This is a genomic window from Leptospira haakeii, from assembly GCF_002812045.1.
In the GTDB taxonomy this organism is placed as follows: domain Bacteria; phylum Spirochaetota; class Leptospiria; order Leptospirales; family Leptospiraceae; genus Leptospira_B; species Leptospira_B haakeii.
This window is the reverse complement of the sequence record NZ_NPEG01000008.1, coordinates 1-57,671: the sequence shown is the minus strand read 5'-3', so window position 1 is coordinate 57,671 and position 57,671 is coordinate 1. Positions and strand designations below refer to the sequence as shown.

Here is a 57,671-nt window from a genome sequence, read left to right as displayed (position 1 = left end):
ATAATCCCAGGTGAAATTCCCTAAAAATAAAGAAGGGATCTTTAATTCGGAAGAAATCAGAAAAGGAAAGGAGGAAGAGTCGGACCAAATGATATTGGGCTTTTCTTTTTTCAGATATTCTGTTTCTGATTCTAATAGAGAGTTTTTCTTTTTTTTAAATTCTAAAATTTCAGATTCGGTGGAATCCAGATCCATTCCGAGAGAGTCTCTTTGAACTATTCCTACATCCGATTTTGTTTTTCTGAATTTGATCCTGGCTTTGACTTGCCCCCAAATACCGGAAAGGTCCAGGGAAGATGCAAATTCTTCTCCTCTGGGAGAATTGATGGTAGCAGTCCAGTCAGGATTTTGAATTAAGATTTGTAGGATAGCCTCTAAACTGCGGCTAATATGACCAAAGCCGTGGCCGCTTACGAATGCGGAAATTTGGATCTTTTTCATTAACGGTTCTGTCGAAGTACTTCGTACATTAAAATTCCAGCGGACATTGCAAGATTTAAACTATCTGCTACTCCCTTCATAGGGAGAGAAATATACTGATCACTTTGAGATCTTGCGTATTCACTCAGCCCGTACTGCTCACTTCCAAAAACAAGTGCTACTTTCCCTTTCAGATTTGCATCCCAGTAAAGTGACTTGGCTTCCGGAGTTACTGCAAATGTTTTGTAGCCCGCATTTTGTAGAATAGGATAGAGCTCTTTGATATCAGACTGGAAAACATCCAGTGTGAATAATGTTCCTGTAGAAGATCGAATAACGTTTGGATTGAATAGATCCAGCCTTGGATCTGCGACAAATACTTTGTGAAATCCTGCACCTTCCGCTGTTCTTAAGATGGTGCCTAAGTTTCCAGGTTTTTCCACACCTTCGATTACAAGGACGGGATCGTTTGAAAGTTTTGTTTTAGAAGATAGAGAGAAGTCCGGTAATTCGGCAGTTGCTATCAAACCATCCGGTCTATCCCTATAGGAGATCTTTTCGAAAATTTGTTTCGGAACGAGGATTGTTTTTGCATCGATTGAAGATACAAGATCTTCTTCATTATCTCCCAAATAACAAGCAGGGCAGGTGAGTAAATATTCGAATTTAACTTTTCCCGACACTTTCGCTCTTTGGATCTCTCTAAAACCTTCAATGAAGAATGTGCCTGATTTTTCTCTGTTCTTTTTATCTTTTAGTCCTGAGATATACTTCAGCTTTTCATTTGAGAAACTGCTGATTTCCAATACGTTCTTCTTCAAAGTTTTACTCTATTAGAATAAAATACACAATTGGAACCAGCGGGATGTAATCTTCCAGTGGTTTCCGAGATGGAGAGTTCTTCTGTTAAATAATTCCCGGGAGTTTTGATTCTACCTTCTAAAATTCTTCTGAGTGCAAGTGGACTAAATCCTGTAGAATGACAGGTTAAAAATACGAACTCGGGCTTATTATTGCAAAGTTGCATCAGTAGATCCATCATCTCCGGTAGATCTTTTTCTATTTTAAAAACTTCTCCGCTAGCACCTCGCCCGAAAGTTGGCGGATCTAAGATAAAACCTATGTATTTTTTTTCCCTTCTGATTTCTCTATTCAGGAATTTTAATACGTCTTCGATGATCCAACGTACTTTTTTGCCTGCTAAACCGGAAACTTGTGCATTCTCTCTGGCCCATTCTACCATTCCTTTGGAAGAATCCAAATGACATGCATCCAATCCACCAGCTAATACGGATAAGGTGGAAAGCCCGGAATAAGCGAATAAATTCAGAACTTCTCCTTGTCCTGCAAGTTGAGAGGAAACATTTCGGATACGATCCCAGTTGCTCAATTGTTCCGGGAAAATCCCAAGATGTCCAAACGGAGTAAAACGTATCTTAACAGTTAAAGGTGGTATTTGGATCAGAAACTCATCTTCTGAATCAGGCCTTGAACCGCTCGATCCTTTCCAGCTCCAGTTTCCCCCGCCTTTATCACTTCTATGATATTCTCCATCAGCGTCTTTCCAGAGAGAAACTTGGGTAGGTGGCCAAGCAGCCACTGGAGAAGGGCGGATTACTTTATAAGGACCCACTTGTTCTAACTTTTTAAAATTTCCGGAATCGATGAGTTGGTATGTATTTTTATTTGTGCTCATATGTTTTGATCCAAGGGCTCGCAATTTTTGTAGATATGCACCTTGAAGTATTTCCCTTCCGGAAATTCCTTACGTGTAGGATGATCCGGTTCCGGTCTTAATTTGAAAAGATCCTTGTACTTCCATCCTTTGTTTGCCAAGGTTTCTCGGCCAATCTTTTCGAATTCGGACTCCAGGATTCTTCCGGAACAAGATAATAAGATCAGATCTCCTCCAGGTTCCAAATGAAAGAGTGCCTTAGAAATTAGACTACGATATGCCTTTTTACCTGCAGGAACCGAGGCTTGGTTTGGAGTTAGATTGGGGGGATCTAAAACGATCAAAGAAAATTTTCTATCTTCTAAAAATCCCCAGTCTTGGAATAGGTCCGCTCTGACGAGATGATGTTTTCCTTTTGTGAGTATAATGTTCTTCTGTTCGAAATTTAAGATTTCATTCTCTGGTAAAATATGAGATGCAAATTCTTCGAGAGCTTCTTTAGCTCCATCGGCGGAGAAGACGGATTTTGCCCCTGCTTCTTCCAAACATACCGAAGTTAAACCGGTATGTGAAAATAGATGCAGGCATTCTCTGTTTAGAGCTAATTCCGGTTTTTCTAATATATATTGACGAAGATTTCTTACATCCAAAAAGAATCCACCTTTCTGGCCAGGGATCTTAGTTTTCCATTGGACTTGATTTAGGAAAATTTTTTCTTCATAAGGAATTTCTTTTTTGCCTCTCAAAAAACGAACAGGCAAAGATTTTTCGGAGCCTATTCTTTGGGGAGAGATCCACACGATTTGTTTTGGAATTGGCTCTTCCGATTTTAAAGCAGCAGAATATAGATATCGAACTACTATTCTGGAAAAGGTTCTTAATGATTTAGAATAAGTTTGGACTACCCAAGTGGATCCATATCGATCAACAGTAACTCCAGGAATAAGATCATTCTCTCCATGTAAAAGTCTGTATGCATTTGTTTTTGTTCGGAGTGGTTTCCTAAGTTCTAATGCGTTTTCTATTGTTTGTTGTAATTTAGGAATAGAAAATTCGTCTCCTCTTTGGATGATCCGAATTCCGATCGGTCCGGAAGAAGAATAGATCCCGAATCCTAATGTTTCGTTCGATCCGGAAGCAAGTCTCATCCAATCTCCGTCTTTAAATGCGGAGATTGCAGTGGATAATTTTCCGTTTAAGATCCAAGGATGCCCTGAACTTAAAACGGATTCAGTCGTTTTGTTTAGTTGGTAACGACGGAAACGGCTCGCTAAGTTGGATTTTGACAAACTTAACGGGTTAGAAACTGTAAAGGATCCTTAGGGTTATTCTTTTGGCCTTTTTCGAAAGCTTCAAGAATCGGAACCAAAGCGGCACCTAGATCGTTCCCATCGGGCGCATAAATTTTATCATAGTTTGGATCTAAGTTGTAACTACGTTCTCCCCACCAACTGAATATACGATTTAGCTTATAATCCGAAGCTATGGATTTAACTAGATTCAATTTCTTATCATAGACAGTGAAGGTATTCAGATAGAACTCATCTTCCCAAAATGGGATCGTGGATAGAGTGGCGGCCGCAGGAAGCATAGTGGTTAGTTTTAGATAGGACAAAAAATTGTCCGTCTTACTTCCAGGAATAGGTTCCGGAAAAAAAGCTACGACATAATAGTCTACTTCCCTGCGTTTTAAAGAATAAATTTCTTTCCCGTCGTTTCCTTTACGAATTTCGAATATTTTTTCCAGCTCGGTTTTGGAAGTATCCTTATATAAAGCGAGTTTAGTTACGAATTCTTTAATATTCTCCTGGCTTATTCCTGCATCGATTCCATTAGAAGGAATTGATTCTACTTTTTTACCGTAAGGAAATAAATGGCTTAGATCAGTCGTAAAAACAAGCCCACGAGAATAGTAAGACCCTTTATTTTCTGGATAAACGATGTGGCCTCTAACTGGGTAAAAGCCGATTAGAGCGATCGTTTTATTTTTTGGTGAAGTTCCTTGTGGATAGGTATTTTCCCTGGAATAATGAGTGATACAAGCGTTGAAAATCAGTAATAGAGTGATGAAAATCCTGTTCATTGCCAGTCCTTTTCAAAAAGATTTAGTTGAAATAATAAATAAAGCCGATTCTTTCTCGGAATTTTTTGGTTCGAGATTGAATCGACTTTAGAAAGAGACGTTCTTCTTACTTTTTCTTAGCGCTATCGTAAGAAGTATCAGTTGCTCCGGTATAGATCTGACGAGGTCTTCCGATTTTCATATCAGGAGATTCGATCATTTCTTTCCATTGAGCGATCCAACCTGGAAGACGTCCCATAGCGAACATTACTGTAAACATGTTCACTGGAATCCCAAGCGCACGGTAGATAATACCGCTATAGAAGTCAACGTTCGGATACAGTTTTCTTTCTACGAAGTAAGAATCTTTAAGTGCTGCTTCTTCCAATTCTTTAGCAATATCTAATAGAGGGTCGTTTACTCCTAGTCTAGAAAGAACTGCGTCACATGCTTTTTTGATGATCTTAGCACGTGGGTCGAAGTTTTTGTAAACTCTATGTCCGAATCCGGAAAGACGGAATGCATCATTCTTATCTTTTGCTTTTTCTACGATCTTTTTCACAGGAAGACCGGAAGCTTTGATCTCTAAAAGCATCTCCAATACTTCTTGGTTCGCTCCACCGTGACGAGGTCCCCAAAGAGCACAGATACCTGCTGAGATTGCTCCATACAAGTTTGCAAGAGAAGAACCGACTAAACGAACTGTAGAAGTGGAACAGTTTTGCTCGTGGTCAGCGTGAAGTATCAATAAAAGATTTAATGCTTTTACAATCTCTGGATCGATATAATATTCTTCACTTGGAACTGAGAACATCATGTTCAAGAAGTTGCTACAATAATCCAGATGGTTCATTGGGTGAACTGTAGGTTGGCCCAATGATTTTTTGTAAGCGAATGAAGCGATTGTAGGGAACTTCGCTAAAAGACGAACCATGGAGATATGTCTATGATCCGGATTTTCTGGATCATAAGAATCTTGGTAATACGTAGAAAGTGAACCGATCATGGTGGACATGATCGCCATTGGGTGACCGTCTTTAGGGAATCCATTATAAAGACGTTTTAAGTCTTCATGGATCAAAGTATGCATGGTTAACTCTTTGTCCCATTCTTGCAGTTCGGTGTCGGAAGGAAGACGGCCGTAGATCAAAAGGTAAGCTACTTCAGTGAAGCTAGATTTTTCGGCCAATTGTTCGATCGGGATACCACGGTATCTTAATATTCCCAACTCTCCGTCCAGGAATGTAACTGCACTAGTACAGGCACCGGTGTTTAAATAACCGTTATCTAATGTAATGTATCCTGTTTGTTGTCTGAGTTTGGAGATATCTATGGCCTTTTCGTTTTCTGTTCCCGTAATGATGGGTAGTTCATATTCTTTACCGTCGATTTTTAAGATTGCGGTGTTTGCCATTTTTTACTCCTGTTAGATGAATGATATCGGACGGACCGGCATAAGGTAGACCTCAGGACAGAGAGGTGAAATTGTGAACTCGGCCCGGTCCTTAGAACTATTTCACGGATCTGAAATTCTAGACAATCCAAAAAAAAGAATCCGTTTTGTATGCTCAGCGGTTTTTGTACTGTCTTAAACTTTGGTAATTATAGTAGTTCGACGTTACGATTCTGCAATAATCACGGGGTTCTTTTAAAGGAAGTTCTTCTAAAAAGTGATTAAAATCTCCGTGATAATGATTTCGTTTCCATTTTCTGAGATTTCCAGGTCCTCCGTTATAAGCAATTGAGGCCCATTTCAAATCGTTTTCATTAGAAGAGAGAAGGTATTTTAGGAATTTTGCACCCATTTGGATAGAAATTTCCGGATCAAAAAGAGAATAAGGACCGAGGCCCAAACCTTGGGCTAAACCTTTCCCCGTAGGTCCCATAATCTGCATAAGACCTCTCGCATTGGAAGAAGATACGGCATTCTCCTTAAAAAAAGACTCCTGTCTCATCACGGCATAGACAATATCTTCTTCGATCCCGAAAGATTGGGAATAATGAGAAACTATATCCCTATGTGGTCTTGGATAGATCCTAGAAGCTAGTTTGGAGGGGAGAAGTATCACATCGTCAGGGATCCTTCTTCTTTTCATTAGATTTCTAGTATGGAATACCGTAAGGTATTGGTTGCCGGTAACTTCTCCCAGAGCTGCAAAAATTTCGTCTTTTTCCTCTTCGGAAGTTCCGGTTTGTAAGACGAATTTGTCTACCAGAGAACTTGCATGCGCCATTTCTCCGATTTCTAAATATTCTTTAGCGTTTTGTAATAGAGTATTTCCTCTGACCTTACTATGAGCAGAGTCGATCCGGACATCCAAGGAAAAAGAATCCGGAAAATATGCGAATTCAAGATCTCTTCCAATGATCTTATCCGAATATTTTGGATCACCTGCAGTCAAAGAAAGATATTCGAATAATGTATCTTTATTTCTAAGAGGACTATCCGGCTTTTGGATAGAGGAGATTTCGTTCGCAAACTCTTCTCGGATAACTCTTGTATAATAGGAACCAGGAATGGATTTATAATAAGATTTTAACCAAGAGAGAAGTTCATCGTGTTTTCCTTTCGATTTTAAACTTCTCAAATACCAATACACCAATCTACCTTTTACGGGAAGATTAGGGATCTTTTTTAAAGCCTCTTTCCAATAAGACTCTTCTAAAAAATTAGAATGGTCGCCTATCAAAAGATCGATCAGTTCATCTTGTCGGATCAGATTATAAGGGTTTTTTTCGAGAGAAGAAAGTAGACCGTTAAAATATTTATCCCTTTCTCCCAGACGTTTATAGGCTCTCGCATAGGCATATTCCACGGACTCGGAAGAAGAAAGATTCGTTTTTCCTAATAGATCCAAACCTGATTTTGCGAGGTTTTGGTTGGAAAGTTCCACGGACATTGCCGCAGTAAACTCAGGAAAATATTCCGCATAATGTTTATGTCTGGAAAAAAGAGAAGAAAGTCTTTCCGGATAATATTGGACTAAACCTCTTGCGGCCGCCTTCCAACTTTCCGGTCTTTCAAAAACGTTAGAGCTGAAATATTGGTGGGAAGATATAAAAGATTTCTTATCACTTGCATCTAAAAAAGGGAGGAATAATACTGCTTTTTCCAAAGGGATCTGTTTATAAAAAGATTCTCCCTTCCAGGTTCTTAAGTCCGTATAAATATCTTTTTTAACGTAAGAAGGAACGTTTGCATCTTCTGCGAGAGCGTATAAAAGATTTTCCCCTTTCTGCACTTCTCCGAATTTGTATAATGCTTTAGCGTATCTGTAATAAGCCATAGCACCGAAATATTCTTTTTTATCTTTTTCGGAGAAACTTTCTGCGTAATCTTTTGCTTCTTTGAATTCTCCATTTTCATAATGGATACGCAGGATCTCTCCAATTACATTTTTATAAACAGGATCATATTCAGGGGGGAGCTTTTTGAGATAAGCGATAAGTTCGGAGGAAGATAAACTTTTTCTTTTTACCATTTCCTCATACAATTTCCAAAAACTCATTTTGGAGACTGCATTTATAGGAGGAAGCGGATTCTTGATCAGGCTATGAAGTTCGTCCTTAGTGACACCGACGACAAGTCTTCCTTTCAAAAGAGAGACCAGATATCTGAATTTATTGCCCTCATCCCCGTCCGGATGTGTTTCATGAAAACGGATAAGAGCATAAACCTCGGATTCTTTGGAAGGGGATCTTTCCCTGAAAATCCTACGTATTTTTTCTAAACTATAGGATTTGACCAAGTATTTTAGGTCGTCGTCCGCAAAAAGACTGCCGACAACTAGAAACGGGAGTAACCCCAGAATCGTTTTTTTCATGCGATTCTTCTCTCTTAATCTACCTTAAAAAGGGTTCAACTCCAAAAAGGAGTCTTTATGCATATATCGGTATCAAATACAGAATGGCCTGAAATAACTTTAAGGCATCCGGACTTCGAAAGTAAAAAACAGGATCGAAAACCTGATACGGAAGTCATTCGACTCAAAACAAAAATTTTAGATCATTATAGCGGAAGTATCCTGACACATTTGAGACCTTCCCATTGTTTCAGATCGGACTTATTCGGTAGATTCGTATTCCATTCTCCTCGTTTAGATTGGATCAGAGAAGATGGTATCACGGAAAGAGAAGAAAAACTTCTCCGCTTATTCTTCCAAGAGTTGCTGGATGAGCTAAAAGGAAATCTGGTTTGGGATCCTGAATTATTCTTCTTATGTTCTGCGTTCTTACTTTGTGAGGATCGGATCAGAGATTACCAAGAATTGGTATATTCTTTCGGAGAAGATCTGAAAGAAGCAAAAGAAGGAAGAAGATTACTGTATTTTATAGATGCGATCTCCGAATCCGAAAGTTTTTTGAAAGAAGGTCTGGAAAGAAAAGAAAGGATCGCGTATCGCCACAAACAACAAGGACTCAACCAAGAAGAACAAAATGAATTATTCGATCTGGTGATCTCTTCCCAGGAGCCAGATTTGGCTGGGCTTGCTTATTTCTATTTTAAGGATAAAAAAGAAGGGATCAGAAACATAAAGGCTTTGGATGCAAACATTTCCAGAAGGATCGAAGAATTCTCCAGAACGGAAGCCGACTTCTTCTTGGATCAATATTCGCTTAGACATCATATCCTAGACAGATTCTTCTTAGTCAAAAAATGTAAACCTAGGGACTTCGTATTCGAATGGATCTCGGAAGAAAAAAAGAAAAACGGAAGAGAAGAATTAAAGGAAACCCTAAGAGATTCCATCCAAGAAGGAAGTGATGATTCTTTATTCGAGCGTTATAAGATATTAAAAGAACAGGGTATGTCTTACACACTCAGACCATTCGAACTTTTGGTGCTATGGAATTCCACAGCAGCCGGAGAGTTGGATTCAGAAATGATTGGAGTTAGAGCCCAAACTCCGGGTTCCTATCTCACCCAAAGAGCAATCGCGGTACAGGAATTTAAGGACAAAAAGTTCGAAGCGTTCAGAGAAAGATTAATTCTAACCGGAAGGTTCCAATATTCTCCGGAAATGGTTTATCTAAAAGCGATCTCTCTTTTAGAAACCGGACCAGTGGAAGATGGAATCCAACTCATGGAATCCTTAGTTCATAAGTTCCCACAATCCGATTTTTTAAGATTAGTTTTGGATCGATATAAGAGTAGAAGATAGGGATTGTGATGTAGGAACTCCTACGTGAATTTAAAGGCCGCCCCCGCCCTGCATTGGGATTGGGGGGAGTGGCTTGTGGGAGCGCGTATTTTCCTTATCACAAAGTGCTTCCCCTGTCAATAAGATCCTCTTTTTCAAATTCACGTTGGAACTCCTACAAATTGGCTGGAGAATTTTCTTGCCTTAGAACTGTACTTCTTCTAAAATTTGCCTAAGACCCCATGGCTATCACCCAAGAACAGATCCTAGAATTACAAAGACACCAGAAGATGATCCAACAATTGGAAAAGATTCAGAGGTTGTCCAAGAATGATGAACAGAAATACAGGGTTTCCAGGGATCTGGAAAAATATCGAAATCGGATGAGGGAAATTTCTCCGGAGGGAATTCCGGACAATCTCGAAACTGCTGCAGAGCAGATCCGTATGTTCCGTGAAAATCCGGACGCTGCAGGAAGGATCTTGGCTAAGTATCCTATCATGAAAATTTCTCCAAACTCTAACGATACTGAGGTGAATCAGATCGGAACCTGGATCAATGTGTTGGATCGGGAGTATCTTCCTATATTAAATGAAACTCATATTCGTTTCGACTTCTCCCACGGGAACGAGAAAGACGGAGTGGTCAAACATATGGAAAATATCCGACGAAACATAAAGGTTTTGACGGAGACTATAGAAGAATACCAGGCCGCTGAAAAACAGGACTTCAGAGAACAGCTAAGCCGGATGAAAAATAAACAAACCCGTATTTTTATCGCAGAAGCTTTTGAAATGTTCCAAAAGTTTAATGATTTCCTTTCCAAAATTTTGGGAGAGTTCAAAGCAGGTGGGGGGGTGATCATGAATATAGAAGATCGGATCACTTTCAATTCTCGTTTCGAGAAGGCAACCGAGTTGGAAGGCAAATCTATTCCAGATGCTTTGGATGAATTTAGGGAATTTACCGGAGAAGTTTTGGATCGGATCAACGTGCCAAATATTAAACATTGATAAATACTAAGATCAGAAAACTTTCTTCCGACGAAACTCCACCTATGGATCTGTTACTTCTCGCAGATCCGAATGAAAAAATTATAAAGTCATATTGGGACAGAGCAAACTGTTATGTACTGGAGTCTGGAAATTCGGAAATTTTTGGAGTTTACGTACTTTTGACGACTCGTCCTGGAACTTCAGTGATCATTAATGTGGCGGTCAAGGAAGGCGAGCAAGGCAAGGGGTTTGGAAAAAAATTGGTGCTTCATGCGATTTCTCAGGCAAGAGAAGACGGTTTTCATACCCTCGAAATTGGGACAGGTAATGCGGGGATTGGCCAGTTGGGCTTGTACCAAAAATGTGGATTTAGAATTACTGGGATCGATTTCGATTTTTTTACCAAAAATTATCCGGAACCAATCTACGAGAACGGGATCCACTGCCGGGACATGATCCGACTGAGTCTGGATCTGTAAAAATAGCTTCCAGTTTAAAAAATTCCTTTTCGGAAGGGGTGGGTCCGGTTTATTAGTGTATAAACCGAAAACTTGCGGTCTTTCGCAAATAGGATTTTATATTCATGGCACTTGTTAAGAACTCCTCCGAAGTTACAAACTCCACAATCGGCGAAAATTCCTACTTTAACGGAAAATTCTTCATCAATGGATCCTTAAAGATTGATGGAAAGTTCGAAGGAAAATCTCTTCAAGCGGAACAATTGTATATCGGAGCATCCGGTAAAGTTCGCACAAACATCACTGCTGCCAGTGTTATTATAGAAGGTATCGTGATCGGAAATATCACCGCTCGTAACAGAGTGATGCTTCTTCCTACATCCAGGATTTTGGGAGATATCCGCACACCGGAATTGATCATCCAAAACGGAGTTGTTCTTGAAGGACGTTGTATCATTTCCAGCGATCTGAAACATTCCAACAAAGATCATATCGAATTAGAATACGCTAAGGACTCTTTAACCTTAGAAAGACTTTTCGGTAAACAAACAGCAGCTAAGGAAGCTTAAATCTCTGGTATAGGCCTTGATTCCCATCCTTATCACAGAGGGAGACCCTTGTGGGATCGGGCCTGAAATTCTTCAAATGTCTAGGGAGAAGTTAAACAACTTCTCTGGGCAAAGACAAATCTTACTTATCAGTTCAAATTCTTCTCTTTCTTATCCTGGTTGGCAGGAAGTTGGAGATCCATTTTCAATATCTTCTCCTGGACTTTATCTTTGGAGAACATCTACACTTTCTTCTTCTGAACAAAAATCATTAGTGATTGGTAAGCCTGGTCCAATATCTGGAAAAGCTGCGTTCGCAAGTTTGAAGGACGCGGTCCGCATCCAAAAGAAGATTGGCGGAAACCTGATCACTCTTCCTTTAAGCAAAGAATGGGTGATCAAAGCAGGAATAAAAAAATTCACAGGCCATACTGAGTATCTGGCAGAGGTATATAAGAAAAAAACATATATGCTTATGGCTGGAAAAGAACTAAATGTTCTACCTTTAACAACTCATATTCCATTGAAGAAGGTACCTTCTTATTTAAAAAAAATCCACCTATCCAGTTTTATTTCTGCGGTTCGTTCAGCTCCAATTTCTAAAGGTAAAATCGCGTTCTTAGGTTTAAACCCTCATGCAGGAGAAGGTGGAAAGGTTGGGGACGAAGAGAAGAAGATACTAATGCCGATCATCTCAAAGATGAGAAAGGCCGGGTTAGATGTTACGGATCCACTTTCTGCAGATGGTGCGTTCAGCGAAACTTCTAGGGCAAAGTATTCTTTGTTTTTGGCATGTTATCATGACCAGGGCTTAATCCCATTCAAGATGTGGGAGGGAAAATTCGGAGTGAATGTAACTTTGGGACTGGATTTTATCCGGGTTTCTCCGGACCATGGGACTGCTTTTGATATTGCAGGTCTCGGAAAAGCAGATCCGGAGAGTTTTCTGCAATGTTTAGAGTGGGTGTCGGGGCGGATTTCTGCCGAAAATGATCATAGGAGATCTCATTGATGTTTCTCGCCCAGTCAGGTTCCTTATTACAGCAGATCGTATTTCCAATCTTTTTGATTTGGTTCGTGGGTTTGACCTTTGTGCTGATCCGAAACGATATAGAGATCATATGGAAGATCGCTACATTCTTCATTTTCGTATTCTACTTCTTCCAATTCTTTCCCGAGTTAAAAGAAGCTTATGAAAGATTATCTAAATCTTATCCCTCTGAAATTTTAAGCTGGCTTTACGGGATCCCAAGAGCGATTTACTTTTTCTTATTATTCTTATGGCCTATTGCAGTAGTTCGTATGTATTACAGTGCTTCTCCGGTTTTAGCAAATATGACTGCGAGAACTTTGGTTGCAGCTACTTTAGCTTATTGGATTTTCTTTTTGGTTTATCACCAGTTCACAGGGCAGATAGATACATTCTTCCAGACTAAATTTATTGAGTGGATTACGATAGTTCCTACGAAGTAATTCTAAAGTCTTCTTTCCACAACGGCAGTGAAAATATCAAATATACAGTATGGAGAAACCTAAAGTACAAAGCAGGTGATTAGAACTGCAGAAGATTATCGGTTTCTCTAATATTCAATTTCTATCATTTCCTCTTCTTTCCCGAACCTTTCTTCTTGATCAACTCCGGCTCATGACCATTCTCATCAATTAGAACTTCACTATGATGTTCTACCATGGCAGTGGAGTGGTGCTCTCCGATATCGATCCGAATATACGTATTTTCCTTCTTCCTACGGATCTCTTCGTTTCTCTTTATCCGTGCTTCATCCCAACCTAAAAGTGTTTCCATTACGATAGGAAGAACCAAACGAGATAACGCAGTTGCAACCAAAACTCCTGCGATCACTACAGTCGCCAACGGCCTTTGCACTTCCGCCCCAGCCATGCTAGAAATGGCCATAGGAAGAAACCCGATAGCGGCGATAAACTCCGTAGTTAAGACCGGTCGTAAGGAAAGGATCCCAGCAGAAATTACCGCGTCTTCAATTCGTTTTCCTAATTGAATTTCTTCCTTTAATGTGGAGGCGTAAACTACTCCGTTTAAAACAGCAATTCCGCTTACTGCGATAAATCCGACTGCGGCAGGGATACTAAAGGGTAAGCCGCGTAACACTAAGCCCAAAATTCCACCTGCGGTTGCCAAAGGAACTACTGCGAAGACTCCCAGCGCATAATACACACTATTGAAAGCGGCCATAAGCATGAAGAATATGATAGCTAATGCAACAGGGACAACAAGGATCAGCCTATTTTTTGCTCGGACGAAATTGTCGAACTGTCCTCCCCATTCGATTTCGTAGCCGGGAGGAAGACTGTCTGCAATCGGTTGCACTTTTTCTTTGGCCTCATTGATATAACCGACTAAATCTCTTCCTCGGATATTCACTTCTACAAAGATCCTTCTTTTGAGAGCTTCTCTATAGATTGCTGCCGCAGAATCTAAAACTTCAATATCTGCAACCTGTCCGAGAGGGATCGTATTACCGGAAGCTGTCATGATCGGAATATTCGCAACTTCGGGTAAATCATCCGCTTCCAAATCTAGTCTTAATACAAGATCGTATCTTCTCATTCCTTCGAATATTTTTCCAGCCTTCGCGCCGACTCTCATCATCTCTACCGTTCTAAGAATTTCAGATGCGGAGACTCCATACCGAGCCATCCTATCATAGTTCGTATTGATCTGGAGCATAGGAAGGCCGAGAACTCTTTGAACACGTAGGTCGCCCGTTCCTTGCACTTTCTGCATGGTAGAAGCAATCTTATCTCCTATTGATTTGATCGTTTTTAGATCATCTCCATATATCTTTACGACCACATCTGCCTTGGAACCCGTAAGAAGAGAGTTTACCCTGTTCTCGATAGGCTGGGACATACTAAAATAAGTGGATGGAACTTCAGCGATCAGTTTGTTTTTGATCTTATCCATTAGTTCTTCCCTAGAGTCCGCATTTACCCATTCATCTTTGGGTTTTAATTTTACCATCACGGAGGTTTCTTCCGTTCCTAACGGTTCCGCCGCCGATTCTCCACGGCCAACACGAGAGACCACACTTGCAATTTCCGGAAATCCGGAGAGAACCTCTTCGATTTCGATGTTTAAATCTCTGGAATAATCTATTGCGGTAGAGGGGAGTCGTTTGGCATCAATCTCCAGTTCCCCCTCATCGATCCGGGGTAAAAATTCCGATCCGAGGAAGTTTCCGGATAAGAAGGAGAAGAGGATGATTCCGACGGAAAAAAGTATGATCTGCTTTTTTCGGACCCATCCCCAATCCAAAAGTTTAATATAGTATTCTTCTATCTTTTCCCAGGCATGTGCCTTATGAATAAACGGACGTTTATAGGCATAGGCAAGACTTGCGGGGAAGATAGTAACTGAAAAGATTAACGCACTTGCAAGTGCCAAGGCGACTGTAATCGCCATGGGGCGAAACATTCTACCTTCCACTCCTTCTAATACCATAAGCGGAAGATAGACTAACATAATGATCGCTACCGAAAAAGCTGCAGCTTTTGCTACTCGTTTGCATCGATCCGAGATAATGTTTTCAGTCGCGATGCGAAGTTCTTCTTCGTTCATAGGCCGATCGAAATTTTTTCTTCCCAGATAAAAGCCCGCGAGTACCGATTCGAGCATTACAATGGAACCGTCCACAAGTAGACCGAAATCGAGAGCGCCTAAAGACATCAAGTTTCCTACAACTCCCAATTGCCGCATAAATATAACTGCAACTAACATGGAAACTGGGATTGCCGCAGCGACTAAAGCACCTCCTTTTGCAGTACCTAAGGTTAGGACTAATGCAAGAAATACAAGGACTGCTCCTTCGCTCAAATTCATGAAGACCGTTTTTAATGCTCTATTGATAAATTCGGAACGGTCGTAAAAAGGTTCCAGTTTCATTCCTTTTGGAAGAGTAGGTTTGATCTCATTTACTTTTTCGCGGACTCGATCGACTACATCTCTGGAATTTTGTCCTAGAAGCATTATCACCGTAGCAGCAACTACTTCCTTTCCCTTTTGGGTTGCGATACCGAAGCGAAGCGCGGGCCCTTCTTCCACTTTAGCGATTTGACCTAATAGAAGAGGAATACCGTCTGCGGAAGTTCTGACTGCGACTCGTCTTAATTCTTCTATCCCGCCAAATTGTCCTTCGCCTCGAATTACTAATTGTTCTTCTCCCTTTTGGACGTATCCTCCTCCGGTATTGAAGTTGGCGGCTTTAATATCGTCCAATATCTCAGTCACAGTAAGATTATGAGCCGCTAATCTTTTTGGATCGATAAGCACTTGGTATTGTTTTAAGGTCCCGCCTAACGTATTTACTTCGATTACGCCCGGAACAGCTTTCAGTTTTCTGGATAGATCCCAATCTATATAACTTCTAAGTTCCGTTGGAGAATGTTGGTCTGAGGAAAGAGTAAACTCATAGATATCTCCTAAGGCGGTAGCCACTGGAGCTAGTTCGGGAGAACCGTATTCCGGTGGAATTTGACCACCTACTATTTTTAGGCGTTCATTTACAAGTTGTCTTGCAAACCATATATCTGTTCCATCTTCGAAGATCACAGAAACGGAACTAACTCCTGCGCGGGAAATGGAGCGGATCTCTTTTGCTCCCGGAATTCCATTTAATTCTAATTCTATCGGGTAGGTAATGAACTGTTCTACCTCGAACGGGGTCAAACCGGGCGAAGAAGTAACCGCGGTGACTTGAACGTTCGTTACGTCCGGAACCGCATCTATAGGAAGTTTAAAAGCATTAAAAAGACCGATAATACAAAATACGGCGCCGATGATTAGGACTGTACCTTTTTTGCGAATCGATAATTCCACGAGCTTTTCTATCATAGAGTGTCCTTTTGCTTTTCCTTAAGAGAAACAAAGTATGCAAAGTTTGTATTTTTGGCTTTTAATTTTTATGAAAAAATTTCTCAAATGGGCCGGAGATGATTCATTACATTTTGAAGAAATGTATTCGAATTCGAAAAGGATTTTTCGTCTTTTCATTGATCCCATCTGAAATCTTACAAGAGTATACGATTATGAATGCAAAGTTTTTGTTTAATCTTCTTTTTTTCTTCGCATTCTTTTCATGTAAAGGAATAGGTGACTTTCAACAGACACCTAATTCTCTTGCATTGGACCATATTCGTTGCGATCAGATTTTAAATGAAATAACAATCAAAAACAGGGATTCTGATCCTGTAATATTATTAAATACGGCTTTGCCTTCCATCGAAAGAAATCATTCAGAAGCAAAGTTAGGATATTTTTTCGGTTCCGCAAAGAATTCCAAAACTTCTGAAGAGCAAACAAAAAATCTCGCTAAAACGATTTCTCTTATATTGCCAGGACAATCTCATCAACTTAAAATCGGCGAGGACTTTGAAAATATAAACTCTATTGATACGTTTCGCGTTTCAATCGGATATAGTAAAATGGAGAAGGGAAAATTTAGCCAGACTGGTTTAAAAATCTCTCCCGATCTCGCACAACTGCAATCTATCCAGGATTTCGAAATAGACTGCCGAGATATTTCCAAATTATAATTTCTAAAAATACGAAACATATCCTTGTTGTCGTATTATGTTGTACCTCATCTTCAAATACGCAGTCACTTCTGGCCTAGTTGTTCTGATTTCAGAAATTGCAAAAAGAAGCGACAAGATTGGAGGACTGATTGCCTCCTTACCGATTGTAACCATCTTAACTTTGCTTTGGCTGCAGTTTGAAAAAGCTGAACAGGAAAAGATCTCAAATCATGCGTACTATACGTTTTGGTTTGTTCTTCCCACTCTTCCTATGTTCTTGGTCTTTCCGAAATTATATGCGAGTTTCGGGTTTTGGTCCGCAATAGGTTTATGTATCCTTTTAACAGTGGCCTTGTTTTTTTCATTTAACCTTATCTTAGAGAGATTTGGAATCAAACTCTTATGACCAAAGGAATGTATTTAGAGCAGGACTGGTTTTTTTGTCTTCCTACCTTTTTTTGCTTGAAATGAAGGAATGGAGACTTCCAGTGTAATGAGAGAACCATGAATCTGCGGCTTATACAGACTGGAATACTTCGCTTTTTCATTATTCTATTCGTTTTCAATTTTGTTATCCAGAAAGTTATCGATAACGAAGCAGTTTGCGGAGCAGTTGGTGAAAGCGAGGATCATTGTCCTTACGCGATTCACACACCAGATCATGAAGACGACGATATGGACAATCATATCTGTATCAATTGCCCTTGTAATTTAACTCTATTCGTATCTTGGGATCTCTATATGACTAGGATCTACGGAATCCTTTCCGTATCCTTCTATCAGATCCAAGAACCTGTAATCCTCACTTACGAAGATCCTATCCGTTTATTCCGCCCACCTAAAATTTCCTCCATCGCTTAACATTGCGATCTTGAAGGAACCTTATAATATTTAATCCGGTTCCTTCATGGAGGAATCATGCGCGCATTTATGCTCGGGCTTTCCTGTGTCTTCATGACGGAAGCCCTATATTCCCAGGCCGGGGGAAATTCCGGTCCGTCGAGTTGTGTCGGTATTATGGATCTGCAACGCATCACCGTATGCGTATTGGATTCTAATCCGGAATACAAGATTGAACAATTAAAACTAAAAGAAATTGCCGGTAGAAAGAAAGTAGCATCTTATCTTTTCCCTTCCAATCCGGTGGTCGGAGGTTATCTTGCTCATCGTAAGGGAACTACTTCCGAGGGAGGGATCTTAGGAAGTGGTCCTGCGCCGACTGCGGGTAATCAACAGATTATCGTAACTCAGGAAATATTCGTTGGAGGCAAGAGAGCAAAGGCTCTTGAAGTTGCGGACGAAGAATATAAAGTCCAAGCCGGAAGATTGGAGATCGCTAGAAGGAATATACTTTCAAGAATTCTTTCTTCCGTTCTTAGATACAGCGGTTTCAAAAGAGAATACGAGGAAACGAAAACTCTCTACGAACTCGCAAAAGACTTAAGGGTACTTTCTTCTGCAAGGGCAAAGGAGGGAGTTGCTCCTTCTATGGATGTGGACGTAGCAAAGGCGGAAGAACTTCGTCTTTGGAGAGTGCTACAGCAAGCTGGGAGAAAATCGGATACTGCTAAAGGGGAACTTCTCGTCTTGATGGGTGCTTCTCCGGAGGAAAAAATAGAATTTGATATTACGGATTTGGAATTAAAGGAACTCCCAAAAGACGTTTCCAGTTTGGTAAAGATCGCAATGACGAATCGGCCGGAAGTGGAAGTATCGGAGAACGAGATCTTACTCGCTACCAGAAAATTAGAGCAAGTCAAACTCCAAAAAATTCCAAATCTCACTATCGGTGGCTTCATACAAAACGACGGCTTCAATGAAAGAGTAGTAGGTGCTCAGGTAAGTCTCCCTGTTACCTTATGGAGAACATACGAAGGGGAAATCCAAAGTTCAGTAGCTATACGTGAACAAGCTCAGGAAAATGCAAAAGTTACGGAACGTTTGATTCGTACCGAGATTGTATCTTCCGTTTCAAATTATTTGGCTCTTCATTCTGAAATTGAACAGTACGATCCGAGTTATATCAAGGACTTGGATAAGGATCTAGATCTTCTAAAAGAAGCAATCCGTTTCGGAAGAATGAAAGTCGCGGATGCTCTCAATTCTCAGAGAATATTAGCGAACGCAAAATTGAATTTCATCCTTTCTAAGACTGAATTCTCGCTCGCTCAGATAGAGCTTGTTCGATCTCTCGGATTGTCTTTCGAGGATCATTTAAAGGAAATCAAACAGTGAAACGATCCATTTTTATCATTATTATTTTAGTATCCTTGATTGGAGGTTCGATTTGGGTTTATAAGAAATTCTTTAAGTCCAAATCCAATCGTACAGTCTTGGAAACTGTTAGTTCTACGGAGTTTGAGCCGATCCAAGTGGAGAAGGAGCAAAGAGATTTGTTTCAACTCGAAACGATCCGTATCGAAAAGAAAAATTTCAGACGTACAATTCCTTTGATCGGGGAAGTAGCCGCAGTTCCAGACCAAGTGGTGGAAGTTCCATCCAGAGTTTCGGGAAGGCTTGTAAGCATCAAATTCGTAGAAGGTTCTAAAGTAGAGAAGGGTCAACTTCTCGCGGTTCTGGATTCTCCAGAGTTAGCAAGGCTTAGATCCTCTTATCATTCTTCCAAGACGAAACATTCCGCAGCTCTTCTGAACTTGGAGAGAATTCGGAATTTAGTCTCTATGAAACTTGCTGCCAAGCAGGAAGAGATTGATGCCGAAGCGGTATTGAAAGTGAATGCTGCGGATTTGAAAGCGGCGGAAGAAAATCTAAGAGCCAATGGTCTAGAACCGAACGAAGAAACGAGCGGGAAATACTATATCTATTCTCCGATGAGTGGGATCGTTTTAAATCGGAACGCGCTACCCGGTTCCATTGTGACGGGGACCCAAAACCTGGCAACCGTTGGAAACATTTCCAGACTTTGGTTTATGGCTAAAATTTTCGAAGGGGACCTCTCTAAAATTTCGGAAGGAAGCAAGGCCGATGTGATCTTGAATTCTTATCCGGATCTTGTTTTTGCGGGAGTTCTGGAACATATCGGAGAACAGGTGGATTTGGATTCCAGAACGATCCATGCTAGATTTTCTTTTTCTAATATAGGGAGAAAGGCAAAGATCGGATTGTTCGGAACGGTGAAGGTAGTCACAAATACCGGCCTTGGGATCCTCGTCCCACAGGAATCCGTTTTCAAGATCCAAAACGACGATTTTGTTTTTGTGAAACTTTCTGCCGATTCGTTTGTACCTAAAAAGGTGATCTTAGGAAGTTCGGAAGAAACGAATATAGAAGTTAAGGAAGGACTAAGCGAAGGAGAAGATATAGTCACGAAAGGAGTTTTCGAACTTAAATCCTTATTCTTGAAGTCTTCCTTCGGAGAGGAGGAATAATGGAGTTTCTTACTTCTATCGTTCGTTGGAGCCTTCATAACCGGATCTATGTTTTGGGTTTTTCCGCCTTACTACTTTTAGTCGGGATAGACTCCGCAAGAAAGCTTAAGATAGATGCGGTGCCTGATATCACGAATGTGCAGGTGGATATTATCACTACCGCTCCGGCACTTTCCACTTTAGAGATAGAACAATACGTTACTTATCCGGTGGAAAGAGCCGTTTCCGGAATTCCGAAAGTGGACGAGGTGAGAGCGATCTCTCGTTATGGATTTTCCATTGTCACAGTCGTTTTTAAAGAAGGCGCAGACTTATATCTAAGTAGGCAACTCGTTAGCGAAAAGCTTGTGGATGTTTCCAACCAAATCCCGCCCAATTACGGAAGACCGCAGATCGGACCGATCTCCACAGGGTTAGGAGAAGTTTACCAATTTGTTTTGAAAAGTAAGACTCATTCCCTGATCGAACTTACCACATATCTGAACTGGTTTATCAATCCTATCTTGAAGACAGTTCCGGGAGTGGTGGAGGTAAATACTTTCGGAGGGAGGGTGAAACAATATAGGATTGTCGCAGATATTCCAAAGCTTGCGTCTCTCGGGCTCGGAGTAAAAGATATTGCGGACGCAGTCCTTGTAAACAATGCCTCTGCGGGAGGAGGTTATATAGAGAAGGATAAGGAACATGTAGTGATCGGGACGGAAGGCCTTTTGAAGAATACTTCAGATTTTTCCAAGATCTCTATTGGTAGGACCTCCGACGGATTTCCGATCTATCTATCCACTGTTGCCAAGTTGGAGGAAGGGTATCTTCTCCGCAAAGGTGGGGCAACTTCCGACGGGAAAGGAGAAGTGGTAGGATCTATGGCTCTTATGCTTGTAAACGAAAATGCACTTCAGGTAACCGAGAATGTGCGTAACAAGCTAGAAGAGATTAAGAAAATATTACCTGCCGGAATGGAGATAGAACCCTTCTATGATCGTTCCCTCATGGTAAAGAGTACGATTAACACTGTCCTTTGGAACTTGGGAGAAGGTGCGATCCTTGTGCTGATCATACTTCTTTTAATGATCGGAGATCTTAGATCCGGTCTTGTGATCGCATTAACCATTCCTTTTGCGATGTTTTTCGCTCTTTCTATCATGAAGTTTCGGGATCAAACCGCGAATTTAATGTCTTTAGGAGCGATCGACTTCGGACTTATCGTGGATGGGGCTGTGATTTTGGTGGAGAACTCTTTTAGAAGATTATCCGAAGTAGCAAAACAGAAAGGGAGAAGATTAAACCAGGAAGAACGGCTTGATATCATCATGAGCGCTACCATGGAAGTGAGAAAAGCCACGATCTATGGAGAGATTATCATAGGGATCGTGTATCTTCCGATTCTTACCTTGTCAGGAACGGAAGGAAAGATGTTCATTCCGATGGCGCTTACCGTTTTATTTGCGATGATCGGCGCGTTTATCTTAACCTTAACGTTGATCCCAGTCTTAGCCTCTTACTTTATAGACCCCAAAAGTAAGAGGCAGGAAGAAACACCTTTCTTTAGAAGGATCAGCGCTTGGTATTCCCCTTTCCTAAAAAAATGTATGGAGAATTCGAGAAGAGTCGCTTATTCTGTGTTAGGTGTTTTTTCCCTTTCCATCCTTGGATTCGTGTTCATCGGTGCGGAATTTATGCCTACCTTGGACGAAGGTTCCATTCTTCTGGAAATTTCCCGTCTGCCTTCCAGCTCCTTGAAACAATCTTTGGATACTACTCTAAAGATAGAAAAAATCCTTTTAGAGAAATTTCCGGAGATCTCAAGTATTGTTTCTAAAACAGGATCTCCGGAACTTGCTAACGAACCGATGGGGATCGATAAATCGGATGTATTCTTGGAATTGAAGCCGCAAAGCGAGTGGAGATTTTCCAAACTAGAATTGGAAGAGGAAATTTCAAAAGTGGTCTCTAAGGCGGTGCCTGAAGTCGCAGTTGGAGTTTCTCAACCGATCCAAATGAGAACGAACGAGATGATGCAGGGAATTCGGGCGGATGTAGGGATCAAAATTTTCGGAGAGGACCTGAAAACCTTAAAGTCATTCGCTGAAAAAATCGCAGCTCATTCTAAAGACATAGAAGGAGTCGCAGACTTAAGGATAGAGCAACTTACAGGACTAGGTTATTTAAAGATTCGGCCAAAAAGAGAAGCAATGGCCAGATACGGATTCGATATGGAAGGCCTGAATCAGATTGCTGAATCTTTATCCGCAGGTCATAAAGTGGGTGTAGTTTTTGAAGGACCGAAACGTTTCGATGTAGCCGTTGTGTCCGATTGGAATTTCGAAAAGGACCTGATCAGTCTCAAAACCTTACCGGTCGGGATCGGTGGTAGGATCGTGACTCTCGGAGAACTCGCAGACATATCCATAGAAGACGGACCCGTTCAAATCAATCACGAAGACCAGAACAGATATGCTCTTGTTCAATTCAATGTGAGAGGAAGTGACATGCTAAGCACAGTGAATCGAGTGGAGAAAAAAGTTCTATCGAAGATTATTTTCCCTCCAGGTTACAGATACGAACTCGGTGGGGATTTTGAAAAATACCAGTCAGCCCGGAACACTTTGCTCGTAGTTGTTCCAGTGACATTGGTTGCAATTTTCATAATCTTATTCACTGCGTTTAAAGAGATATATCCGACCTTGATCATTTTCTTGAACGTTCCGTTTGCAGTGACCGGTGGAGTGTTTTCGCTTTTATTAAGAGGAATGCCTTTTAGTATTTCCGCAGGGATCGGATTTATCGCCTTATTCGGGGTTGCGATCTTGAACGGACTTGTACTAGTTTCTTTCGCGAAAGAGGCGGAGCATGCGGGAGAAGAACCGGAACAGGCGATCGCCAAGGCGGCAGAGCATAGACTTCGACCGGTATTAACGACTGCGTTATTAGCCTCTATCGGATTTTTACCGATGGCATTGTCCACATCGCCAGGTTCCGAAGTGCAAAGACCTTTGGCGACCGTCGTTATCGGTGGACTGATCAGCGCAAGCGCTCTTACCCTCATCATGATACCGGTAGTATATGCGAAATTTGCGAGAAGGATTCGAAAATAAAATGTGTAAATTAAAACTCTTTAATATGATTCGAGGAAATAAAATGAAAAATATATTGTATATATTATCCATTCTACTCATCGGTGCGGATACTTTCGCGCATGGTATGTCGGATGCGGATAAACAAAAAATATTGGATGCAGGGTCCTGGCAATACTTCGAGCTTGGGGCCTCTCATATGTTGACCGGATACGATCATTTGCTTTTCTTATTCGGAGTGATCTTCTTTCTTACTAAGTTCAAAGACGTATTCAAGTTTATCACTGCTTTTACCGTAGGACATTCGATCACTTTAATCTTCGCCACATTATATGGTATCCAAGCCAATTACTTTCTAATAGACGCTTTCATTGCGCTCACCGTAGTATATAAGGGCTTCGATAATTTGGACGGATTTAAGAAATATCTGAATACCGAATCACCGAACCTGTTGTGGATGGTTTTTGCGTTTGGTCTAATTCACGGATTCGGACTTTCTACACGTTTGCAACAGTTGCCTTTGCAGGAAGAAGGTCTTGTTTGGAATATTCTTGCGTTTAATGTAGGAGTGGAAGCAGGGCAGATATTTGCTCTTGGATTGATGATCCTTCTCTTATCCGGTTGGAGAAAAACACAATCCTTCCAAAGCTTCAGTAAACTGGCAAATTCCGGTCTCTTATTCGTCGGTACCTTACTTTTTATAATTCAGCTACACGGTTACTCACATTCCGCATATCCGAACGATTTTCCCTTAAACAGGGACGATCATCATCATGTTCATGAGGAAATGCAGGCAGAATCAAAACCTTCCGCGTTGGAGGGGTACAAGAAGAAGATACTGTTAAACGAAAATGCTCACACCCATGGTGATGGAACGACACATACTCATTAAAAGAATCAAAATAATTAATAAAGGAAAAACTATGAAAAACAAATTTTTAAACACTGCACTCGCATTTTCGATTATCGGACTGCTGGTTGGTGCAAACGTATATGCTCACGGTGACCATAAACATGAAGAAGCGGGAAAACTCGGAAAAAAAGAGGCAATCTCTGCTGCTGCGAAAGGTGTCGCTTCCATTATCTCCAAGAAAGAAAAAATAGAAGGAGTCGAGCTGGATGCGACATGGAACGATAAAGCCGTAACCTCTAGAGCAATCAAAAAAGAAGGAAGTGGTTACTATATTATTAGATTCACGAATCAGAAATTGAATAAGAATCTTTTTATTCTACTATCTGACGATGGTGAGGTATTCGATGCTAATTTTTCGGGTGTGTTTAAAGATCTGAAAGAGTAGATATAGGAAAACCGGTTTTAGATAACGATCCGCATCCATATTAAGATGCGGACCTTATTTTTATCGAGATCTTAAACAGTTTCTTGCAGCTCTCTTCTTTTTTGTTCCGGTTTTTTACTAGTGATCTCCGCAAAAGTTTTTTCATACTCCGGATGAACTGTTCCGAATAGATAATCCCAAACAGTGGTGTAAAGTCCGTAATTATAACGGAAACTTTGGTGGTGCATATCATGGTTGGTATTTGAATTCACTAATTTTAAGATCTTATTCGTTCCCATCCAGCTTGGGAAAATTTCATATCCGCTATGACCTAGAACATTCCGTATGATCTGAAAAGTCATAAAGATCATCAAGGCCAGAGGATGGACGGGAAAGATAGAGGCCACGATCGGCATGATGAGAGAATGGATCAAAGCCTCCCAAGGATGGAAAGAGTAAGCAGTCCAAGGAGAAGGTATGACAGAATCATGATGCACTTTATGCACTCTCTTGTAGAACAGACGAGTATGCATTAGCCTGTGTGTCCAATAAAAGTAAAAATCCTGTATTCCTAGGATCATCACTGTACTTAAGATTAGATATGCCCAGCCATACTCATCTATACGTTCGTAAAATTTGAAGTATCCATATTTTCTAAATAGAAATACGATCAGAGTTACTGATGTATAAACGATTACTGAAGAAACAGAATATAAAAATTCTTTTCTGAATTGAGAGGGTTTAGCATTCTTCTCTTGGATCTTTCTATATTGAAACGGATGTTTCCAAATATAGAAGACCAAAAATGCGATACCTGCAAATATAAAGTATCTTAAGAAATCTATTAAGAATATGATTGGGATTTGGGGAACCAAATCCATCATGTATTGAAATAATTGTTTGTGAAAGTTCATGTTTGATCCTTTTCACCCGAAGGGTTTGATGGATCATTAGAACATTTTTCCAGATTTGAATCCGATTGATTTCGGATAATCGCTGATTGATCCCGGATTTGATTAGCTATTTTGCAGAACTGTTTTGTTTTCTGAAATCGCTGGGGGTCGTTCCCACTATTTCTTTAAAAGCTCTATTGAATGGGGCAAGGGAACCGTAACCCAAATCCATCGCGATCCTAAGTACCTGAAAATCATTTTTGCCCGGATTTGAGAGTATAAACTTTGCTTCTTGTATTCTGTAATGGTTTAGGAATTCGTTGAAGTTCCTGTATCCCAATCCTTTATTAATAAGCCTACGGACCTTCTTCTCTGGGACGTTTAACTGTTTTGCCAAACCTAAGATCGTCAGGTTTTCTTGTAAGAATACCTTTTGGTCCTTTAAAAGAGAATCCAGTTTTTTGAGCAGGGCTTCGTCTAAAGGCTCATCGGTTGTTTCTTCTTTTTGAACTTCTCCATTTGGAAATATGTTTTCTCTGAATTGGAAAATTCTAAATGAAATGAAAAATACCAATACAAATATGAAGGAAGAATTGATCAGATCTAATTGTGCAGAATATCCAGCGTCTTTGGTGATTACTTCCATCAATACGACTGACATGCTATAAAGCCCTGTTACCCAAGAAAAGATAACCCTGAATTCTCTTCTGGATTCTAATAAATCTATATTCTTATCTTTTAAAACTCTTCCTAAAGTGAGTAAGATAAGTCCTAGATAGAATACCTGGGGCATGCTGAATAATACTTTGGCTAAAACAGAACCTTGGCTTCTGATATCTGAAGCAAGAAAAACATAAAAACAGAATGTATTTAGAGAAAAAAATAATACACCATGCCAGACTTTCAATTTGAAACCGTCTTCGAAAAGGCTGGATACAAATAAATAGAAAAAGATAGAAACAGAAAAACAGCCGGAATGGACTAGTATTAGTAAGAATAGATTTGCAGAATGATCCAGCCAGGGACAAATAAAATAAGCGATCAAAGAAGATATGAATAAACTTCCAAGTAGACTACGTGAGCTTAGTCTGACTCGGATCAGAAAGTTTAAGATCAGAAAGCCTAATTGTGCGATTATTGCAGCTTTTAAATAATGGATCAGATTTGTGGTTTCGAACATCAATCTACGATAGGCAAAGAAACTGTGGCGAGTACCACTTCTACAGGTTTTTCTCCAAGAGAATGATCGATAACATTATGTATTGAGAAAATCCCACCGTGTTTTTTTATTACGAAGTCCACAATCGTCAATCCTAAACCGGTAAAATATTCCTCTTCTTCCAAATTTTCATCCACAAAGCCGGCAAGTCGGTAGAATGGTTGTTTGACTAGCAGTTCCTTGTTTTTAGGGATGCCTGGGATTGATTGTGGATCGAATTCGTTTTTCAGATTGATATTCAAGTATCCACCCGAAACGGAGATATATATGTTTATCACGGAATTATTAGAAGAATATTTTAAAGCATTGATCAATAGTTCTGTAAATATCCGACTCAGAGAATCTGGATCCGCATCTATATCATATCCATTCGTAGGAAGTGAAATCTGAGGGATTATCACGTTCTTTTTTTTCTTATATTGTTGGTTAGAGTTCGCTAGTTTTAATCTGGATTTTTCCAATAGGTCGTGTATCTGTTCGCTATTCGTTTTTTGAAAAGAACTTTGAAAGTTTTTATTAAGGATCTCTAGACTTTTTTCGAGAGAACGAAGCCCTTTTTTCGTATAATAAATATTCTCAAAAAGTAATTCTACTACATCGGAAGAAAAATTATAAGATGAATCCTCCTTTTTAGCGCTTGCTTGGAGTATTTCTACAATACTTACAATTGCTCCAAAACCTCCTCCACTAAAAAAACTTTGTTTTAGGTTGTTAAGTGTGCTCTTGGAAAGATCTATATTTTTTTCCAGATCGGTGAGCCAGGATTGTTTGTATAGGATCCAATTTAGCTGAGCCTTAAGGCGTTCTTCGTTTTCCTGTACAAGGATTCTCTCGCTTTCTTTTAATCGTATAAATTCTGAAATCCTATCCAGCACTTGGTATAATCTTTCTCTGTCGATCGGTTTGATAATATAATCGAATATACCTAATTTCATCACTTTGATGATGATCTCCGGGATAACATTCCCTGAAATTACGATGAATAATGACTCAGGTTTTTTCTCCTTTATCTTTTTTATAAAATCGAATCCGTTCATGACTGGCATTTCCAGATCCACTAAGTAAAGGGAATATTCCTTTGACTCTGCCATCTCGCAGCCGATCTTTCCATCCGAGGCGGTATCTGTATCTACACCGAAACTTCTGGCTAATCTTGCGATAAGATCTCGAGTTTCAGCCTGATCCTCTACGATTAAAATTGGATTATGTAGGTTTAATCTGAATGCCATTATTAAAGCAGAGCGTGTTTTAAATATTTTGCATATATAAAAATCCTAAAATTAGAACTTTAAGTTTTCATTATGCGGGATCAATTGAATTGAATTTGTATAACTTTGTAAAGATGAAAATGTAAAACATTTTTTCTTAAATCGTAGATAATTAATGGACACTATTCCGCCGGATACGTTATCTGCCCCCTTCAGTGAAAAAGCTTGGTTTTTCTGAAATTATTCGGATTGCTACTACCTGTGATCTTGTGTCGCTCTGCGTAAATCAGGACTTCCTATAAGGTTGTTGATAACAAATACCTCTTTACAAAAAAGAATACCGAATTATAACTCCAAGGGATTTATATCCGAGGAGAGGATGGAATGATATTAACAGTAAGGATTTTAGCAGCTATTGTAGGCTTGCTACATGTTTGGATCTTCATAATGGAAAGTGTATTATGGATGCGCCCTCGTATTCATAGAAGATTCGGTGTCACAGATACTAAATTAGCGGAAGCAATGAAGGGAGTCTTTTTAAACCAAGGATTTTATAATTTGTTTTTGGCGATAGGCGCTTTATATGGAGCAATCTTTTTCGAAATACATACCTGTCATGCTCCTGCGATTTTAGCATTCTCTTGTCTTTCTGTTTTCGGGGCAGGGCTTGTATTATTAGTTTCTAAACCTGCAATGGCAAGAGCTGCGATTATCCAAGGACTTCCTCCTTTGATTGCAGTTATATTATATTTTATTTCTATCACAAGATAGACCTCTTTCAATTCGTCCGAAAGATTCTGGATTTTCGAGAGATTTTTCGGACGAGGTTCTTTTGATTTCTTAGTAGCGATTATTTCGGAATATAAATTCCGGAATTAAAGACATAGAGTTGTAATCTATCTTTCAAAAATGTACTTGTGAGAATTCTTTAAAATCGGACTCTTAAACTAACGTTCGCAAGTCGAAAAAGAAAAAACTCGCATCTGAAAATTCCGAACATTGTTCTTTAGTTCTGTTCTTAATTCAGCCTAAGGTCGGTTTAGACTTGGCCGTACCAAAGAACATGAAGATTTGAAATCCAATTTTCAATCCAAGGAAATTCCGATGCAGATTCGTTCCGCAATCGTCCTCATATCAATTTTACTTTTTCCAAATTTACTTTTCCCGAAAGAGATTCAAAAAATTGGATCCTTCGACACAATCTCCAGCCTAAATTCCACTGATAACCATACTTGGGAAATTACGGAAGAAATTTTAGACCCGAAACAATTCTCCTCTTCTTATTTAAGTGGAGAAGATCTCAGGATCAAAACAAATCCATACAATGCTCCTGGAGTTTATAGGGTTTCCGACGAATCGGTAGATAAGGTTTATATAATTAAAAAATTTATCGCTCCTGAAACTTGGAAGGCTGCCGGGATCTCGGTCCGTTTAGGGACCTTAACGGATAAGGATAAAACTTATCTGAACGGAAAACTAATCGGAGAAACCGGGGATATGAATTCTTCAGAGCCCCAGGCATATGATAAAATCAGAATATACTCGATCCCTCCCGAGTTAATCCGGGGAGGGAAGGAGAATATACTCGTCCTGGAAGTGAAAAAATACTTTCATCCAGAGGCTGGAATTGAACAGGACAGAACCGAAATAGGAGACACTCGTTTGATTCAAGGGGATTATTATAGGGCAGAATATACTAAAATTGCACTATTGATGATCTATCTGACCGTGGGAGGGTATTTTTTATTTTTATTCATGAGAAGAAGGACGGACACCGAAAATCTGTATTTCGGACTATTCACTATCTTTCTTGTGATCTATCAATTCCTCCGAAACCAGATCAAATACGATCTGGGAATTCCGTTCTTATATATGAAAAAAACGGAATATATTATTCTAACCGCGCTTATTCCTATATTTGCGAATTTTATCCGATCTTATTTTAAATTCCAGAGAGGGAAATTTATAAATGTGTTGGATACGATTTATGGAGTTTTTATAGCATTCTATATTTTCTCGAATAATGTAATTTTATATAATCAGCTGAATAGCTCCGCAGTACAATTGGGTTGGGCGGCCTATATGGTCCTTATCTTTTATTATTTGATCCATAAGATTAGAATAAAGGATAGAGATGCATTGCTCATCTTGATTGGAGTTTCTGTCGTAGCATTGTCCACAATTTTGGACACGATGTCCAATCGAAACCTATTTGTTTTTCCTCGGACTGTCGGTTATGCATTTTTCTTTTTTATCATCAGTATCGCTACAATTCTTGCCAACAAATTTGTACGTTTGAACGAACAAGTGGAGGAATTGAATGAACATTTGGAGAATAAGGTCCAAGAAAGAACTCAAGAGTTAAATGTATCCTTGGCGAACATAAATAAACTGAAGACTCAACAAGATGGAGATTATTTCCTAACTTCTCTACTTATTCGACCTTTGTTTACAAACAATACTGTTAGTCCTTCTCTGAAGATAGATTTCTTTTCCAAACAAAAGAAGGCAATTTTGTTCAAAGAAAAACATTATGAAATAGGCGGAGATATCAGTATTTCCGGAAATATTTCCATCCAAGGAGAAAAATATACAGTATTCGTAAACGGAGATGCAATGGGAAAATCTATCCAAGGTGCGGGTGGTGCGCTTGTAATGGGGACTGTTTTTCAATCCTTATTGACCAGAACCAATCGTAACGGTGGATATTCGAAACCTCCCGAATCATGGCTGAAGGAATCCTTTTTAGAGCTGCAAGGGATTTTTGAATCCTTCGATGGATCTATGTATATTTCCGTAGTGATAGGTTTATTGAACGAAAGAACCGGTGCACTTTATTATATCAATGCAGAACACCCTTGGCCGGTATTGTATAGAGATGGATCTGCGGGATTTTTGGAAAATGAACTTACATTGCGAAAGATCGGTATTCCAGGGAATGAAGAGAATTTCTTCGTAAAGTTTTTTCAATTAAAGAAGTATGATGTACTGATATTGGGATCTGACGGTAAAGATGATGTTCTAATCGGGAACGACGAAAGAGGGCGAATTGTAAACGAAGACGAGACCAAATTTTTACGAACAGTAGAAGAATCAGGCGGTGATCTGAAAGATATATATGAAAAAACCCTAGAGTTTGGGGAATTAACGGATGATTTTACTCTCTTAAAATTGGAATATCTTGTAGAACCCCAATTAAAGAACGAAACACCTTTAAACGAAATACTGGAACATGCCAAGGCACTTTATAAGAAAAAGTCCTATTCTCCTTTGATCGATTATTTGAATGAATACAAAACAATTTTCTCCGACAGAGAAGAATTCTTTATTTTGCTTGGAAAATCCTATCTGAAGCTCAAAGATTTTTCTTCTGCTTCTTGGTCTTTTGAGAGAGCTGCAAATTTAAATCCTAAAAGATTGGAATCCCAATATTACGCATCTTATTCCAGTAAATTAAATAAGGATTTCCAAAAGGCGGAATATTTCGGAAAGATCGCATACACTTTGGACAAGAGTTATATGAATAATCTGATCAACTTAGCAGATATTTATAAAAACTTAAATCAAACGGAAGAAGCCAAAAAATTCGCTAAAAGGGCGCAGGTAATAGACCCAGATCACCCTATTCTTTTGAAACTTACGGATGTTTTTTAGAAAAATTTACGATATACCAATTCACCCATTCATTCTTGGAGGCGAATTTCAATCCGGTCACCGATTTTAAGGCAGAGATAATCAACTTTCTGTTTCTAGATCTTGAATCTTCTTGTAGTAATCGGATTAAAATAGGCACACTCGCGGAATCCTTTTTAGCTCCTAATTGAGAAACTGCTACTTGGTGTAGATTGATATTCCCACTCTCTGCATATTTTTCCAAAATTTTACGGGACTCTTCTCCTGGAATAGAGGTGATTGCCGCGAGAGTGATAGGTGCCAAATCAGGAAAATCCTCCGTTTTTTTGTCTAAAAGAGAAAGAGATTTGGGAGAAGCGATCATTCCTAAACTTTCGGATGCGATCTTAGCTAATTTTTGGTCTTTAGACTTACAAGCTTCTTCTACATAGGGAAGTCCTTCTTCTGAGCCAATTGCACCTAATGCCCAAACGGCTCCGTATTTTGCTTCTGTTTGGTCTTCTCGTAGGACTTTAACAAGTATTGGGATACTTTTTTTATCACCTAAATATCCTAAGGACTGGGCAATAATCTCCCTGTCCGGAATATTAGGATCTAATAATGTTTTTTCTATTTCTTCTCTTGCTTTTGAAAATTTGATATGACCTAAAACATGAGAAGCGGGAGCTTTTGCCAAAGTTTTACCTTTGGTCAGAACTTCTAGAATCCGGTTCGAAAACCCAGGATCCGGGACTCCTATTAGAACATCTGCTGCCCTATACCGAATTTCCCTGTCTTGGTTTTCTAAAATAGGAAGGACCAAAGGTAAAATTTGAGAGTCTTTGATATCGATAAGAGCGATGCTTGCATTTTCTCTTCCCTTATCAAAATCCGCCTGTAATGCTTTTACTAAAAGTGGAATCGATTTTTTGCTTCTGATCTTTCCTAAAGCTAAATAGGATGCTGCCAAAGTGGGGCCAGGCTCTGAATGAGAAGATAGATCTATAAGATAATCTTCCGCCTCAATAATATTCAATTTCCCTAATGCCATTGCGAATGTTTTGGCTTTATCCGAATCTTTATTTGACTTGGCAGAGGTTAATATGATTTTTCCGGATTGTCTTGCATTGATCCGGACCAAAGTATCTACAGCTAATAATCGAATATTCGAATCTTCTTGGTTCAGAAGATTTGCTACACGATTTCCTGCTTGAGGATCTTCCATTCTTGCGATAGCTTCCAGAACTGTTCCTATATCAATTCCAGATTTAGGATGTAAAAAGTTTAAAATTTCAGGAAGAGAAGTTCTATCTTTCCAGATCCCTAATGCTAAGATTGCTGGGCCTCTTGTAATTTCTTCCGAAGATCTCATCCATTCTCGAGCAATAGGGATGAACTTTCTTTCGTTTCTGGAGGCTAACTCTATAATTGCTTGTGCTTTAGTTCTTGGATTCTGGCTTTTGAGATCGGACACCACTTGTTCTAAGCTTGGAACTTCTTCTTCCTGGATTTCAGGTAAAAGTTCGGGGCGAGGAGGGCCAAAACATCCGAAGGTTAAACCGAAAATCGAAGCGGCTCCACACAGTAAGAACGAAATTATAAAAACAGAATATACTTTAAACTTCATAAATATTATCTAGGCACCGATTCAGAGGCCTGTCTTAACTGTAATAATTCCTTTTGCCAAGAAGCAACATCTGAATTTGCTTGGGGGATTTGAGAAACATCCATTCTACCCTGTTGGATCGCATATTGGATCAATTGTATTCTGGATTCTAATTCGGAAATTTTATAAGAGAAGTAAGCCTTTTGCTCTTCAGGAGTTACATTCGGATCGTTTGGACGTGTTGGAACCGATCCGGGTTGAGCATATCTGCCTTCATTCCTTGACAATGCAAACTTAGATTCCGCAGAAGTAACCTTATCCAATTGTTCTCTGGCTTTTTTCTCATCTTCTGATGTAAGCGCTGATCGGAATTCGCTTGGAATATAAATATTTTTAGGATATCTTGCAGCAAAATCGATCCATTCTTCTCTAATCTTTTCTCTTTCTTCTTCTGACTTCTTTTCTTTAAAAGCCGCAGGCCAAAGTCTTTTGGCAGGACCTTCTAAGTCAGGATCTTCTTCAAAAGGGTGAGGTGCATCCGGAAACTCTAAGGTGCCGCTATTACCGTATTTGCGATTTGCAATTTCGGAGGCTTCTTCCCCTAGGCTGGGAGTAGAAGTTTTTCTTTCCGGCCAGAATATAAATAAAATACAAATAATTAGAATAACTGCGCCTGAGATCCAGGGCCAATAAGAACGAAAGAATTGCATGATGATAAAAGGAAATTAAAGTTAAAAAGTTGAATTAGGAAATTCCCGCCCTATTGAGCGGGAATTGATAAATATTTTGTTTTGGACTTCAAAGAGCCAAGGCTCTTATACGAAAATCCCAATGACCCAAGAAATAAACTGACCGAACAGAGTGTCTGTCAGGAATTTTTTCAAGTCAACCGGATTACGATTTAAGGAATCGTAATACCAAGCGGTGTATTCGCTTACTTGCGGAATAGAATAACCGTATTTGGAATTGATCGCTTTGATTAGCTCGTTTGCAAAAACCGAATGACCATACATATTCGGATGTACTCCATCCAAGCCAAAAATACCAGGTTGGCCAGGAAGAGGCCAGTTTGCTTTTGCATAACCTGGACTGTATCCGGAAGGACTTTTGATCAAACGGCCATTTTCCTTTAAGTCGTCAAAAAGGACTTTAAGATCAGCTAATGCGAATCCCATAGCTACAGCCTGAGCTTTCACTTCGTTGTTTATAGAAGTTAAGAAGTTTGTGATTGTAGCTACTTCGTTTTTATCCAAAACTTGAGAAGGATCTGAAACTGAAGAACGGAAGAATGCTTTTAAACCAGAATAGTTTGCTCTTCCTTGAGGATCATTATAATTTTCCAAGAATGCAATAGAAGTCACATTTGGAACAGTGAATAGAACTCCACCTTTGATGGTTCCGATCGCAGCCATTTTGGACATTGTGGAACGAATATCTCTCAAAAATCTCGCTTGGTCTAAACAATCTGTAGAAGTGCTTAATGCTGTACAAAGTACATGGTTCGCAGCCGCAGTTCCGAACAAGAAGCTAGGTTTAACCGCTTGCATTACTTGCATTTGAGTGCCGGAACTTCTTAAACCGAATTGATGGAATTTATCTGGAGATTGGCAGTCTGGAACTTGTACCCAGCGATAAGTATACCAATACCAAGTTTCCCAATACCATTGTTTGGCCCAGGTAGTTGCATTAATATTCTCACACTGACCGGAAGTTTGTAAAACGGTAGTGTAATCCGCGCCGGTGATCCCTGCATGTGTTGGAAGTCCAACAGTAGATCCGTTTCCACCGATAATGGAAGCAGCGATGCAGAATACCCCACAATCACCCTTAAGCACGTCTTCAAAATTTAAGTATGGTCCTTTTAATACGTTATACGAAACGTTGGAGCCAGCTTGTTTGGAAACTAAAACCGGGTAAGCCCAGTTCTGAGTTTTTTCTTCTACGGTTGCGCCATAAAAACCCTGGCTTAAGGAGTCACCAATTACTCCGGGTCTGGAAAACATTTGCGCTTGGCTTTGTGCCGAAAGCGTAGAAGCTCCCACGATTAGGAAAGTCCCGCTTAGGATTTTCCAAAAGTTTCGAATGTTCATTTTTAAATTAACTCCACTCTCTATTGAAGGAGATTTCTATATTCTCTTCGAGTCAAAGCATGGATATTGGAATTTCGAAGTCAATGTTCAATTATATTTCGCTTATAAATAATTCTTCCTATATTGAACATTCGTAATATTACAGTGAGTGAGGCCTCACTGAACACTGTTAGAATTTAATGTTTGATATATAATTAAATTTTTATAATATACTTTTCGTATCCCTCATACGGGTGACCATATGGCAGGGGTATAGTTTTAAACACTGTTCGTTTCTTATAGTTGCCACTTAAGGGCCTGGGAGACTTCTATTGTGCAGGGTTTAGTTTGGTATACAGTCTATCTCCAGACGACTGAGGGTATGGTTCATCACAGTGCAGTTAGTCGATAGGGTAGCCGAGTAGCGAAAGAAGCTACTGGAAGTTCTCGTTAATATGCAGTTAGCTGGATCATCCGGTTTATGAGAAGAGCCTAGATATAGATCAAGCGCTCCTCCTATCGGAAATGTAAAAGGAGAAGTAGAAGGTACAGTTTCAATTTTAACCACATAGTTGGAAGGGAATATATCGGGAAGATCTACCACTATCCCTTGCCCGGAAGAATTGTCCACATCGCAGGAAGTAATTAACTGGTTGTCTGCGGTAAACGTATCAAAGCTCACTTGGGCGAGATTTGTTCCAGGAGTTAAGTCAACATTTTGTAATAAAGGAAAAAGCAATGAATTCGGAATATCTTTCTTTTCTTCGTTACATGTAAGGAGAAGCAAAACGGGGACTATAAGTAGAATTTTTAAAAACTTCATCTTAAGAATAACAAAATTCTAATTAAACCTTTGAGTATTTTTCTTAATATCCAATTTGGGAGAAGGGATTTTAATTTAAAATTACCAAATTTTGTTAAAAATGATCCGAATAAATGTCTGAATTGTCCGCTTTTTCATCCAATCTGGATAGGGTGTATAACGTGTGGAGAATCCCACCTAACCCCAAAAGGATGATTTGTGTGCGAAAAATATTATTTCTTTTAGTGATTTCATTCTCATGGAATTGCTCGAACGTTTTTTTTCAGAATCTTTTTAATCGAAATAAAACTAGCTTTCCGCTTCCCGTATTATTAAGTGGAGCCCCTAAGGTTATATTACCGGAAGCGATCCCTTCTCAAGCTCTACGTGTGGAAGAAGACCCAAACGTCCCTCGTTTATTGGGGAGATCCCAGGTCCCTGTTGGAAAAGTTTATAATCTGACTTTGGACCTAAAGGATAAGAAATCAAAAGAACAAATTGTCTACAAAAGTCTTTCCTTTTTAAAACCCGTAAAACTCGAGTTTCCGGTGGATCTGCAAGAATTAGAATCCAAAGGTTTTACCCAGGAATTTTACGTATGGTATAAGGATTTTGCCACAAAAGAATGGAAAATATTACAAAAAGGTAAACTGGATATAGAGAGTTCTTCCGTTAAAGTCGAAACGAATCATTTTACCCCATTTATTCTTACTGCGCTTCCGAATATTCCCGGAACACAAGTCGCCTCTGCAGCTTCCTGTTTTACTACTGAATCGGCATCCTGGAATTTACAAGGTGTCTTGGATGATTCCTCAGTTTCTCAGGCGAAATTTGGGATTATTGGAGAAGGTTATCAATACTATCAAGATCGTCCCTATTTCGTAAAAGAGAACGAAGGTGCTTTTAGGGAACTAGGCTTAGAGTTGTCTTTATTATTCCCTACCTGCCAAGGAGGAACAGGAACTTGCGGAAATTCACTTTTACATTCGGATTCCACTACCTCAGAATATTTGGCGTTTAATGCGGTTAAAGATATTGATGTTTATGTAATGTACGATACTCGAGGAGGAGTTTCTCCTTCGGATATTTCCCAGGATGCAGATTGGCTCCAGTCTGGATTTACTTTACTTTCAGGAAAATATATTTATACGACAGAACCTGGATTAGATCCGGCGCAAACGCCGGGAGCTTCTGGATATAAAGTTTATAAACGAACTTATTTGCAGGGTTCTAGAGTTAGTTTAGGAGGAAATAAAAAAGGAACTTCTGCCGCGGGACTTGCTTCGAATTATTGGGTTGTTGTGAAAGCGGCGGGGACTCAAGGAAGTATACAATCTTCTGCGATATTATGTACTTCGGGTCCGGATCCAAAAATTCCGAATACGGTCAAAGGAAATATTTTTCCAGGTTCGGATAAGATGCTCTTATGGTTATTATATTCCGCTAATAATCCACCGGATAAAATTATAGTAAGAAGGAGTGAAATTTCTCCTCCTATGACTCCTGCTATGGGAGATGAACCTTCCGGTATAGAAGTGACTCCTTATTCATTTGTAGATACCGGATTAGTTCAAGGACATACCTATTACTATTCCATCTTTGCCTTGAATGCGGATGGAGTATATAACGGCATTACCGTCGGAATGGGAACGACGGGGCCGGATACGGATGGAGACGGTCTGTCAGACGCTACCGAGCTTACTTTAGATCCACAAGTTCTAAGTCCTAGCTTTTGGAACAATACTGTTAATCCAGCGATAGCAAATAATCCAGATTTCGACGGAGATGGTATAAACGATTTTGAAGAAATGGCACGAGGTGTTTTACCTCTTTCTACGGACAACGATCCACCAATAATAGATGTGGAAGTTCTTTCTCAGAACGCTAGCTCTGGAGTTGTAGATTTACGGATTCATTTAACTGATGCGAGCGAACATATGATGTTATTCTGTTACATTCGTAGGTTCGAACCGGGTATGACAGAGGCGGAATTTTTGAAAAAACCTTTTAGTGTTTACTATGGTGATCCTTATGATCCTGCCTTGGATTTCACCGTGAATCACTGGCAATATAATTGTGATTATGGTGAAAGTTATAATGACTTTACTTACAAATTAGGAAAGTATGGGGCAGGAAAACCTGACCGATTTGCTATCTGGACAAGAGATAGTTTTGGAAATGTATCTGAGCCTATAATTAAGGAATTTCAAGGAATGGAAGCGAATGCTGAGCATACTTTCATGTTGAACTTAATTTCTTATCCAGATTATCCAAAAATTTCTAGAGGAGTATATTCAGCTTATTTCGATCTTGCTCCACCTTTTAGTAGAAATAATCCGAATCCAACAACGAATACAAATAATCCACCTATTACATTCCAATTAGTAGATTCAAATTATCAGGCGATTGAAAACGTTGGGTACGTAATTCCGGCGAAAGAATCTCAACTTTACGGAACACTTCGAGCCGCAGATTTTATCGCTCTTTCTAATAATATGGCAAGTTATTATGAGTCTAGAAGAGATTACGTTTCCGGAATACCTTTTATTAAAAAGAATGAAATTAGTATAAACTATCAGTTCTCTAGGGATCGTCCACAACCAAAACATTTCCCGGTCAATATAGGTTCTGATTCCGGAATTGCCGCTTTCTATCCAGGAAGCACCAATTTACAGGAAAGTTTTTTTAAGATCCAAGCTGGACTTCTTAGTGCTGATTCTTATGCTCTTCCAGGAGTTTCGGCAGGATTTTTCCCATCTTTTATTATGGAATCGGATTTCGGTCAAGGCTTCGGTCTTTTAAACGGAAACTTCTTCCAAGATTATTTATTAGATTCTTGGAATGCTCCTTTATATAAAACTTTCGGAGAAGGAATGAATAATACGAATTTCTCCGGAATACTTTCTTCGGATAGATTAGAGAGATATAATCCTCAAACTGAAGCAGAAACATTTGCGGTTTTCAAACAGTCTTCAGTAGCCGATCTGAAAATTTTGTATAGGAAATCCGGAGATCTGAATTTTACCTCCATTCAAGCAACAGGTATTCCTACTGGGTTTGTCGGAAAACAAATCCAATTCGTCTCGTACAAAGATTTTTCAGGAAATACCATTTACCATTTATACTTATTGGGAAAGAAGACCAGTAATGGTGGAACTAACGTCTTGCTTAGATTTTTAGTAGGTATGTCCGGGGGAATTCCTAATCTTTCTTTCGACCGAGAAATAATTATCGATCCAAGCCGAGATTACGCAAGATTTTATATCGATAAATCCGGAAGATATATATTTGCGATCAACAAGTATCTAGCAGGTGTTGAGACATTTTTCAATATGGACCAGGGACCTTTCCGGATCAATTGGATGCAAATGACTATGCCTTATGATCTACAGTTTGCACTTGTTCCTAACGAAACAGTTCCGCTTTCTAATATAGGTGGTTATTCAAAACTAAGAGTCCTTCCTGCCGGAGCATATTCGGATTATAGAATATACGGATTTTTACCTGCGAATTCGGATCTTATTTTTAGACATCATGTTTATGATTCCAAAGGGAACGAATGTGAATCCCCAACTACTACAGGAACGGAAGATGTTTTAGCAACCGCTACCGGAAATTACGGAGTTCCTCCGATTCCTTTAACGGTAACCAGTGATAATACGCAGATTCAAAATGCGAAAAGAGTGAAAGCTCCGAGTTCTGCAGCAAATCTGGTTTTGGAGTCCAGTTACACACAGGGAGCATCTTCTTGCAGAATAGGATTAGTTTCAAGAGACACTGCAGTCATTCCTGTTCGGAAAAAGATCGTGCAGGCAACAACAAGTTATTACCATGATTTCTCTTTGAATCCGGCTAACGTTCCTTCTACTTATAATACGGCTCCTTCTCCTGCCGGTTATGATAATGCTGATTTCAAAAAATGGGAAAGCCTTTCCAAGTCTTCACCCCAGAGATTGGGAACTTATGTTCGGAAAAATATCCTTTTCTGGTGGCCATACGCGGTTATTGATGAATGGAACCCATGTATTATCACGGACGTGACCATGGAAGATGGTAGGGCAATCTGTCACAATGCATTTGGAGGTTATCCTGCTTTTGTGGAAGATTATGTAAATCAATATGATCGATATACTTTTACAGGACAGTATGTTTATTCGGGAGACAAACTAATTCCAACTCCTTAATTTAATTTAGTAAATAATAAGTGCGCGAAGGATTTGGGAGTTTTTAAAATCCTTCGCGTGATTTGTGTGATAACTTCTTTTCAAACTCAGCGACTTCTCTTTTGAATTCCGCTTGCCGGGGCAGTTGATTTTTATCAATCTTCTTACGTGATTCTTTTTTATTATCTATCCTCTATCCTGGGCCTACTCGCGGGAAATATGTTCAATTATACCGCCATTATTCTTTCCCAAAGTATTTCCAATTCGGACACATTTTCGGGCTGGGTATTCTTCTTTGTATGCTTTCCTCTTCTATTCTTAAGTTTCACTGCCGGAAGATTATTGGATAAGTATTCCAGGAAATGGCTTCTTGCGGCGGCACAAATCTCTATGGCCTGCGGTTCCGGATTTGCAGCGCTCGCGTTACATTTAGAATGGATCTCTCCCGGAAAACCCTATCTTCTTCTTGTATCCTCGGTTCTTTCCGGGATTGGACTTTCTTTTGTGATGCCCGGAAGATTTGCTATACTGGGAGATTTATTAGAACATTCTAAAATAGGAAAACATAGTGTTTGGTTAAACACTCTTGTTCTTTTCGGTTATGGTCTTGCTCCTTTGGTGGCGGGATATTTTAAGGAATACTTCTCCTTTAAATATGTTTTTATGAGCATCGGTTCTGCCTATATCCTAAGTGTTTTCTTTTTGATCTTGATCCCAATAGAGATGAGGGAAAGAAGCAAAAGTTCTTCGGGACCTGGGATCTCGGAACTGGTTGAGTATTTAAAAAATTCTACATTAGTTTCTCAATTCTTATTATTAATGGGTGCAGTGGTTCTGTTAGTCGGTCCAGTCCAGGTGCTTCTGCCTAAATATGCAAAGGACGTTTTAGGATTAGGCGAAGGAGAAAGGGGCGCCTTACTTTCTGCACTTGGGATTGGGCTTGTGATCGGAGGAGGGGTTACTTTCCTTCTTCATAGTTTAAAGAAGAAGGGGCATATTCTTTTTGGAACAGCGCTATTCAGTTGTTTTCTATTCTCACTTATTCCTTTTCTTGCGGAAAGTTTGTTACTCACAGCGGTTTGTTTTTTCGTATTTGGATTTATGACCGGTGTGATCATCACTCTGATTCCAGCCGGGATCCAACAAAATACTGAAAATCATATCAGGGGAAGGATACTTTCTCTTTATAGCCTGGTCTTTCTTTTGGTGCCTGCATTCTCAGGGATTTTATCCGGATTTTTCTCAGATCGGATTGGAATTCCTTCCACATTCGTTTGGTCCGGATTTCTTGAAATGGGAGTATTGATCTATCTTAGTTGGAGAATGGACCAGGTGCGGAGCCATTATTAAACGGTTGCCAAATCGCCCTGGGATCAGGATTTTATATATTATGTTTCAAGGCGTATTTACTGCCATTATTACCCCATTCCGGAACGGGAAAATAGACTATGATTCCTATTTTTCTCTTTTGGATAAACAGATCCAGGCAAGGGTAAGCGGAGTGGTGCCTTGCGGTACCACTGGCGAATCTCCTACACTTTCTCATGAAGAACACGCGGAACTGATCCGCGAAACCGTGAAACATGTCAAAAAGCGGATTTTGGTCGTGGCTGGTACAGGTTCCAACTCTACTAGAGAGGCTGTGGAATTGACGGAAGCCGCCTGTAAGGATGGAGTGGACGGGATCCTGCAAGTGAATCCGTATTATAATAAACCTACTCAAGAAGGTTTGTATCTTCATTTTAAAGAGATCGCGGATCATTCTTCTGTTCCTGTGATGTTGTACAATATTCCAGGAAGAACTTCCGTAAATTTATTACCGGAAACCGTTCTTAGACTTTCAGAACATCCTAAGATCAGATCCATGAAAGAAGCTACTGGAGATCTAGGACAAATGTCAAAATTGATCTCTTTAGTTGGAGATAAGATGACCGTTCTTTCCGGAGATGATAACCTAACTCTTCCACTTCTTTCCTTAGGTGGAAAAGGTGTGGTGTCTGTGATCTCGAATCTATTTCCGGAAAGCCTCGTAAAATTAGTGGAGTCTTTTCAAAAAGGAGACTTGGGTACAGCTCAAAAGATCCATTACGATTTTATAGAATTGTTTGCATTAGCATTTATAGAAACAAATCCCATCCCGATCAAAGCAGTGATGAGTTGGCATGGATTCTGTTCCGGCGAGATCCGTCTCCCTATGACTTCTCTGAGTGCCGGTCCTGGAGCAGATCGTTTAAAAAAAACGGTTTCCGATCTCTTAGCAAAAGGTTATAAATAAGGAATTCGATTTGGCCCGCAAGAATCGTGTCGCAGTCATTGGTGCTTCTGGAAGAATGGGGAAGGCTATTATCCAAGTCCTTTCCCAATCTAAAATTTCTGAACTTTCCGCTGCGGTAGTAGGTAAGGGTTCCGTTTATCTAGGTTTGGATTCCGGTTTACATTCCGGACTCAAGCAGAATGAAATTTTGTTTTCGGACGATCTTTCCAAATCCATTTCAGAATCTGATACGGTAATCGATTTTTCTATTAGAGAAGTTTTGTCGGATGTTTTATCTACCTGCAAGGAATTCAAAAAACCTGTTGTGGTTGGAACTACCGGTCTTGTCGAAACTCATAAAGAATTATTAAAAGAAACTTCTAAAAGTATTCCGATCGTGTATTCTCCTAATATGTCCATCGGGGTGAATCTTCTTTTTAAACTGACAGAGATCGCCGCGAAAGTGATGGGAGATCTGGCCGACATCGAGATCCAGGATATTCATCACCGTCATAAAAAAGATGCTCCTTCCGGAACCGCGGAAAAACTAAAGGCGATCCTTTTGGAGACTCTTTCAAGGACGGAGTCAAATATTGTACATGGTCGCCATGGAATTCTTCCGGAAAGGGATCCTAAAGAAATAGCGATACATACTCTCAGAGCGGGAGAAGTGATAGGAGATCATACCGTTTATTTTTTTACTCCGGAAGAAAGAGTGGAAATTTCACATAAGGCTCAGGACAGGAAAACATTCGCAGTCGGCTCCGTTAAAGCTGCCGAATTTTTGGTCGGAAGAGAAAAAGGCCTCTATGATATGTTTTCCGTATTAGGGTTATAAGGTTCCAGGAATGGATTTTTTAAAAAACATCAGTTTATTCCAAAGCGATAAGTTCGGGATCGTGATGATCCTGGATATTCTGATCGTTAGTTTTTTAATCTATCAATTTTATTCCACCATCCGCAGGACGAGAGGGGTTCAACTTCTTTTGGGGATCGGTCTTATTTGGGTGCTTGGTATTTTTGCCCAGACCTTAAATTTTGAACTTTTGGATTGGATCATAGATAATATACGTCCGGCACTTGTGTTTGCGATCATAGTTCTTCTTCAACCTGAACTTCGTAAGATCACAGGGGATATGGCGAGACTTAGATTATTTCGCCCTTTCCTTTTAAAAACTGCCACTGATCTCGATGAGATTGTGGAAGCATCCAAGATCATGGCTAAGAACAAAACAGGTTCTTTAATCGCGATCGTTAGAGAGCATAGTCTCAAAGATATCGCGGAGCAAGCCGTTCAGTTGGATGCAATTCTTTCTACAAGCCTTCTTCTTACAATATTCAAGAAGAATACTGCACTTCATGACGGAGCCGTTATCATAGAACAGAACCGAATTGCGTGCGCCGGTGCTTTCTTGCCAATGGCTACAAATTTGGATGATGCAAGAATGGGTGCAAGACATAGAGCAGCACTCGGAATCGCAGAAGAATCTGATGCAGTTATCGTAGTAACTTCGGAAGAAACTGGAGAAATTTCAGTTTGTCATGACGGAGAAATGATCCATCCAGTAAAACCGATCGAGCTAAAAAATCTTTTGAATACAATTCTTCACGAGAAAAAAGCAGGTCCGGGAAATCCGAATTCTGACAAAAAGTTTGAGTCGGAAGAAGCAGAGGAGTCCCATGATTAAGGCTCTTCTGAACAATTGGCAGGCAAAACTTGGCTCCATCATTCTTGCCACGTTATTCTATATCAATTTACAAAATTCTAAAATCCTAGTAAGAGAAGTAAATATAAAGATAGAATATCCTAAACTAAGCGGTGGACTTATCATCGCCAAAGGATCCGACACTACTTTTCCCGTTAAGGTAGAAGGTGTTAGAGACTATGTGAACTTCTACACTCCTTCCTTAAAGGCATATATCTCTCCTGCTGATCTTCATCCTGGGGAGAATATCGTAAATGTGGTCCGTTTTGGCGGCACAACTCCTGGTTTAAGAATTTCTAAAATTCCTGGAAAAGAAAAAGTTAAGATTATAGTTGAATCTAACGTGAGTAGGACTATTATCATCGAGCCTAAACTCGCAGGAGATCCTCCTAAGGATTATATTAAGTCTTCTCATTTTGTTTCCCCTACGAGTCTTGTAGTTGTAGGAAATCCTTCCGAGTTCGATAAGGTTGGGCGGATAGTCAGTCTACCTTCTATCTCTTTGAAAGATAAAACAAAAACATTCACTCAGAAATTTAAAGTCCCGGATCTACCTGCAGGTTTAAGATACAGGGATAATATTAAAGAAGTTTCGGTAACCGTGAATATCGTAGCTGATTCTTCTACTCCTGGAGAAAGTATTGTTCTAGGTGTTCCTGTAAAATGCCAAAATCTGGATAAAAGTCTGGAAGCGGAATTTTCAGAGCAGGAAGTTTCGGTCAAACTACAATCTAAAACTCCGTTGCGAAGTATCCAGATCATCAAAGGTCTGAATGCAAGTGTAGTATGTTCTCATAAATACGATCCCAAAGTCAAAAAGATCCTTCCAGATAATAAACCTGTGGTTGCAAAAGTCCGTTTGGAAAAAGCACCTAGTTTAAAATCCGTAGAGATCCAGGGAGTTTTCCCAGATCGGATTTCCATTTTGTATCGTGTCCGTTCCGATATAGGTTCAGGTGGAGCCGGAAGTGAAGATGGGGGAGATGGAAACTCGGATCCAGGCTCGGAAGAACCTCTGCCGGAGCCAGAGGAAGAATGAAAATCACCATTGGGAATGATATAGTAGAAAATTCCAGGATCAGAGACTTACTCGATAAACATGGAGAAAGATTCCTGAAAAGAGTATTTTCAGAATCTGAGATAGCGTATTGCTCAGGCAGAAAAGATCCGGTTCCTCATCTTAGCGGAAGATTCTGTGTAAAAGAAGCATTCATCAAGGCCATAGAACCCGGTGATAAGGTGATTCTTGATATGAGAGAAATCGAACTTTTCGGGAAAGATTTTGGAAAAAAAGAATTGGTACTTCACGGAAAATCGAAAGAATTGTTCCTCGAGAAAGGCTATAGCGGTGTTTCCGTATCCATCAGTCATGCGGAAAATTATTCCACTGCAGTTGTCGTTCTCTATAAGGAGTGAGCTGTGGTCACAGAGTCTTTTAAACAAACTCTTAAATTGTACGACGAAGGTCTCGCACTGTATAAGAATAGAAAGTTCAAGGAAGCTTGGGAACTATTCAAAAAAGCAGTTGAGATCACTCCGAACGACGGGCCTTCTAAAAAATATATAGGACGCTGTGAAGCATTTATCGCGAATCCTCCACCTGAAGATTGGGATGGGGTTTTCGAGATGAAAACGAAATAATCTGGTATCATGTCAAAAAAAACCGCAACCGCATCCAAACCAAGCCGCACTGTAACCGAATTCGGGACGATCTCCACTGTATTAGGAAGAGAAACCCATTTTTCAGGAATTCTGAACTTCAAAAAACCTTTGGAGATCTCAGGTGAATTCCAAGGAGAAATAGAATCTGAAGGATTTCTATTGGTCAGCGAAGGAGCAAAGGTCAGAGCTAATATCAAAGCTGGGACCGTAATTGTTGGTGGGGAGATCACAGGCAACGTGATCGCTACCCAAAGATTAGAGATGCTTCCGAGTGGAAAAGTAAACGGAAACATCAAGACTGCAAAGTTACAAATCGCGGATGGAGTGATCTTCGAAGGCAACTGCGAAATGATCCTGCCTAATAAGGATTGACCCTTCGGTCCGACCTGAAAAATTGGTATCTGCCAGCCCGAAACGACCTATGGACGGCGGAAAAGCGGCCAAAATCGCATTAGCCATCTTATTAGGAACCTTGGCCGGAGCCGTAGTCGGAGTAATTATCGACAACGTTTTTGGGGTTCATATCCTCTCCGTCTACCTCTTACAAGAACCGGTTCGGCTGGAACTTTACGTAATTAAAGTCGAAGCACAAGTTACCCCTGCAAGTCTCTTGGGACTTGTGGCGACATTGTTCTTCGTACTAAAAAAGGGGTAAACAACTCATGTCAGTAATTTCCATGAAAAACCTTCTGGAAACCGGAGTTCACTTCGGTCACCAGACAAGAAAATGGAATCCGAAAATGGCTCCCTATGTCTTCACTGCAAGAAACGGGATCCATATCATCGACCTTCAAAAGACCGTTCAAAAAGCTAAAGAAGCTTACGACGCATTGAAGAAGGTTACTTCCGAAGGAAAAAAAGTCCTATTCGTTGGAACTAAAAAGCAAGCTAGAGGAGCTATCGAAAGAGAAGCACTTCGTTGCAGCATGTTCTTCATCAATAACCGCTGGCCGGGCGGACTTTTAACTAACTGGAATACAGTTAAAAAATCCATCGCTCGTTTGAAAAAACTAGAGGGAATGGAAACAGATAATACCTTCGAAAAAGAAGTAAAAACTAAAAAAGAAGTTTTATCTCTTCGTAGAGAGTTAGACAAACTCCGCAAAACTTTGGGCGGGATCAAGGACATGACCAGCATTCCTGAAGTTCTTTTCGTGATCGATCCTAAGAAAGAAGAGATCGCAGTTAAAGAAGCTCGTAAACTTGGTCTAAAAATTTTCGCAGTAGTTGATACTAACTGTGATCCTGAATTGATCGACTATCCAATCCCAGGTAACGATGACGCGATCCGCGCTATCTCCTTATTCCTCGAAACCATGTCTAACGCGGTAATCGAAGGAACAGGTGGAGTTGTTGAACAACCTCGCTTCAGCGAAGATCTGGATTCAGAAGCTCTTGCTCTGGAATACCAAGGTGAATACGACGAAAGTGGTAAGTTCATTATGGACGAGGATCCAGTTGCTTCTAAAAAAGAAGAAGCACCAGCGGCTCCTGCAGCACCAGCTGCAACTCCGGAAGCTCCTGCGGCTATTGAAATCGATAAAGGCGAGTAAGAAGGAAGATCATGTCAGCATCTACTACCGACCTTATTAAGGAATTAAGAGACCGCACCGGTGCGGGATTGATGGATTGTAAAAAAGCTCTTATCGAGAATAATAACGATCTAGACAAATCTGCGGATTGGTTGCGTGAAAAAGGGATCGCTAAGGCTTCTAAAAAAGCAGGACGCGTGACCAAAGAAGGAAGAAATATTTCCTATATCCACGGAGACGGAAAGATCGGAGTTCTACTCGAGCTCAACTCTGAAACTGACTTCGTTGCACGTAACGAGGCTTTCGAAGCTCTCGGAAAAGAGATCTGTCTGCAAATCGCAGCTATGGCTCCTCTATACGTAAGCGAAGAACAAGTTCCTGCAGAAGATATCGAGCGTGAAACTAAGGTTTTGGAAGCTCAATTAAAAGAAGAAGGTAAAAAACCGGAACAGATCGAAAAGATCATTCCGGGAAAAATCAAAAAGTATTTCTCTGAAGTATGTCTTTTGAACCAAGCCTTCATCAAGGATAATACTAAGACCGTTGACGATCTGGTTAAGGAAGCTATCGCGAAATTCGGTGAAAATATCATCGTAGCTCGTTTTGCTCGTTTCCAGGTAGGCGGCGCTTAAACCTTTGGCCGAAGAAACTTCTAAGTATAAGCGGATCTTAATTAAACTCTCCGGTGAGGCACTTGCCGGAGAGGGAGAGTTTGGGATTGATAGTAATAAAGCCCATTCACTCGCAGAAGAGATCAAGGAAGTTCATTCTTTAGGAGTAGAGATTGCTCTGGTAGTCGGAGGGGGAAACCTGATCCGAGGAGCAAATCTCGCTAAGGTGGGAATGGACCAAGCCACCGCAGATTATATGGGGATGCTTGCTACCATCCAAAACGCATTGGCTCTTCAAGATGCCTGTGAGAAAAAAGGACTCTATACTAGAGTTCAATCAGCAATCGATATTCATTCAATCGCAGAAAGTTATATCCGCCGCAGAGCGGTCCGACACTTGGAAAAGAAAAGGATCGTTATCTTTGCAGGTGGAATAGGTAATCCTTATTTTACTACTGATACCGCAGCAAGTTTAAGAGCCGTAGAAGTAGGGTGCGAAGTGATCCTAAAAGCCACTAAGGTGGACGGGGTTTACGAAGCGGATCCTAAAAAAGATCCAAGCGCTAAAAGATATACTCATATCTCCTTTATGGAATCCATCAAACGTAGATTGAAAGTTATGGATTCTACCGCCCTCAGTCTCTGTATGGAAAACAATATGTCAATAATCGTATTTGACATTTTTAAGCGGGGCAATTTAAAAGATTTGGTTCTCGGGGACAAAAAAATAGGTACCCTGATTTCTAACTCGGAGGATATTCGGATCGATGGCGAATGAAGAAGTAATCAACGCAATGAAGTCCAAGATGGATAAAACCGTGGAACTCTTAAAAAAGGATTTCGCGGGAGTCCGGACGGGCAGGGCTAACCCTGCATTGATCGAAGACCTTAGAGTAGAATATTACGGAACTCCTACTCCAATCAATCAATTGGGAAATATCTCCGCTCCTGAGCCTAGACTTCTGGTAGTTTCTCCTTATGATAAGGGAACTATGAAAGATATCGAAAAGGCAATCCAAGCTTCCGGATTAGGATTACAACCTACTAATGACGGGGTTGTGATTCGTATTATCATTCCGGAGCTTACCGGCGAAAGACGTAAAGAATTGGCAAAAGTGGTAAAATCCAAATCGGAAGAGAAGAAGGTCGCTGTAAGAAACATCCGCCGTGATGCTATGGAAGATCTTAAAAAACATTCCGAAGGAATTTCCCAAGACGAATTAAAAACTCTACAAGACCAGGTGCAAAAAATTACGGATTCTTATATAGATAAGGTATCTGCAATTACCGCTGAAAAAGAGAAAGAAATCACTACGGTCTAAGCTTGGCTTCTTCCAAAAAAAAAATCCCCCGTCACGTGGCCGTCATCATGGATGGGAACGGAAGATGGGCGACATCTAAAGGGCTTTCCAGATCCGAAGGACATAGAGCCGGTGCAGACGCAATCGATCGTCTCATGGACTCTAGTCTTTCTTTAGGTTTAGAAGTAGTCTCACTATACGCATTCTCCACGGAAAATTGGAAACGTCCGATCACAGAGATTAGATCCATATTCAATCTTTTGGTGGAATTTATAGATTCCCGTTTAGATAAGATCAACGCAAAAGGGATCAGAATATTACATTCAGGTTCTAGAAAAAAACTAAGCTCTTTGGTTTTATCAAAAATTGATCACGCTGCAGAGATCACCCGCAAAAACCGCAAATTAACTGTGAACTTTTGTTTAAATTACGGGTCCCAGGAAGAGATTTTAAACGCGTTTTCCAGATTGACGGAAGAAAGAAAGAAGAAGTCCATCTCCATCCAAAAACCGATCAGCGCAAAAGAACTCGAAAAATATTTGTATACGTATCCCCTTCCGGCAGTAGATTTATTGATTAGAACCGCTGGGGAGAGGAGATTATCCAATTTCCTTCTATGGCAATCCGCTTATGCGGAGCTTTTTTTTACTGAAAATCTTTGGCCTGAATTCGGAGACAAGGATCTGAGAGAAGCGTTGGATTGGTTCCGGGGAAGGACCCGAAAATTCGGAGGTTTAGAGAATGGGTGAAACTACAAAAAGGATCCTTTCCGCGGCTGTGCTCGTAGCCCTCTACCTGTTCATGATCTTTTACAGGGATTTTTATTATTTACAAACCCTGGCAATACTTCTGGTCGCAGGAGTAATAGGTCTGACAGAATTTTATAGGCTTTCCGATAGAGGCCAAGATGGAAGGCCTTTCAAGGGAACGGGGATATTCTTCTTTATTGTAATATTATTAATTTATTATTTTAGATTTGTAGCTTCTCAAAATAAATTCGAGCCGCCTATATTCTTCCAAACACATTTTAAACTGTTTGTGCCTAGTTTTGACGCTGTAACATTCTCCTTTATATTACTTTTCCTTTTCAGTTTCCTTCTTCAAATTTTGAGAAGACCACTGGATGGTGCAATTTTCTCAGTAAGCTCCACAATTTTAGGAGTGGTTTATGCCGCGCTCCCTCTCGGACATTTACTTCTTCTTTTGGGAATGAACCAAGGGATCTATTATGTGTTCTTAGTGTCCGTCGCAACTTTTATGACTGATGTGGGCGGATATTTCGGTGGGCGTTGGTTTGGTAGGAATCCAGCAGGTCTTGCAATCTCTCCTAAAAAAACCTGGGAAGGTTATGCTTCCGGGATCGTAGTTGCGATCGGTTCAGTATTCCTTTTAAATATTCTATGGGAAAGAAGTACAGGGGTTGCACCATTAGTTTCAGGTGCAGAAGTATTTTTAACTTCTTTAATTTTATCTTTCGTAGGAGTCATCGGAGACCTTTTGGAATCCGCAATGAAACGGGACGCTAAAGTAAAAGATTCCGGGAATTTGATCCCGGGTCATGGTGGAATTTTGGATCGGGCTGATGCGTTACTTTTAACGGTCCCTATCCTTTATTTTTATCTTCAGATCAAGGTTGCTCTGGGATTTCCGGTCTAACTAACTATATGAAAAGAGGCGTCTCTATACTGGGTGCCTCCGGATCGGTAGGGGAGTCCACTCTCAAAATACTCCGCCAATTTCCGGAAGAGTTTCGGCTAATATCTTTCAGCGTACATTCCAATTTACAAAAAGCGGAATCTATTGTGAAGGAATTCCAACCGGATGTTTTATGTATCAGTTCTGAAACTGCGGATAGAACTGTTCTGGGAAATAAGATCGGGAATACAAAGGTATTGTACGGATCTGAAAGTTTAGAAGAGATCGTTTCGGCTCCGGAAATAGAAACTGTTGTCACTGCAGTCGTCGGTGCGAGTGGAATCCGTCCTACTGTTGCTGCAATTCGTGCAGACAAAAAAATTGGGATCGCAAATAAGGAAACCCTGGTAAGCTGCGGACCTTATATCAAAGGTTTATTAGAAAATTCTAAATCGTATCTGGTTCCTGTAGACTCGGAACATAATGCACTTTTTCAACTTTTGGAAAATATGAAGAAGGATTCACTCGAAAGAATAGTTCTGACAGCTTCCGGTGGACCTTTTCGTAAACTTCCTATCGAAGATCTTCCAAAAGTAACGATTGAACAGGCACTAAAACATCCTACTTGGAATATGGGGCCTAAGATTACGATCGATTCTGCAGGGATGATCAATAAAGGATTAGAAGTTATAGAGGCTCATTTCCTTTTTGGATTTTCTTATGATAAGATAGGCGTTGTTATCCATCCCCAAAGTGTTGCTCACGGGTTGGTTGAGACAAAGGATGGAGCAAGTTTTGTATACGCTTCTTATCCTGATATGATCTTCCCTGTGGCACATTCATTATATTTTCCTAAAATAGTTCCGAAAGTTTTGAAAGCTCACCCTGCTACTTCTTGGGGGACTTTGGAATTTTTAGAACCGGATATGGGGAGATATCCAGGTTTGGCATTGGCCTATGAGGCGGGAAGAGCGGGCGGTACTGCTCCTTCTATCTTTAATGCCGCAAACGAAGTTGCTGTTGAATTATTCTTACAAGGTAAAATTCTTTTTACGGAAATCCCTTCTCTCATTCGAAATGTTTTGGAAAAAATTCCGAATTCATTTCCGGAAGATTTAGAAGGATATGAAGAAGCGGATAGAAAGGCCAGAGAATTGGCCTTCCATTTCTCTAAAGATAAGGTAGTGCATTTATGTTAGCAGATATTTTAGGCATCGTATTCATGCTGGCTCTTTGTATTTTTATACATGAGTTGGGGCATTTGATCATGGGTTGGGTTGTTGGTGTAAAGGCCAGGATCTTCTCCATTGGTTATGGAAAAGGAATTTGGAAAAAGAAAATTGGTGAGACCACTTTTCAAGTTACCGGGATTCCATTGGGCGGTTATGTTCTATTCAAGGGAGACGAAGGCGGAGCATTAAAAGGAGAGAAGGGAGAGTTTTTGTCCACTCCTCCTCTCAAAAGAATGATCCCGGTTTTCGGTGGGCCGCTATTCAATTTGATACTTGGTTTTTTTATCATCTTCGGTTTATATGCGATAGGTTATTCGCCTGCAGGGACTAAAATTTATATAGAGCCTGCTATTACCGAATATTCTTCGGGATACCAAGCAGGTTTAAGAAGTGGAGACAAAATTGTTTCCGTCAACGGAACCAAAACTGAATCCAAATATGAATTATTATCCGAACTTGGACTTGCTCGCGGAAAAGATATCCAACTCAAAGTGGAGAGAGAAGGAAAGGAACTAGAATTTCATTTTTCTGATCCTCAGATCGGAGTAGATTTCGCAGGAGAAAGACTTGTACAAGTGGACTTCGGATATGGATCCACACTCAGCCATTGGTTCTTGAAAAAACTTTCTTTCTTGGATCCGAATGGAGAAGCAGCGGAATATAGAAAACAAAGAGAAAGAAAGGCCGCATTAGATCCTAAACTTTCCCCTCGTGAACTTGCTTTATTAGAAGCAAGACTGAACAAAGAAGCGATCGAATCCAGGGCCTTAGATTATCTAAACGATGGGGACAGGATTTTATCCGTGAATGGGATCGAAGTCCATACAGTTCCGGAATTACAACGTACTCTCGGAAAATTCCAAAACGAAAAAGTAAAATTAGAAGTGGATCGTAAAACTTATCCGCTACTCAATCCATGGACTCGCGAAAAAGCGGAAGTAGAGATGACTCCTCTTGCTGCATTCGTTGTAGAATTAAAGGATGTTCGGGATAAAAAATATCCTGAAATTCCGATCAGCACGATCAGTCTCAGGAGCCATGATCCTGAAATTAAACTTAAACTTCTGAGTTTGAAAATGGACGGTAAGTCTTTTGCAGATCTGGAAGATTTCAAAAAGACAGTCCAATCTCAAATCGGCAAAAGAGTTCAGTTAGAAGTCCAAGGGCAGGTCTGGGATGCAACGCTCGGATTCTACCAAATAGGTCTTTTAGGTTTTACCGCTAAGATGCATGTAAAAGAGGAAAGTATGGACCGAAAACTTTCCTTCGGCGAGGCATTTTTACAATCAGGCAAAGACGTAGGAAAGATGATCAGCGATAACCTGAGAGGACTCGGGATGATCTTTTCGGGAAGATTAAAGGTAAAGGACAGTGTTTCCGGTCCTGTGGGGCTTGCTAAAGTTTCCGTTCAATTTTTAGAAGACGGTTTTTATTCTTACTTTCAGTTCGTGGCATTTATTTCGATCGCTTTAATGATAATGAATTTACTTCCGATTCCTGTGGCCGACGGTGGACATATCGTTTTTTTCACATACGAGGCGATCGCCGGTAGACCTTTGCCGATGGCTGTTCAAGAACAGGTTTTGAGATTAGGATTCTTCTTCCTTTTATCCTTGGGCCTCTATGTGACTTATCACGATTTCTTAAGATAATCGAGAGTCATGAGAGCATCTAAATATTTAGTACCTACGGAAAAAGAAAATCCTTCGGACGCGCTGGTCGCTTCCCATCGGTTAATGATACGCGCAGGCCTGGTTAGAAAATCAGGCTCAGGATTTTATTTTTTCCTACCATTAGGATTACGTATCCTTAAAAAAATAGAAAACATAGTCCGTGAAGAAATGGACGCAACCGGTGCATTGGAATTCGAACTTCCGATCATGACACCTTCCGAGTTTTGGGAACAATCAGGAAGATGGAGCATTATGGGGCCGGAAATGATGAGAGTCAAAGATCGTCATGACCAATGGTATGCTCTTGGCCCAACTCATGAGGAATCTTTTTCTTATTTAGTAAAACCTCTACTGAAATCATATAAGGATCTGCCTATCAATGTGTATCAGATCCATACTAAGTTCAGAGACGAGATCCGCCCTAGGTTCGGAGTGATCCGTTCCAGAGAGTTTATTATGAAAGATGCATATTCTTATCATTTGGATGAAGCTTCTCTGGATGCTACTTACCAAGATATGAGAACTGCTTATCGAAAAATTTTCCAACGTTGCGGTTTGAAAACAATTCCAGTCCAAGCGGATTCTGGAACAATGGGCGGTTCGGCTTCCGAAGAATTTATGGTGGTTTCTCCAATTGGAGAAGAAACGCTACTTCTTTGTGGAGACTGTGGTTATAATTCTAATAGCGAAAAAACTCCTTTTATTGCAAAGGCAGAAGATTCTCCTAAAGGCCCTAAGGACAAAAAGGAAGTGGCGACTCCCGGTAAAAAATCCATCGAAGACGTTGCTTCTTTCTTAAATGTTCGCGCTCAGGATACTATTAAGGCAGTCGCTTTTCAGAATGGAAAAGAGAAACTGTTGGTATTCCTACGTGGGGATCTAGAACTAAATGAGCATAAGCTTAAATCTTATTTAAAATGGTCCGACCTGGACATGATCCCAGAACCTGAATTAAAAAATTCTAATTTAGTTCCCGGGTTTATCGGACCTTCCGATGTGGGCGCCGGGTTTAAGGTGATTTTAGATTCTTCTATCCGAAAAGATGGAGCCTATATTGTAGGTGGAGGAAAAGAAGATTTCCATATACAAGGATATGTTCCTTCTTCCGAGATCAAGATCCCATACGAAACTGCAGATGTGGCTTTAGCAAGAGAAGGGGACCCTTGTCCTACTTGTGCAAAAACACTTAAAGCAGAGAAGGGTATTGAAGTAGGTCATATTTTCAAACTTGGAGATAAATATACCAAGTCTTTCCAGATCCAAGTATTGGACCAACAAGGTAAGGCGAAAACTCTTACTATGGGCTGTTACGGTATTGGTGTGAACCGAACCATGGCCACAGTAATAGAACAATGTAATGATGAGAACGGGATCTATTGGCCAATCAGTATTGCACCTTTCGAGATATCTCTTGTTACAATTGCAAAGGGTGCAGAACAGGAAGCCAAAGCTTTGGAATTTTACGAAAATCTAAAGAACGAAGGATTTGAGGTTTTCTGGGATGAAAGAGACCTCGGACCTGGATTTAAGTTCAAGGATTCTGAACTAATCGGCTTCCCAATCCGGATCACTGTAGGTAAAAAGTTTTTCGAATCTGGAGAGGTCTCAATCTACAATCGTAAATTCAATAAAGATGAGACTTTCAAATTCACAGACTTTGATGATCTGAATACAAGAGTAGAAAACCTACGTCAGGAATTATACCAGGAGTTGTTGGGAGATTAATCCCTTCAAAAACTGTCATGGCTAAAGAACGCAGCTTCACTGAAAAAGAAGGTTACTTCGGAGATTTTGGAGGAAGATATTCCCCTGAAATTCTGACCGAAGCATTGATCGAGTTGGAAGATACTTACAATAAACTCCGTAAGGATAAAAAATTCCAAAAGGATCTGGAGTTTTATAGAAGGAATTATATAGGAAGACCTTCTCCTCTGACTTATGCAGAGAAACTGACTAAGGCCTGGGGTGGAGCTAAAATTTGGCTGAAGCGAGAGGACTTGAATCATACAGGCGCTCATAAGATCAATAATACGATCGGCCAGGCGCTTATCGCAAAGGCAATGGGCAAACGTAGGATTATTGCAGAAACAGGAGCAGGCCAACATGGTGTGGCGACTGCAACTGTGGGTGCATTATTTGAATTTGAAACTGCTATTTTTATGGGAGAAGAAGATCTCCGACGCCAAAAACTGAATGCGATCCGCATGCAGATGCTTGGCGCAAAAGTGATAGGTGTTTCTTCCGGGACCGCTACCTTAAAAGACGCTACTTCGGAAGCAATGAGAGATTGGGCATTAAATGTTTCTAATACTCATTATATAGTAGGTTCCGTAATCGGGCCTCATCCTTTTCCTACAATCGTTCGCGATTTCCAAAAAGTGGTGGGTGACGAGTCCAAAAAACAGTTCAAAAAAGAAAACGATAAACTTCCTGATGCTGTCGTTGCTTGTGTAGGCGGCGGTTCTAATGCAATGGGAATGTATTATGCATTTCTAAATGATAAAAAAGTAAAATTATACGGAGTGGAAGCCGGGGGTAGGGGATCTTCTCCCGGAGAACATTCTGCCACAATGCTTTTTGGTAAGACTGGATTTTTACATGGTACCAAAACATTGGTTATCCAAGATGACGGTGGCCAGGTAGTTCCTGCGCATTCTGTTTCAGCTGGATTAGATTATCCTGGTGTTGGACCTGAACATGCTTATTTACATTCTTCCGGAAGAGTAAAATATGAAACTGTTTCCGACCAAGGAGCCTTGGACGCATTCATGGAAGTATGTAGGATAGAAGGTATTATCCCTGCATTAGAAACTGCTCATGCTTTCCGATTTGCCAAAGATCTTGCGAAAGATCTTGGAAAGAAAAAAGATATTCTGATCTGTCTTTCTGGAAGAGGAGACAAGGATGTGGCAGAAGTAGCAAGACTTGTCGGTCTTTCTCAAGGAGATTTGATTTGAGCGCAATTAAGAGCGTTTTTTCAGATTCAAAAAGCGCATTCATTCCTTATATTTCTTTAGGAGATCCTAACTACGAACTATGTGTAGATTGGGCGGATGCACTTATCAGAGGTGGCGCTGATATTTTAGAACTTGGGATCCCATTCTCGGATCCAGTCGCCGATGGACCAGTAATACAAAAAGCATTCAAACGTGCTCTTTCGAATCCATTCTCCATGGATACAATTTTGGAAACCACTGAAAAGATTCATTCTTTACACCCTCATATTCCTCTAGTGTATCTAACGTATTTCAATCCTATCTTTCATTACGGTTTTGAAAAGTTTGCCGAGAAAGCAAAGATTGCAGGTATCCAAGGTATGATCATCCCTGATCTTCCATATGATACCCCAGAGACAGACGAATTGTTCAAGTCATTGAAAAGAAGAGGAGTGGATCTGATCCATTTGGTAACTCCTGCGACTCCTTTGAATCGTATGAAAGGAATTAGAGATTTTGCTTCCGGATTTATCTATTATGTAACTTCTTACGGAGTAACAGGCGAAAGAAAATCCATCTCTTCCGATCTGGAAGATAGGATCAAAACTACTAAAGAAGTTTTTTCCCTTCCTGTAAGTGCTGGATTCGGGATCTCGGCCCCTGACCAGGCAAAAGAAATTTCTGGGTACGCTGACGGGATCATCATAGGTTCTGCAGTGCAAAGGATCATAGAAGAGAATGGTTCTAATCCTAGTCTTTGCAGAAAAAAACTGGAAGAATACGCACAATCGATTTCCGGTTCTTTGAGAGGAAAAAACCTCTAAAACTCTTTTTCCTAGTCGATATTTTCTTTCCTGAATTGGGAAGAAAATTGACGAAACCGTCCCGGTAGAGAGAATCAATGATATAATTTCGGATCTCGGAACAGAGTTTAGGCAGTTCCTCGAGAGGCAATTTTCTGAGAT

General features: G+C 40.2%; 52 protein-coding genes (1 of these 52 running past the window's edge). 37 read left to right on the top strand and 15 right to left on the bottom strand.

The features are described from left to right. From CH377_RS13230 to CH377_RS13200, 7 genes are all read right to left on the bottom strand, one after another. Positions 1-441: the 5' portion of a glycosyltransferase family protein gene (locus CH377_RS13230; protein WP_100724258.1), read on the bottom strand. Its footprint begins 675 nt before the window's first position; 441 of the gene's 1,116 nt are visible here — the first part of the coding sequence; it begins with the start codon at positions 439-441; its stop codon lies off the left edge, out of view. Next, positions 441-1,241: a TrmH family RNA methyltransferase gene (locus CH377_RS13225; RefSeq protein ID WP_100724257.1), complete on the bottom strand. Its 801-nt coding sequence runs from the start codon at positions 1,239-1,241 to the stop codon at positions 441-443. The genes CH377_RS13230 and CH377_RS13225 overlap by 1 nt, the downstream gene beginning before the upstream one ends. Next, positions 1,238-2,116, bottom strand: coding sequence for a class I SAM-dependent methyltransferase (locus tag CH377_RS13220; RefSeq protein WP_100724256.1), 879 nt, complete (start codon positions 2,114-2,116; stop codon positions 1,238-1,240). The genes CH377_RS13225 and CH377_RS13220 overlap by 4 nt, the downstream gene beginning before the upstream one ends. After that, positions 2,113-3,384, bottom strand: a complete 1,272-nt coding sequence (locus CH377_RS13215) for a class I SAM-dependent rRNA methyltransferase (protein WP_100724255.1) — start codon at positions 3,382-3,384, stop codon at positions 2,113-2,115. The genes CH377_RS13220 and CH377_RS13215 overlap by 4 nt, the downstream gene beginning before the upstream one ends. A gap of 2 nt (positions 3,385-3,386) precedes the next feature. Beyond that, positions 3,387-4,178: an Lp29 family lipoprotein gene (locus CH377_RS13210; protein ID WP_100724254.1), complete on the bottom strand. Its 792-nt coding sequence runs from the start codon at positions 4,176-4,178 to the stop codon at positions 3,387-3,389. Between the two features lie 106 nt (positions 4,179-4,284). Beyond that, on the bottom strand, positions 4,285-5,571 hold the full coding sequence (locus tag CH377_RS13205) for a citrate synthase (protein ID WP_100724253.1): 1,287 nt from the start codon (positions 5,569-5,571) through the stop codon (positions 4,285-4,287). Between the two features lie 154 nt (positions 5,572-5,725). Beyond that, positions 5,726-7,981: a lytic transglycosylase domain-containing protein gene (locus tag CH377_RS13200; RefSeq protein ID WP_100724252.1), complete on the bottom strand. Its 2,256-nt coding sequence runs from the start codon at positions 7,979-7,981 to the stop codon at positions 5,726-5,728. Positions 7,982-8,038: 57 nt separating this feature from the next. Between CH377_RS13200 and CH377_RS13195 the strand changes: the two genes are divergently transcribed. From CH377_RS13195 to CH377_RS13170, 6 genes are all read left to right on the top strand, one after another. Continuing rightward, complete coding sequence (locus CH377_RS13195) at positions 8,039-9,319, top strand: hypothetical protein (RefSeq protein WP_100724251.1); 1,281 nt, start codon at positions 8,039-8,041, stop codon at positions 9,317-9,319. A 221-nt stretch (positions 9,320-9,540) separates the two neighbouring features. Then, on the top strand, positions 9,541-10,311 hold the full coding sequence (locus tag CH377_RS13190) for a hypothetical protein (protein WP_100709384.1): 771 nt from the start codon (positions 9,541-9,543) through the stop codon (positions 10,309-10,311). Next, positions 10,308-10,772 carry a GNAT family N-acetyltransferase gene (locus tag CH377_RS13185; protein WP_243401976.1) on the top strand — a complete coding sequence of 155 codons (465 nt, stop codon included), beginning with the start codon at positions 10,308-10,310 and terminating at the stop codon, positions 10,770-10,772. The genes CH377_RS13190 and CH377_RS13185 overlap by 4 nt, the downstream gene beginning before the upstream one ends. Positions 10,773-10,876: 104 nt before the next feature. After that, the gene (locus CH377_RS13180; RefSeq protein ID WP_008592184.1) at positions 10,877-11,320 is read left to right on the top strand and encodes a bactofilin family protein; all 444 of its coding nucleotides are present in this window, start codon (positions 10,877-10,879) and stop codon (positions 11,318-11,320) included. 76 nt (positions 11,321-11,396) lie between these two features. Then, complete coding sequence (locus CH377_RS13175) at positions 11,397-12,311, top strand: PdxA family dehydrogenase (protein ID WP_100724311.1); 915 nt, start codon at positions 11,397-11,399, stop codon at positions 12,309-12,311. Further along, positions 12,311-12,772, top strand: coding sequence for a hypothetical protein (locus CH377_RS13170; protein WP_100724250.1), 462 nt, complete (start codon positions 12,311-12,313; stop codon positions 12,770-12,772). Before CH377_RS13175 ends, CH377_RS13170 begins: the two co-directional genes overlap by 1 nt. A 124-nt stretch (positions 12,773-12,896) precedes the next feature. Here the strand turns inward: CH377_RS13170 and CH377_RS13165 are convergent, their stop codons facing one another. Next, positions 12,897-16,169: an efflux RND transporter permease subunit gene (locus tag CH377_RS13165; protein ID WP_100724249.1), complete on the bottom strand. Its 3,273-nt coding sequence runs from the start codon at positions 16,167-16,169 to the stop codon at positions 12,897-12,899. A gap of 158 nt (positions 16,170-16,327) precedes the next feature. On the opposite strand from CH377_RS13165, the gene CH377_RS13160 reads away from it, so the two are divergent. From CH377_RS13160 to CH377_RS13125, 8 genes are all read left to right on the top strand, one after another. Further along, positions 16,328-16,870, top strand: a complete 543-nt coding sequence (locus CH377_RS13160) for a hypothetical protein (protein WP_125172170.1) — start codon at positions 16,328-16,330, stop codon at positions 16,868-16,870. A 37-nt stretch (positions 16,871-16,907) separates the two neighbouring features. Next, the gene (locus CH377_RS13155) at positions 16,908-17,258 is read left to right on the top strand and encodes a DUF3147 family protein (protein WP_100724247.1); all 351 of its coding nucleotides are present in this window, start codon (positions 16,908-16,910) and stop codon (positions 17,256-17,258) included. 98 nt (positions 17,259-17,356) lie between these two features. Beyond that, positions 17,357-17,713, top strand: a complete 357-nt coding sequence (locus tag CH377_RS13150; protein WP_100724246.1) for a hypothetical protein — start codon at positions 17,357-17,359, stop codon at positions 17,711-17,713. Positions 17,714-17,869: 156 nt separating this feature from the next. Next, the gene (locus CH377_RS13145; RefSeq protein WP_243401977.1) at positions 17,870-19,087 is read left to right on the top strand and encodes a TolC family protein; all 1,218 of its coding nucleotides are present in this window, start codon (positions 17,870-17,872) and stop codon (positions 19,085-19,087) included. Next, the gene (locus CH377_RS13140; protein WP_100724244.1) at positions 19,084-20,241 is read left to right on the top strand and encodes an efflux RND transporter periplasmic adaptor subunit; all 1,158 of its coding nucleotides are present in this window, start codon (positions 19,084-19,086) and stop codon (positions 20,239-20,241) included. Before CH377_RS13145 ends, CH377_RS13140 begins: the two co-directional genes overlap by 4 nt. Next, entirely contained in the window at positions 20,241-23,336 is a 3,096-nt protein-coding gene (locus CH377_RS13135) for an efflux RND transporter permease subunit (protein ID WP_100724243.1), read from the top strand. Before CH377_RS13140 ends, CH377_RS13135 begins: the two co-directional genes overlap by 1 nt. Positions 23,337-23,379: 43 nt before the next feature. Beyond that, positions 23,380-24,207, top strand: coding sequence for a HupE/UreJ family protein (locus CH377_RS13130; protein ID WP_207797593.1), 828 nt, complete (start codon positions 23,380-23,382; stop codon positions 24,205-24,207). A gap of 31 nt (positions 24,208-24,238) precedes the next feature. Beyond that, positions 24,239-24,613: a DUF6488 family protein gene (locus CH377_RS13125; protein ID WP_100724242.1), complete on the top strand. Its 375-nt coding sequence runs from the start codon at positions 24,239-24,241 to the stop codon at positions 24,611-24,613. Positions 24,614-24,684: 71 nt separating this feature from the next. Here the strand turns inward: CH377_RS13125 and CH377_RS13120 are convergent, their stop codons facing one another. The 3 genes from CH377_RS13120 to CH377_RS13110 all read right to left on the bottom strand — a co-directional run bounded on the left by CH377_RS13120 (position 24,685) and on the right by CH377_RS13110 (position 27,933). Next, entirely contained in the window at positions 24,685-25,506 is an 822-nt protein-coding gene (locus tag CH377_RS13120; protein WP_100724241.1) for a sterol desaturase family protein, read from the bottom strand. A gap of 106 nt (positions 25,507-25,612) precedes the next feature. Next, complete coding sequence (locus CH377_RS13115; protein WP_100724240.1) at positions 25,613-26,665, bottom strand: helix-turn-helix domain-containing protein; 1,053 nt, start codon at positions 26,663-26,665, stop codon at positions 25,613-25,615. Beyond that, a complete protein-coding gene (locus tag CH377_RS13110) occupies positions 26,665-27,933 on the bottom strand; it encodes an ATP-binding response regulator (RefSeq protein WP_100724239.1) in 1,269 nt (422 codons plus the stop codon). Before CH377_RS13110 ends, CH377_RS13115 begins: the two co-directional genes overlap by 1 nt. A gap of 363 nt (positions 27,934-28,296) precedes the next feature. Between CH377_RS13110 and CH377_RS13105 the strand changes: the two genes are divergently transcribed. Both CH377_RS13105 and CH377_RS13100 read left to right on the top strand, forming a co-directional pair. Continuing rightward, positions 28,297-28,683 (top strand): DUF1304 domain-containing protein, encoded by a 387-nt coding sequence (locus CH377_RS13105; protein ID WP_100724238.1) that lies wholly within the window; start codon positions 28,297-28,299, stop codon positions 28,681-28,683. A gap of 333 nt (positions 28,684-29,016) precedes the next feature. After that, complete coding sequence (locus CH377_RS13100; RefSeq protein WP_100724237.1) at positions 29,017-31,566, top strand: SpoIIE family protein phosphatase; 2,550 nt, start codon at positions 29,017-29,019, stop codon at positions 31,564-31,566. On the opposite strand, the gene CH377_RS13095 is transcribed toward CH377_RS13100, so the two are convergent. The 4 genes from CH377_RS13095 to CH377_RS13080 form a co-directional block, all read right to left on the bottom strand. Then, on the bottom strand, positions 31,550-33,151 hold the full coding sequence (locus CH377_RS13095) for a HEAT repeat domain-containing protein (protein WP_423789914.1): 1,602 nt from the start codon (positions 33,149-33,151) through the stop codon (positions 31,550-31,552). The two genes, CH377_RS13100 and CH377_RS13095, sit on opposite strands and share 17 nt — an antisense overlap. Positions 33,152-33,156: 5 nt before the next feature. Further along, positions 33,157-33,840, bottom strand: a complete 684-nt coding sequence (locus CH377_RS13090; protein ID WP_100724235.1) for a hypothetical protein — start codon at positions 33,838-33,840, stop codon at positions 33,157-33,159. Positions 33,841-33,945: 105 nt separating this feature from the next. Next, the gene (locus CH377_RS13085; protein WP_100724234.1) at positions 33,946-35,220 is read right to left on the bottom strand and encodes a hypothetical protein; all 1,275 of its coding nucleotides are present in this window, start codon (positions 35,218-35,220) and stop codon (positions 33,946-33,948) included. A gap of 322 nt (positions 35,221-35,542) precedes the next feature. After that, a complete protein-coding gene (locus tag CH377_RS13080) occupies positions 35,543-36,022 on the bottom strand; it encodes a hypothetical protein (RefSeq protein ID WP_100724233.1) in 480 nt (159 codons plus the stop codon). 200 nt (positions 36,023-36,222) lie between these two features. Between CH377_RS13080 and CH377_RS13075 the strand changes: the two genes are divergently transcribed. The 21 genes from CH377_RS13075 (at position 36,223) to trpA (ending at position 57,530) form a co-directional block, all read left to right on the top strand. Next, on the top strand, positions 36,223-40,185 hold the full coding sequence (locus CH377_RS13075; RefSeq protein WP_100729207.1) for a fibronectin type III domain-containing protein: 3,963 nt from the start codon (positions 36,223-36,225) through the stop codon (positions 40,183-40,185). Between the two features lie 147 nt (positions 40,186-40,332). Next, positions 40,333-41,514 carry an MFS transporter gene (locus CH377_RS13070; RefSeq protein WP_100724231.1) on the top strand — a complete coding sequence of 394 codons (1,182 nt, stop codon included), beginning with the start codon at positions 40,333-40,335 and terminating at the stop codon, positions 41,512-41,514. Positions 41,515-41,554: 40 nt separating this feature from the next. Next, entirely contained in the window at positions 41,555-42,439 is an 885-nt protein-coding gene (gene dapA, locus CH377_RS13065; RefSeq protein ID WP_100724309.1) for a 4-hydroxy-tetrahydrodipicolinate synthase, read from the top strand. A 10-nt stretch (positions 42,440-42,449) separates the two neighbouring features. Further along, positions 42,450-43,256 (top strand): 4-hydroxy-tetrahydrodipicolinate reductase, encoded by an 807-nt coding sequence (gene dapB / locus CH377_RS13060; RefSeq protein WP_100724230.1) that lies wholly within the window; start codon positions 42,450-42,452, stop codon positions 43,254-43,256. 10 nt (positions 43,257-43,266) lie between these two features. Continuing rightward, entirely contained in the window at positions 43,267-44,106 is an 840-nt protein-coding gene (cdaA, locus tag CH377_RS13055; protein WP_100724229.1) for a diadenylate cyclase CdaA, read from the top strand. Further along, on the top strand, positions 44,102-45,163 hold the full coding sequence (locus tag CH377_RS13050; RefSeq protein WP_243401990.1) for a YbbR-like domain-containing protein: 1,062 nt from the start codon (positions 44,102-44,104) through the stop codon (positions 45,161-45,163). Before cdaA ends, CH377_RS13050 begins: the two co-directional genes overlap by 5 nt. After that, positions 45,160-45,540 (top strand): holo-ACP synthase, encoded by a 381-nt coding sequence (acpS, locus tag CH377_RS13045; protein ID WP_100724227.1) that lies wholly within the window; start codon positions 45,160-45,162, stop codon positions 45,538-45,540. The genes CH377_RS13050 and acpS overlap by 4 nt, the downstream gene beginning before the upstream one ends. 3 nt (positions 45,541-45,543) lie before the next feature. Next, complete coding sequence (locus CH377_RS13040; protein ID WP_008592471.1) at positions 45,544-45,765, top strand: tetratricopeptide repeat protein; 222 nt, start codon at positions 45,544-45,546, stop codon at positions 45,763-45,765. A 9-nt stretch (positions 45,766-45,774) separates the two neighbouring features. Continuing rightward, complete coding sequence (locus CH377_RS13035) at positions 45,775-46,158, top strand: bactofilin family protein (protein ID WP_100724226.1); 384 nt, start codon at positions 45,775-45,777, stop codon at positions 46,156-46,158. 22 nt (positions 46,159-46,180) lie between these two features. Next, positions 46,181-46,441: a hypothetical protein gene (locus CH377_RS13030; RefSeq protein ID WP_199775842.1), complete on the top strand. Its 261-nt coding sequence runs from the start codon at positions 46,181-46,183 to the stop codon at positions 46,439-46,441. Positions 46,442-46,448: 7 nt separating this feature from the next. Further along, entirely contained in the window at positions 46,449-47,339 is an 891-nt protein-coding gene (rpsB, locus tag CH377_RS13025) for a 30S ribosomal protein S2 (protein WP_100724225.1), read from the top strand. Positions 47,340-47,350: 11 nt separating this feature from the next. Then, the gene (gene tsf / locus CH377_RS13020; RefSeq protein WP_100724224.1) at positions 47,351-47,950 is read left to right on the top strand and encodes a translation elongation factor Ts; all 600 of its coding nucleotides are present in this window, start codon (positions 47,351-47,353) and stop codon (positions 47,948-47,950) included. A gap of 4 nt (positions 47,951-47,954) precedes the next feature. Next, the gene (gene pyrH / locus CH377_RS13015) at positions 47,955-48,707 is read left to right on the top strand and encodes a UMP kinase (RefSeq protein WP_008592152.1); all 753 of its coding nucleotides are present in this window, start codon (positions 47,955-47,957) and stop codon (positions 48,705-48,707) included. Further along, positions 48,697-49,251 carry a ribosome recycling factor gene (frr, locus tag CH377_RS13010; RefSeq protein ID WP_100707850.1) on the top strand — a complete coding sequence of 185 codons (555 nt, stop codon included), beginning with the start codon at positions 48,697-48,699 and terminating at the stop codon, positions 49,249-49,251. The genes pyrH and frr overlap by 11 nt, the downstream gene beginning before the upstream one ends. 2 nt (positions 49,252-49,253) lie before the next feature. After that, positions 49,254-49,979 (top strand): isoprenyl transferase, encoded by a 726-nt coding sequence (locus tag CH377_RS13005; protein WP_100724223.1) that lies wholly within the window; start codon positions 49,254-49,256, stop codon positions 49,977-49,979. Further along, complete coding sequence (locus tag CH377_RS13000) at positions 49,972-50,886, top strand: phosphatidate cytidylyltransferase (protein WP_100724222.1); 915 nt, start codon at positions 49,972-49,974, stop codon at positions 50,884-50,886. The genes CH377_RS13005 and CH377_RS13000 overlap by 8 nt, the downstream gene beginning before the upstream one ends. Before the next feature lie 8 nt (positions 50,887-50,894). After that, on the top strand, positions 50,895-52,064 hold the full coding sequence (gene dxr, locus CH377_RS12995; RefSeq protein WP_100724221.1) for a 1-deoxy-D-xylulose-5-phosphate reductoisomerase: 1,170 nt from the start codon (positions 50,895-50,897) through the stop codon (positions 52,062-52,064). Then, a complete protein-coding gene (locus CH377_RS12990) occupies positions 52,058-53,749 on the top strand; it encodes a site-2 protease family protein (RefSeq protein ID WP_100724220.1) in 1,692 nt (563 codons plus the stop codon). Before dxr ends, CH377_RS12990 begins: the two co-directional genes overlap by 7 nt. Positions 53,750-53,758: 9 nt before the next feature. Beyond that, positions 53,759-55,495 carry a proline--tRNA ligase gene (locus CH377_RS12985; RefSeq protein ID WP_100724219.1) on the top strand — a complete coding sequence of 579 codons (1,737 nt, stop codon included), beginning with the start codon at positions 53,759-53,761 and terminating at the stop codon, positions 55,493-55,495. Positions 55,496-55,512: 17 nt separating this feature from the next. Continuing rightward, positions 55,513-56,727 (top strand): tryptophan synthase subunit beta, encoded by a 1,215-nt coding sequence (trpB, locus tag CH377_RS12980; RefSeq protein ID WP_100724218.1) that lies wholly within the window; start codon positions 55,513-55,515, stop codon positions 56,725-56,727. Beyond that, positions 56,724-57,530, top strand: a complete 807-nt coding sequence (gene trpA / locus CH377_RS12975) for a tryptophan synthase subunit alpha (RefSeq protein WP_100724217.1) — start codon at positions 56,724-56,726, stop codon at positions 57,528-57,530. Before trpB ends, trpA begins: the two co-directional genes overlap by 4 nt. The last annotated feature ends 141 nt before the right edge of the window (positions 57,531-57,671 follow it).

What these genes read in the sequence shown, in the direction of transcription:
- CH377_RS13130 (WP_207797593.1), top strand. Translation starts at nt 23,380, where the DNA reads ATGAAAAATATATTGTATATATTATCCATTCTACTCATCGGTGCGGAT.
- frr (WP_100707850.1), top strand. Translation starts at nt 48,697, where the DNA reads ATGGCGAATGAAGAAGTAATCAACGCAATGAAGTCCAAGATGGATAAA.
- CH377_RS13110 (WP_100724239.1), bottom strand. Translation starts at nt 27,933, where the DNA reads ATGGCATTCAGATTAAACCTACATAATCCAATTTTAATCGTAGAGGAT.
- CH377_RS13090 (WP_100724235.1), bottom strand. Translation starts at nt 33,840, where the DNA reads ATGCAATTCTTTCGTTCTTATTGGCCCTGGATCTCAGGCGCAGTTATT.
- CH377_RS13095 (WP_423789914.1), bottom strand. Translation starts at nt 33,151, where the DNA reads ATGAAGTTTAAAGTATATTCTGTTTTTATAATTTCGTTCTTACTGTGT.
- CH377_RS13175 (WP_100724311.1), top strand. Translation starts at nt 11,397, where the DNA reads ATGTCTAGGGAGAAGTTAAACAACTTCTCTGGGCAAAGACAAATCTTA.
- CH377_RS13035 (WP_100724226.1), top strand. Translation starts at nt 45,775, where the DNA reads ATGTCAAAAAAAACCGCAACCGCATCCAAACCAAGCCGCACTGTAACC.
- CH377_RS13105 (WP_100724238.1), top strand. Translation starts at nt 28,297, where the DNA reads ATGATATTAACAGTAAGGATTTTAGCAGCTATTGTAGGCTTGCTACAT.
- CH377_RS13180 (WP_008592184.1), top strand. Translation starts at nt 10,877, where the DNA reads ATGGCACTTGTTAAGAACTCCTCCGAAGTTACAAACTCCACAATCGGC.
- CH377_RS13135 (WP_100724243.1), top strand. Translation starts at nt 20,241, where the DNA reads ATGGAGTTTCTTACTTCTATCGTTCGTTGGAGCCTTCATAACCGGATC.
- CH377_RS13170 (WP_100724250.1), top strand. Translation starts at nt 12,311, where the DNA reads ATGTTTCTCGCCCAGTCAGGTTCCTTATTACAGCAGATCGTATTTCCA.
- rpsB (WP_100724225.1), top strand. Translation starts at nt 46,449, where the DNA reads ATGTCAGTAATTTCCATGAAAAACCTTCTGGAAACCGGAGTTCACTTC.
- CH377_RS13205 (WP_100724253.1), bottom strand. Translation starts at nt 5,571, where the DNA reads ATGGCAAACACCGCAATCTTAAAAATCGACGGTAAAGAATATGAACTA.
- CH377_RS13125 (WP_100724242.1), top strand. Translation starts at nt 24,239, where the DNA reads ATGAAAAACAAATTTTTAAACACTGCACTCGCATTTTCGATTATCGGA.
- CH377_RS13120 (WP_100724241.1), bottom strand. Translation starts at nt 25,506, where the DNA reads ATGAACTTTCACAAACAATTATTTCAATACATGATGGATTTGGTTCCC.
- dapA (WP_100724309.1), top strand. Translation starts at nt 41,555, where the DNA reads ATGTTTCAAGGCGTATTTACTGCCATTATTACCCCATTCCGGAACGGG.
- CH377_RS13080 (WP_100724233.1), bottom strand. Translation starts at nt 36,022, where the DNA reads ATGAAGTTTTTAAAAATTCTACTTATAGTCCCCGTTTTGCTTCTCCTT.
- CH377_RS13190 (WP_100709384.1), top strand. Translation starts at nt 9,541, where the DNA reads ATGGCTATCACCCAAGAACAGATCCTAGAATTACAAAGACACCAGAAG.
- CH377_RS13210 (WP_100724254.1), bottom strand. Translation starts at nt 4,178, where the DNA reads ATGAACAGGATTTTCATCACTCTATTACTGATTTTCAACGCTTGTATC.
- CH377_RS13100 (WP_100724237.1), top strand. Translation starts at nt 29,017, where the DNA reads ATGCAGATTCGTTCCGCAATCGTCCTCATATCAATTTTACTTTTTCCA.
- CH377_RS13145 (WP_243401977.1), top strand. Translation starts at nt 17,870, where the DNA reads ATGGATCTGCAACGCATCACCGTATGCGTATTGGATTCTAATCCGGAA.
- dxr (WP_100724221.1), top strand. Translation starts at nt 50,895, where the DNA reads ATGAAAAGAGGCGTCTCTATACTGGGTGCCTCCGGATCGGTAGGGGAG.
- CH377_RS13165 (WP_100724249.1), bottom strand. Translation starts at nt 16,169, where the DNA reads ATGATAGAAAAGCTCGTGGAATTATCGATTCGCAAAAAAGGTACAGTC.
- trpB (WP_100724218.1), top strand. Translation starts at nt 55,513, where the DNA reads ATGGCTAAAGAACGCAGCTTCACTGAAAAAGAAGGTTACTTCGGAGAT.
- CH377_RS12985 (WP_100724219.1), top strand. Translation starts at nt 53,759, where the DNA reads ATGAGAGCATCTAAATATTTAGTACCTACGGAAAAAGAAAATCCTTCG.
- tsf (WP_100724224.1), top strand. Translation starts at nt 47,351, where the DNA reads ATGTCAGCATCTACTACCGACCTTATTAAGGAATTAAGAGACCGCACC.
- CH377_RS12990 (WP_100724220.1), top strand. Translation starts at nt 52,058, where the DNA reads ATGTTAGCAGATATTTTAGGCATCGTATTCATGCTGGCTCTTTGTATT.
- cdaA (WP_100724229.1), top strand. Translation starts at nt 43,267, where the DNA reads ATGGATTTTTTAAAAAACATCAGTTTATTCCAAAGCGATAAGTTCGGG.
- CH377_RS13150 (WP_100724246.1), top strand. Translation starts at nt 17,357, where the DNA reads ATGAATCTGCGGCTTATACAGACTGGAATACTTCGCTTTTTCATTATT.
- CH377_RS13220 (WP_100724256.1), bottom strand. Translation starts at nt 2,116, where the DNA reads ATGAGCACAAATAAAAATACATACCAACTCATCGATTCCGGAAATTTT.
- CH377_RS13155 (WP_100724247.1), top strand. Translation starts at nt 16,908, where the DNA reads ATGTTGTACCTCATCTTCAAATACGCAGTCACTTCTGGCCTAGTTGTT.
- CH377_RS13195 (WP_100724251.1), top strand. Translation starts at nt 8,039, where the DNA reads ATGCATATATCGGTATCAAATACAGAATGGCCTGAAATAACTTTAAGG.
- CH377_RS13000 (WP_100724222.1), top strand. Translation starts at nt 49,972, where the DNA reads ATGGGTGAAACTACAAAAAGGATCCTTTCCGCGGCTGTGCTCGTAGCC.
- CH377_RS13115 (WP_100724240.1), bottom strand. Translation starts at nt 26,665, where the DNA reads ATGTTCGAAACCACAAATCTGATCCATTATTTAAAAGCTGCAATAATC.
- CH377_RS13200 (WP_100724252.1), bottom strand. Translation starts at nt 7,981, where the DNA reads ATGAAAAAAACGATTCTGGGGTTACTCCCGTTTCTAGTTGTCGGCAGT.
- CH377_RS13085 (WP_100724234.1), bottom strand. Translation starts at nt 35,220, where the DNA reads ATGAACATTCGAAACTTTTGGAAAATCCTAAGCGGGACTTTCCTAATC.
- acpS (WP_100724227.1), top strand. Translation starts at nt 45,160, where the DNA reads ATGAAAATCACCATTGGGAATGATATAGTAGAAAATTCCAGGATCAGA.